General features: G+C 60.5%; 58 protein-coding genes, 1 tRNA gene and 1 pseudogene (1 of these 60 cut by a window edge). 32 read left to right on the forward strand and 28 right to left on the reverse strand.

Features of this window, described 5'->3' with window-relative positions; all coding sequences use genetic code 11:
* Positions 1-393: 393 nt before the first annotated feature.
* The gene (cas6, locus tag SYN65AY6A5_RS07105; RefSeq protein ID WP_099884147.1) at positions 394-1,545 is read right to left on the reverse strand and encodes a CRISPR-associated endoribonuclease Cas6; all 1,152 of its coding nucleotides are present in this window, start codon (positions 1,543-1,545) and stop codon (positions 394-396) included.
* Between the two features lie 424 nt (positions 1,546-1,969).
* Here cas6 and cas10 point away from each other — a divergent pair, with 424 nt between their 5' ends.
* From cas10 to SYN65AY6A5_RS07155, 11 genes are read left to right on the forward strand one after another with little or no spacing between them, the layout of a single operon-like run.
* Complete coding sequence (gene cas10 / locus SYN65AY6A5_RS07110) at positions 1,970-4,270, forward strand: type III-B CRISPR-associated protein Cas10/Cmr2 (RefSeq protein WP_240531007.1); 2,301 nt, start codon at positions 1,970-1,972, stop codon at positions 4,268-4,270.
* Positions 4,270-4,983, forward strand: coding sequence for an RAMP superfamily CRISPR-associated protein (locus tag SYN65AY6A5_RS07115; protein ID WP_099812319.1), 714 nt, complete (start codon positions 4,270-4,272; stop codon positions 4,981-4,983). Before cas10 ends, SYN65AY6A5_RS07115 begins: the two co-directional genes overlap by 1 nt.
* Positions 4,983-6,206, forward strand: coding sequence for a CRISPR-associated RAMP protein Csx10 (gene csx10, locus SYN65AY6A5_RS07120; protein ID WP_099884149.1), 1,224 nt, complete (start codon positions 4,983-4,985; stop codon positions 6,204-6,206). Before SYN65AY6A5_RS07115 ends, csx10 begins: the two co-directional genes overlap by 1 nt.
* Positions 6,203-6,649 (forward strand): hypothetical protein, encoded by a 447-nt coding sequence (locus SYN65AY6A5_RS07125; RefSeq protein WP_011429767.1) that lies wholly within the window; start codon positions 6,203-6,205, stop codon positions 6,647-6,649. Before csx10 ends, SYN65AY6A5_RS07125 begins: the two co-directional genes overlap by 4 nt.
* Positions 6,650-6,652: 3 nt before the next feature.
* Positions 6,653-6,790, forward strand: coding sequence for a hypothetical protein (locus tag SYN65AY6A5_RS14010; protein ID WP_011429766.1), 138 nt, complete (start codon positions 6,653-6,655; stop codon positions 6,788-6,790).
* A 7-nt stretch (positions 6,791-6,797) separates the two neighbouring features.
* A complete protein-coding gene (gene csx7, locus SYN65AY6A5_RS07130; RefSeq protein WP_011429765.1) occupies positions 6,798-7,640 on the forward strand; it encodes a CRISPR-associated RAMP protein Csx7 in 843 nt (280 codons plus the stop codon).
* 54 nt (positions 7,641-7,694) lie between these two features.
* Entirely contained in the window at positions 7,695-8,675 is a 981-nt protein-coding gene (locus SYN65AY6A5_RS07135) for an RAMP superfamily CRISPR-associated protein (protein WP_099884151.1), read from the forward strand.
* Positions 8,672-9,148, forward strand: coding sequence for a hypothetical protein (locus tag SYN65AY6A5_RS07140; RefSeq protein WP_099884153.1), 477 nt, complete (start codon positions 8,672-8,674; stop codon positions 9,146-9,148). Before SYN65AY6A5_RS07135 ends, SYN65AY6A5_RS07140 begins: the two co-directional genes overlap by 4 nt.
* Complete coding sequence (locus tag SYN65AY6A5_RS07145) at positions 9,145-10,197, forward strand: RAMP superfamily CRISPR-associated protein (protein WP_099884155.1); 1,053 nt, start codon at positions 9,145-9,147, stop codon at positions 10,195-10,197. Before SYN65AY6A5_RS07140 ends, SYN65AY6A5_RS07145 begins: the two co-directional genes overlap by 4 nt.
* Before the next feature lie 10 nt (positions 10,198-10,207).
* On the forward strand, positions 10,208-10,924 hold the full coding sequence (locus tag SYN65AY6A5_RS07150; protein WP_099812326.1) for a hypothetical protein: 717 nt from the start codon (positions 10,208-10,210) through the stop codon (positions 10,922-10,924).
* 53 nt (positions 10,925-10,977) lie between these two features.
* The gene (locus SYN65AY6A5_RS07155; RefSeq protein ID WP_099812327.1) at positions 10,978-11,874 is read left to right on the forward strand and encodes a putative CRISPR-associated protein; all 897 of its coding nucleotides are present in this window, start codon (positions 10,978-10,980) and stop codon (positions 11,872-11,874) included.
* Here SYN65AY6A5_RS07155 and SYN65AY6A5_RS07160 read toward each other — a convergent pair.
* From SYN65AY6A5_RS07160 to SYN65AY6A5_RS07175, 4 genes are all read right to left on the reverse strand, one after another.
* Entirely contained in the window at positions 11,871-13,349 is a 1,479-nt protein-coding gene (locus SYN65AY6A5_RS07160) for a hypothetical protein (RefSeq protein WP_099884157.1), read from the reverse strand. The genes SYN65AY6A5_RS07155 and SYN65AY6A5_RS07160 overlap by 4 nt on opposite strands.
* Before the next feature lie 93 nt (positions 13,350-13,442).
* On the reverse strand, positions 13,443-14,138 hold the full coding sequence (locus SYN65AY6A5_RS07165; protein ID WP_099884159.1) for an alpha/beta fold hydrolase: 696 nt from the start codon (positions 14,136-14,138) through the stop codon (positions 13,443-13,445).
* Between the two features lie 31 nt (positions 14,139-14,169).
* Complete coding sequence (hemF, locus tag SYN65AY6A5_RS07170; protein ID WP_099813229.1) at positions 14,170-15,183, reverse strand: oxygen-dependent coproporphyrinogen oxidase; 1,014 nt, start codon at positions 15,181-15,183, stop codon at positions 14,170-14,172.
* A 128-nt stretch (positions 15,184-15,311) separates the two neighbouring features.
* Complete coding sequence (locus SYN65AY6A5_RS07175; protein ID WP_011429756.1) at positions 15,312-15,554, reverse strand: Ycf34 family protein; 243 nt, start codon at positions 15,552-15,554, stop codon at positions 15,312-15,314.
* A gap of 214 nt (positions 15,555-15,768) precedes the next feature.
* Between SYN65AY6A5_RS07175 and SYN65AY6A5_RS07180 the strand changes: the two genes are divergently transcribed.
* From SYN65AY6A5_RS07180 to SYN65AY6A5_RS07190, 3 genes are all read left to right on the forward strand, one after another.
* Positions 15,769-16,062, forward strand: coding sequence for a hypothetical protein (locus SYN65AY6A5_RS07180; RefSeq protein ID WP_011429755.1), 294 nt, complete (start codon positions 15,769-15,771; stop codon positions 16,060-16,062).
* Between the two features lie 445 nt (positions 16,063-16,507).
* Positions 16,508-17,758 (forward strand): MFS transporter, encoded by a 1,251-nt coding sequence (locus tag SYN65AY6A5_RS07185; protein WP_011429752.1) that lies wholly within the window; start codon positions 16,508-16,510, stop codon positions 17,756-17,758.
* Positions 17,759-17,807: 49 nt separating this feature from the next.
* The gene (locus tag SYN65AY6A5_RS07190; RefSeq protein ID WP_011429751.1) at positions 17,808-19,022 is read left to right on the forward strand and encodes an NAD(P)/FAD-dependent oxidoreductase; all 1,215 of its coding nucleotides are present in this window, start codon (positions 17,808-17,810) and stop codon (positions 19,020-19,022) included.
* Here the strand turns inward: SYN65AY6A5_RS07190 and proC are convergent.
* The 4 genes from proC to speB form a co-directional block, all read right to left on the reverse strand.
* Complete coding sequence (gene proC, locus SYN65AY6A5_RS07195) at positions 19,008-19,811, reverse strand: pyrroline-5-carboxylate reductase (protein WP_011429750.1); 804 nt, start codon at positions 19,809-19,811, stop codon at positions 19,008-19,010. The two genes, SYN65AY6A5_RS07190 and proC, sit on opposite strands and share 15 nt — an antisense overlap.
* A gap of 5 nt (positions 19,812-19,816) precedes the next feature.
* Entirely contained in the window at positions 19,817-20,386 is a 570-nt protein-coding gene (locus SYN65AY6A5_RS07200; RefSeq protein ID WP_099884564.1) for a cell division protein SepF, read from the reverse strand.
* A 573-nt stretch (positions 20,387-20,959) separates the two neighbouring features.
* Positions 20,960-21,682 carry a YggS family pyridoxal phosphate-dependent enzyme gene (locus tag SYN65AY6A5_RS07205; protein WP_206336810.1) on the reverse strand — a complete coding sequence of 241 codons (723 nt, stop codon included), beginning with the start codon at positions 21,680-21,682 and terminating at the stop codon, positions 20,960-20,962.
* Positions 21,683-21,829: 147 nt separating this feature from the next.
* Positions 21,830-22,735, reverse strand: coding sequence for an agmatinase (speB, locus tag SYN65AY6A5_RS07210; protein WP_011429747.1), 906 nt, complete (start codon positions 22,733-22,735; stop codon positions 21,830-21,832).
* Between the two features lie 172 nt (positions 22,736-22,907).
* Between speB and SYN65AY6A5_RS07215 the strand changes: the two genes are divergently transcribed.
* The 4 genes from SYN65AY6A5_RS07215 to SYN65AY6A5_RS07230 all read left to right on the forward strand — a co-directional run bounded on the left by SYN65AY6A5_RS07215 (position 22,908) and on the right by SYN65AY6A5_RS07230 (position 25,923).
* Positions 22,908-23,660, forward strand: a complete 753-nt coding sequence (locus SYN65AY6A5_RS07215) for a DUF561 domain-containing protein (protein ID WP_011429746.1) — start codon at positions 22,908-22,910, stop codon at positions 23,658-23,660.
* Positions 23,661-23,706: 46 nt separating this feature from the next.
* Positions 23,707-23,991, forward strand: a complete 285-nt coding sequence (locus SYN65AY6A5_RS07220) for a hypothetical protein (RefSeq protein ID WP_011429745.1) — start codon at positions 23,707-23,709, stop codon at positions 23,989-23,991.
* A gap of 325 nt (positions 23,992-24,316) precedes the next feature.
* Positions 24,317-24,919 carry a J domain-containing protein gene (locus SYN65AY6A5_RS07225; RefSeq protein ID WP_011429744.1) on the forward strand — a complete coding sequence of 201 codons (603 nt, stop codon included), beginning with the start codon at positions 24,317-24,319 and terminating at the stop codon, positions 24,917-24,919.
* Positions 24,910-25,923: a hypothetical protein gene (locus SYN65AY6A5_RS07230; RefSeq protein WP_011429743.1), complete on the forward strand. Its 1,014-nt coding sequence runs from the start codon at positions 24,910-24,912 to the stop codon at positions 25,921-25,923. Before SYN65AY6A5_RS07225 ends, SYN65AY6A5_RS07230 begins: the two co-directional genes overlap by 10 nt.
* Before the next feature lie 163 nt (positions 25,924-26,086).
* Here SYN65AY6A5_RS07230 and SYN65AY6A5_RS07235 read toward each other — a convergent pair whose 3' ends face one another.
* The 4 genes and pseudogenes from SYN65AY6A5_RS07235 to SYN65AY6A5_RS07245 form a co-directional block, all read right to left on the reverse strand.
* The gene (locus SYN65AY6A5_RS07235; protein ID WP_240527717.1) at positions 26,087-27,145 is read right to left on the reverse strand and encodes a site-specific integrase; all 1,059 of its coding nucleotides are present in this window, start codon (positions 27,143-27,145) and stop codon (positions 26,087-26,089) included.
* A 31-nt stretch (positions 27,146-27,176) separates the two neighbouring features.
* A complete protein-coding gene (gene accC / locus SYN65AY6A5_RS07240; protein ID WP_011429740.1) occupies positions 27,177-28,532 on the reverse strand; it encodes an acetyl-CoA carboxylase biotin carboxylase subunit in 1,356 nt (451 codons plus the stop codon).
* A 530-nt stretch (positions 28,533-29,062) separates the two neighbouring features.
* Positions 29,063-29,222, reverse strand: a pseudogene (locus tag SYN65AY6A5_RS14420) (RNA-guided endonuclease TnpB family protein); the annotation flags it as partial.
* A gap of 267 nt (positions 29,223-29,489) precedes the next feature.
* Positions 29,490-29,900 (reverse strand): FHA domain-containing protein, encoded by a 411-nt coding sequence (locus SYN65AY6A5_RS07245; protein ID WP_011429738.1) that lies wholly within the window; start codon positions 29,898-29,900, stop codon positions 29,490-29,492.
* Between the two features lie 358 nt (positions 29,901-30,258).
* Here SYN65AY6A5_RS07245 and SYN65AY6A5_RS07250 point away from each other — a divergent pair, with 358 nt between their 5' ends.
* Genes SYN65AY6A5_RS07250 through nth form a run of 4 tightly spaced genes read left to right on the forward strand, consistent with a single transcriptional unit; the run spans position 30,259 to position 33,583 of the window.
* The gene (locus SYN65AY6A5_RS07250; protein ID WP_346426045.1) at positions 30,259-30,675 is read left to right on the forward strand and encodes a rubredoxin; all 417 of its coding nucleotides are present in this window, start codon (positions 30,259-30,261) and stop codon (positions 30,673-30,675) included.
* 29 nt (positions 30,676-30,704) lie between these two features.
* Positions 30,705-31,679 carry a photosynthesis system II assembly factor Ycf48 gene (locus SYN65AY6A5_RS07255; protein WP_011429736.1) on the forward strand — a complete coding sequence of 325 codons (975 nt, stop codon included), beginning with the start codon at positions 30,705-30,707 and terminating at the stop codon, positions 31,677-31,679.
* Positions 31,654-32,775, forward strand: coding sequence for an undecaprenyldiphospho-muramoylpentapeptide beta-N-acetylglucosaminyltransferase (murG, locus tag SYN65AY6A5_RS07260; RefSeq protein ID WP_346426187.1), 1,122 nt, complete (start codon positions 31,654-31,656; stop codon positions 32,773-32,775). The genes SYN65AY6A5_RS07255 and murG overlap by 26 nt, the downstream gene beginning before the upstream one ends.
* Positions 32,776-32,794: 19 nt before the next feature.
* Positions 32,795-33,583, forward strand: a complete 789-nt coding sequence (gene nth / locus SYN65AY6A5_RS07265; protein ID WP_228375438.1) for an endonuclease III — start codon at positions 32,795-32,797, stop codon at positions 33,581-33,583.
* A gap of 3 nt (positions 33,584-33,586) precedes the next feature.
* Here nth and SYN65AY6A5_RS07270 read toward each other — a convergent pair whose 3' ends face one another.
* The 4 genes from SYN65AY6A5_RS07270 to SYN65AY6A5_RS14015 form a co-directional block, all read right to left on the reverse strand.
* On the reverse strand, positions 33,587-35,431 hold the full coding sequence (locus tag SYN65AY6A5_RS07270; protein ID WP_099884161.1) for a chloride channel protein: 1,845 nt from the start codon (positions 35,429-35,431) through the stop codon (positions 33,587-33,589).
* Positions 35,432-35,437: 6 nt separating this feature from the next.
* On the reverse strand, positions 35,438-36,226 hold the full coding sequence (map, locus tag SYN65AY6A5_RS07275) for a type I methionyl aminopeptidase (protein ID WP_011429732.1): 789 nt from the start codon (positions 36,224-36,226) through the stop codon (positions 35,438-35,440).
* Positions 36,227-36,414: 188 nt separating this feature from the next.
* Positions 36,415-36,906: a DUF2062 domain-containing protein gene (locus tag SYN65AY6A5_RS07280; protein ID WP_346426062.1), complete on the reverse strand. Its 492-nt coding sequence runs from the start codon at positions 36,904-36,906 to the stop codon at positions 36,415-36,417.
* 207 nt (positions 36,907-37,113) lie between these two features.
* Positions 37,114-37,263 carry a hypothetical protein gene (locus SYN65AY6A5_RS14015; protein ID WP_011429730.1) on the reverse strand — a complete coding sequence of 50 codons (150 nt, stop codon included), beginning with the start codon at positions 37,261-37,263 and terminating at the stop codon, positions 37,114-37,116.
* A gap of 109 nt (positions 37,264-37,372) precedes the next feature.
* On the opposite strand from SYN65AY6A5_RS14015, the gene SYN65AY6A5_RS07285 reads away from it, so the two are divergent.
* Positions 37,373-37,780, forward strand: a complete 408-nt coding sequence (locus SYN65AY6A5_RS07285) for an ATP-binding protein (RefSeq protein WP_099884163.1) — start codon at positions 37,373-37,375, stop codon at positions 37,778-37,780.
* Here the strand turns inward: SYN65AY6A5_RS07285 and SYN65AY6A5_RS07290 are convergent.
* A complete protein-coding gene (locus tag SYN65AY6A5_RS07290; RefSeq protein WP_011429728.1) occupies positions 37,770-38,246 on the reverse strand; it encodes a DUF4168 domain-containing protein in 477 nt (158 codons plus the stop codon). The genes SYN65AY6A5_RS07285 and SYN65AY6A5_RS07290 overlap by 11 nt on opposite strands.
* 771 nt (positions 38,247-39,017) lie before the next feature.
* On the opposite strand from SYN65AY6A5_RS07290, the gene SYN65AY6A5_RS07295 reads away from it, so the two are divergent.
* The 3 genes from SYN65AY6A5_RS07295 to ppc all read left to right on the forward strand — a co-directional run bounded on the left by SYN65AY6A5_RS07295 (position 39,018) and on the right by ppc (position 42,876).
* Positions 39,018-39,359 carry a DUF3155 domain-containing protein gene (locus SYN65AY6A5_RS07295; RefSeq protein WP_041438161.1) on the forward strand — a complete coding sequence of 114 codons (342 nt, stop codon included), beginning with the start codon at positions 39,018-39,020 and terminating at the stop codon, positions 39,357-39,359.
* A 200-nt stretch (positions 39,360-39,559) separates the two neighbouring features.
* Positions 39,560-39,817 carry a DUF3146 family protein gene (locus SYN65AY6A5_RS07300; protein WP_011429727.1) on the forward strand — a complete coding sequence of 86 codons (258 nt, stop codon included), beginning with the start codon at positions 39,560-39,562 and terminating at the stop codon, positions 39,815-39,817.
* A gap of 122 nt (positions 39,818-39,939) precedes the next feature.
* Entirely contained in the window at positions 39,940-42,876 is a 2,937-nt protein-coding gene (ppc, locus tag SYN65AY6A5_RS07305) for a phosphoenolpyruvate carboxylase (protein WP_099884165.1), read from the forward strand.
* A gap of 132 nt (positions 42,877-43,008) precedes the next feature.
* Here the strand turns inward: ppc and SYN65AY6A5_RS07310 are convergent, their stop codons facing one another.
* Entirely contained in the window at positions 43,009-43,791 is a 783-nt protein-coding gene (locus tag SYN65AY6A5_RS07310; protein ID WP_099834639.1) for a Ycf66 family protein, read from the reverse strand.
* 166 nt (positions 43,792-43,957) lie between these two features.
* Here SYN65AY6A5_RS07310 and SYN65AY6A5_RS07315 point away from each other — a divergent pair, with 166 nt between their 5' ends.
* On the forward strand, positions 43,958-44,359 hold the full coding sequence (locus SYN65AY6A5_RS07315) for a hypothetical protein (protein ID WP_011429724.1): 402 nt from the start codon (positions 43,958-43,960) through the stop codon (positions 44,357-44,359).
* Here the strand turns inward: SYN65AY6A5_RS07315 and aroH are convergent.
* From aroH to SYN65AY6A5_RS07345, 6 genes are all read right to left on the reverse strand, one after another.
* Complete coding sequence (aroH, locus tag SYN65AY6A5_RS07320) at positions 44,356-44,730, reverse strand: chorismate mutase (protein ID WP_011429723.1); 375 nt, start codon at positions 44,728-44,730, stop codon at positions 44,356-44,358. The two genes, SYN65AY6A5_RS07315 and aroH, sit on opposite strands and share 4 nt — an antisense overlap.
* Positions 44,731-44,821: 91 nt before the next feature.
* The gene (locus SYN65AY6A5_RS07325; protein WP_011429722.1) at positions 44,822-45,511 is read right to left on the reverse strand and encodes a V4R domain-containing protein; all 690 of its coding nucleotides are present in this window, start codon (positions 45,509-45,511) and stop codon (positions 44,822-44,824) included.
* Between the two features lie 56 nt (positions 45,512-45,567).
* Positions 45,568-46,047, reverse strand: a complete 480-nt coding sequence (locus tag SYN65AY6A5_RS07330; protein WP_011429721.1) for a hypothetical protein — start codon at positions 46,045-46,047, stop codon at positions 45,568-45,570.
* Positions 46,048-46,092: 45 nt separating this feature from the next.
* A complete protein-coding gene (locus tag SYN65AY6A5_RS07335; protein ID WP_011429720.1) occupies positions 46,093-46,344 on the reverse strand; it encodes a hypothetical protein in 252 nt (83 codons plus the stop codon).
* On the reverse strand, positions 46,341-47,024 hold the full coding sequence (locus tag SYN65AY6A5_RS07340) for a V4R domain-containing protein (protein WP_011429719.1): 684 nt from the start codon (positions 47,022-47,024) through the stop codon (positions 46,341-46,343). The genes SYN65AY6A5_RS07335 and SYN65AY6A5_RS07340 overlap by 4 nt, the downstream gene beginning before the upstream one ends.
* A 151-nt stretch (positions 47,025-47,175) precedes the next feature.
* Positions 47,176-47,394, reverse strand: a complete 219-nt coding sequence (locus SYN65AY6A5_RS07345; RefSeq protein ID WP_011429718.1) for a hypothetical protein — start codon at positions 47,392-47,394, stop codon at positions 47,176-47,178.
* Positions 47,395-47,776: 382 nt separating this feature from the next.
* On the opposite strand from SYN65AY6A5_RS07345, the gene gvpA reads away from it, so the two are divergent.
* The 5 genes from gvpA (at position 47,777) to SYN65AY6A5_RS07375 (ending at position 51,512) form a co-directional block, all read left to right on the forward strand.
* Positions 47,777-47,995 (forward strand): gas vesicle structural protein GvpA, encoded by a 219-nt coding sequence (gene gvpA, locus SYN65AY6A5_RS07350; RefSeq protein ID WP_011429717.1) that lies wholly within the window; start codon positions 47,777-47,779, stop codon positions 47,993-47,995.
* A gap of 648 nt (positions 47,996-48,643) precedes the next feature.
* Positions 48,644-49,666: a gas vesicle protein GvpC gene (gene gvpC / locus SYN65AY6A5_RS07360; RefSeq protein WP_099812338.1), complete on the forward strand. Its 1,023-nt coding sequence runs from the start codon at positions 48,644-48,646 to the stop codon at positions 49,664-49,666.
* A gap of 88 nt (positions 49,667-49,754) precedes the next feature.
* The gene (gvpN, locus tag SYN65AY6A5_RS07365; protein WP_011429714.1) at positions 49,755-50,639 is read left to right on the forward strand and encodes a gas vesicle protein GvpN; all 885 of its coding nucleotides are present in this window, start codon (positions 49,755-49,757) and stop codon (positions 50,637-50,639) included.
* A gap of 39 nt (positions 50,640-50,678) precedes the next feature.
* On the forward strand, positions 50,679-51,011 hold the full coding sequence (locus tag SYN65AY6A5_RS07370; protein WP_011429713.1) for a gas vesicle protein: 333 nt from the start codon (positions 50,679-50,681) through the stop codon (positions 51,009-51,011).
* 69 nt (positions 51,012-51,080) lie between these two features.
* The gene (locus SYN65AY6A5_RS07375) at positions 51,081-51,512 is read left to right on the forward strand and encodes an LptA/OstA family protein (protein WP_228375437.1); all 432 of its coding nucleotides are present in this window, start codon (positions 51,081-51,083) and stop codon (positions 51,510-51,512) included.
* 63 nt (positions 51,513-51,575) lie between these two features.
* On the opposite strand, the gene SYN65AY6A5_RS07380 is transcribed toward SYN65AY6A5_RS07375, so the two are convergent.
* The 3 genes from SYN65AY6A5_RS07380 to SYN65AY6A5_RS07390 form a co-directional block, all read right to left on the reverse strand.
* A tRNA-Arg gene (locus SYN65AY6A5_RS07380) sits at positions 51,576-51,649 on the reverse strand.
* A 17-nt stretch (positions 51,650-51,666) separates the two neighbouring features.
* A complete protein-coding gene (locus SYN65AY6A5_RS07385; protein ID WP_206336863.1) occupies positions 51,667-52,251 on the reverse strand; it encodes a ribonuclease HII in 585 nt (194 codons plus the stop codon).
* Between the two features lie 139 nt (positions 52,252-52,390).
* On the reverse strand, positions 52,391-54,200 hold the 3' portion of the coding sequence (locus SYN65AY6A5_RS07390) for an Rne/Rng family ribonuclease (protein WP_099884167.1). Its footprint extends 326 nt past the window's final position; only the last 1,810 of its 2,136 coding nucleotides appear in the window; its start codon lies off the right edge, out of view; the stop codon is at positions 52,391-52,393.

Consider the following 54,200-nt stretch of genomic DNA (forward strand, 5'->3'; position numbering starts at 1 on the left):
CGTTGATCCCTACCTTTTCCCCGCAAGGGGACGGAAACTAGAGAGAAGCGAGTAATGAGCAAAGAGAAGTGAGGTTGATCTCTACCTTCTCCCTGCAAGAGCATGCCTCTAACCCCCAAAACCCTGAACTTTGCTGAATTTACTGAGCTTTAGGCGGTTTGGCAAAAGTCATTGAGAGGGATATAGTAGACCAAGTTTCCCCCTGATCCTTGAGTCCACCGCAACGGTTGCCGGGAAGTGAAGGGGGAAAGCGCTCGGGGGGTATTCCTCAGGGCTTTGCGGGATACCGCCTTCCTGCTCAGAGATAGGCAGGATGCGATCGCTTCTTTCCTGAACCATGTTCAGGAGAGTTCAGCGTGAATGTATCAGGCTCAACAAAGTACCTCAAGTCATCTAGGGAAGACTGCTCGACGAGTAGTCCTGGGATCCAGACTGGAGAGAGCGGCGGGCCAGCTTGGCATAGGTCTTCACCGTCTCGTAGGGCATCTCCAAATCAGCGGCGATCTGTTGTAAGCTCTCTCCACCTTCGCGGCGGGCCAGGATCGTCGCCCACAGTTGGGCAGTTTTTTCGGCGCGGGATCCCCCTTGTCGTTGCCGCTGGCTGAGAAAGAGGGCGCTCAGCTCCTCGATGCGCCGGGCCAGTTGCTCTTCCCGGCAAAGGACGGGGGTGGCGGGCAGCTCTTCGGCCAGCCAACCGAGGCGGGTTTGCCCCAGCCCAAAGGGGGTTTTGTGGCCGGTGCCGCAGTAGGGGGCAAGGTGGATCAGGGCCTGGAGCTGCTGCTGCAACAGCTCAGGCGCACGGGAGGAGACAGCCAACTGCACACAGCCGATGAATCCCGTCACGGATCCCTGGCGACCTGCAGTGGTTTTCACCGATTCCAGACGGTGCCGCTGGATGATCACTTCCCCATCCACCCAATCCAGAAAAGGTTCTACCTCGATGGGCAGGCCGGAAAAATCGTTCCAACGGCGCAGATAGCTGTGGAACAGGTTGCGAGGCACCGGCAGCGGCAGATGGTGGCCCCGGTGGCGAAAGCTGGTGGGCGAGACGAAGGAAAGGCTCCAGGAGCGACGGACAAGGGGCTGCTCCAACAGTTGACGATAGGTGCGCGGGGGGGCTGAGACCTTCCATCCCAGAATCTGCAGCGGGGATCCGCGCAACTCCAGCCAGGGGGGCAGCCGTCGGCACCATTCCCGCAGCCACTCCACCACTTGGGGGTTGAGGGCGGTGATCGACCAGCGGAAGGGGATCTGGGGCGGGATCAGCAGTCGCCCCCCCTGCTCGCGGAAGGGCCCCATCAGCCGGGAGAGGGTAAAGGGTTTTTCCGATTCTCCGTCGTGCAAATAGGCAGATAGCTGCGGATCCATCTGCTGCACCTCGCCCAAAAACCAGGCGTGCAGCCCCTTAGCATAGTGGGGATCCAACAGGTAGGGCTGAGGGGCCTGCACTTCCAGGGCGATCCCCACCAGCTCGGATCCCGCCGGCCACTTGCTGTTTTCTGCTCCGGCGACGGGTGGCTCTGAAAAACTCAACTTGGTCAGCATAGGCCCATCCCATTTCTGCTCATCCCCAGTCAATAGCAGCCCCTATCCAAAATCAACCTAGAGCCACTTTTCCTTTGAGAGGATTTGAGAAGGGATCCCTTCCAATTTGCTTTACCTTTAAATCGCTGGCTGGGCCAACCGAAAAAAGTCTTGAATCTGTTGGCAATGAATCCAAATCGGCCTATACTGTCTCCCAGTCTGGAACTGCAAAATGCAACCATCAGTCACTGCCATGGCCTCTCTCTGTCGGCTGCGATTCTCTGCCCGCGTGGCTGCTATTGCCGACGCCGTCTTTTTGAAGCGCCTTTGGTTTTGATGAAGGATTTGTGAAGTTCAAGGATCGCTCCAGTCAAAAGTCAGGGCCGGATTTGCCCGCCAGCACAGCAGCTGCGTTCTATATCTTCTTTTTTGCCAGGTGTTGCCCATGACCGCTACCTCCTCTGCCTCCCCCGTGCCCATCGCCTTGGCCTGGTGCCTGGCCTGGGGAGAAGGGCGGGATCCCCAATTTCCCTTGCCGATTCTGCAGCAGATGTGCGCAGCCATCCGCACCGACGACGCAGCCGGGATCCCGGAGGCGCTGCAGCCCCTCTGGGCGCAGGTGCGCCAATTTCAGGAGAGCGTGGCGGCCACAACCTTTCCCAAAACCTTGGCAGAGTTGCAATCGCGCTATCCGGAGCTGTGGCGGCAGACCAGCCGCATCGGCTTGGTTTACGGGGGGGCTACCAAGATCAAGGGCTACGTCTTCGAGTCCGCCAAACTGCCGGAAATTCGCGGCGCCTCGGCCCTGTTGGATCGCATTAACCTGGTGGATCTGCCCGCCTTTTTTGGGGATCCCGAGCAAACCTACTTGGGGTGGAAAGCCTTGGGGAAGGAGTCTCAAGCAGAGCTGGAGGCCTACGTGAACCGGCGGGTTCGGCCCTGGCTGCAGCAGCACTACCCGGCTTTGGCGCAGGCTCTCATTCCGGAGCTCCTCATCTACTCCACCGGCGGCAACCTCTTGGCCTTCTGTCCGGCGGCCTATGTAGACGACCTCTGCGAGGCCATCGAGCGCCGCTACACCGAAGAAACCCTCACCGCCAACGCCTGTGCCGTGGGATCCGCCTTTCGGCTGCTGGAGCTGCGCTACGGCCTGCTGCGGGATCCCATCGAGCGCACCCCCTGGCTGGACTGGCTGGCCCAACACCAGGCCCACCCTCTGGTGAGGGCCTACTTTGGAGATTGCAGCGAAGCCAGCTTCCAGGCCCGCAAAAGTTTCAACGAGCTGGTGGGCCACCTGGCTGCCCGCTTCCAGCACCGCCGCAACGGCAATCCGGATCCCGGTCGTCCCAGCCGCGCCCATCCCGCCTGTTTTGAAACCCACCCCTACCTGCGCCGCGACAGCACCGACCGCCGCCCGGCCCTGGCCAAAGCCGACCTGCCAGGTCAGCCCTGGCTATCGGAGGCCACAGCCCGCAAAGCGCTGGTGGGCCGCCAGGCCAAGCGCCTGGAGACAGGCCAGCAGGGGTGGTTCCGCAAATTCCCCGCCTGGGATCCCGGCTTTGTGGAAAGCTGGGTAACGCGATTTGCCCGCTTCCTCGACTCTCCCGCCGGCGAGCCCTACCAGGAGCGCTATTTGCAGCCCTGCGCGGGATCCGGCCAGGGGATCGGCGAGGCGCAATCGCTGCGGGAAGTGGCCAACGCCAGCCAGGGCTTTGTGGCCTACCTCTACGCCGACGGCAACAACATGGGCGGCTACGTGCAGCAGATCCAAACCCCAGAGGCCTACCGGCAATTTAGCCGCGACGTTTCCGAGGCCACGGAACAAGCCGTTTACCGCGCCCTTGCCCAGCACCTGCAGGCGCACCGGCTGCGGGGCCTGCCGCCGGATCCGGAAAGCGGCAGAGACCGCAACGGCGAGTGGATCCACCCCTTCGAGATCCTGACCATCGGCGGGGACGATGTGCTGATGGTGGTGCCAGCCCACAAGGCCCTGGACATTGCCGCCACCTTTTGTGAGCAGTTCGAGCAGATCCTGCTGGCCAAATCGGCCACCTACGCCGCCCGCTCCCTCGGCCAGGTGCCGCACCGCTACCCGGCCGACAGCCCAGACCAGCTCTGTCGGCTCTCCACCTCGGCAGGCGTGCTGTTTGCCTCGGAAGACACCCCCATCTACTATGCCGAAAGGCTGACCGAACAACTGTTGAAATCTGCCAAAAGCCGCGCCAAAAAGCTGAAGCCCCGCGATCAAGACTTTTCGGTGGCCACCATCGACTTTCTCTCTTTGAAATCGGTGACTTTGATCGCCTCCAGCATCCAGGATTTTCGCCAGCAGGCCCTGGAGAATCGCCAGAACGGCCACCTCCTCAAGCTCTACGCCGGCCCCTACACCGTCCCGGAGATCCGTGGGCTGCTGAGAACGGTGCAAGCTTTGCAGGCGGCGGATTTTCCCCGCTCCCAGCTCTACCAAATCCGCAGCTTTTTGGAAAAAGGCAAGCGCACCGCCACCCTCAACTACCTCTACTTCCGCACCCGGCTGGGCCAAAAAGGGCAGCCGCTGATCGAGGCCTTTGAACGCACCTGGTGCAAGGCCAAAACCAACGACGGCCACCTTCCCCCCTGGATGTACGTGGCGGCGGAGGGGGAACCCACCTACGAGACCATCTGGCGGGATCTGGTGGATCTGTACGCTTTTGTCCAAAAACAGCCCCAGGCCGAGGGCCGGCCCGTTCCTGTGGAGGTGAAGTGATGGTTCGGCTGGCAGAGCTGCCCCAAACGAGCACCTCTATCCCTTTGAAGGCCACCCTCGCCTCGGCTCTGGCGGTGGGATCCGGCGGCTCCAGCGGCTCCCTGGCGGACAAGCCCCTGCTCAAGGATGCCTACGGCAGGCTGCTCATCCCCGGCTCCCAGTTGAAGGGAAGGCTGCGCCACGAGTGCGAAAAGCTGGCCCGCGGCCTCGGCTGGGCCATTTGCCGCTCCCCCGACCCGGAGCGCATGTGTCCCAAGCGGGAGGGGATCGACGGCCACTTCGACCGCCCCGAATACCAGGTCGAGGGCTACGCCGGATCCCATTGCCTGGTCTGCCAGATCTTCGGCAATCCGGCCCTGCCTTCCCGCCTGTGGGTGGCGGATCTCGTCTGTGAGGTGCCGCCGGCAGCGCTGGAAGCGACCCTCCGCCCAGGAGTCACCCTCAACCGCCGCCGCCGCACCGCCGAGGATCAGCGGCTCTACCTCATCGAGACCTCGCCGGCAGCCGAGCTGATCTTCTCCGGATCCCTGCAGCTTTTGCCCGACTGCCCTCCCTGGGGCAAGGCCCTGCTGCGGGTGGCCCTGCACCACATTGGGGCGCTGGGAGGCAGCAAATCTGCAGGCTTGGGTTGGTTGCACTGGGATCCCCAGTCTCTAGCTGCCCTGCAGCCGAATGACGCAGATTGGGCCTTTTTGGCCGGAGGAGGGAGCTGATGGAGGCCATTGAACTCACGCTCACTGCCGAGTCTCCCCTGGCCATCGGTCGGCAAAAGCCGGGCGGCTCCATCAGCGAGGCCCAGGACTTCATTCCCGGCAGCGTGATCCGGGGGGCCTTGGCCGACCTCCTGCTCCGCCAAAGCCGGCACCGCCCCGGCGAGGCCCTGACAGGAGATCTGGCCGCCCTGTTCACGGAGGCCCGTGCGGCGGTGTTTACCCATGCTTATCCGGGATCCGGCAGCCGGGTTTTGCCGGCCACGGCCTTTAGCTCCAAAAACAACCCCGGCTTCCGCTCAGAGGCGGGCAAAACGGGGGTGTTCGACACACTGCTGGATCGCTTCTGCTCGCAGCGGCTGGGGATCCCCTTTGATCCGACAGAGCCGGATGGCTCCGGGGGCAGGGTGGAGCCCTTCGGCGGCTTTTACAGCCAGGAGGAGGGATCCCGCTACCGAAGGGTGGCCGTGTCCAAGCGCCTGCTCACGCGGGTGGGGATCAACCGCCGCCGCGCCACCGCCGCCGACCAGATCCTCTACAGCCTGGAGGTGATCAACGAGGGCCGGGCCGGGCGAGATGGGAGCTTGCAGCCTTCCCTCTTCAGCGGCCACATCTATCTGCAGGATCGCGAGCTGGCGGCAGCCCTCGCCGGCTACCTCAACACCCACGCCCGCCGCTTGTCCTTGGGAGGGGGGGTGTCGCGGGGGCTGGGCCGGGTCAGCCTTGCCGCTCGACACCTGAGGGCCCCGAAGCCCTCCCTGGCTGAGCGGGTGGCAGCCTTTAACCAAAAGCTGCGGCAGCGCTGGCAACAATGGCAGGTGTTTGGGAATCCCTGGCAGCCCTTGCCGCCGGAGCGGCAGTACTTCTCCATCGGGCTGCAGTCGGGGGCCATCCTCAAGGAGCGCTGGCAACGCACCACGGTGCTCACGCCGCCGATGCTCCAGGAGGAGGCCAACTGCGAGGACGGATCCCTGGTCTTGGAGCTGGCCTGTAGCAGCTACGCCTATGTTTCCGGCTGGAACGCCGCCTGGGGGCTTTTTAAAGATGTAGAGCTGGTTACAACCCAGGGCAGCGTCTTCCTGCTGAGCACCACGCAAATGGAGCGCTGGATCCCGATTTTGGCGGAGATGGAATACTGGGGCATCGGCGAGCGAACCGCGGAGGGATTTGGCCAAATTGAGGTCTGTAGTCTGTTCCATCATCATTTCTGGGAGAACCCGCTATGACCTTCGCCACCAGCGAGAGCAAACTGGAGCAAAAACAGGAACTTGAGATCCAGCGGCACATTCGGCTGGCCGAAGATGAGCTGGTTGCCAGAATCCAAACCGCCTTGGATAACTTTAAAGGTCTGAGCAAATTGGAAGAGGCCCAGTACCGCAACTTGTTGCATGTGGCAGCTTCCACCGAAAGCTCAGAGGTAATCAAGAACTTCTTGCGCTACCAGATGGGGCGAGATGAAAAGTGGGGTCGGGGCAAGAACTCCTTGGCAGAAGCCATCATCCAAGACATCGACAACTGGATCCATCAAAAGGCCCTCGCCATTGCCCAAAAGGCCGGCGTTGAAGAAAGATCCCCCAAAGTCAACGAGATCAAAATTGACTTGATCCGGCGTTACCTGGGCTATGGGGCGCGCTATCTCAAGTACAAGCGAGAAGGGGGAGGATCTTAAAGCATGACCAGTTGTGCCCTTGAGGGTGTCGTCTCGACCTTCCGGCTCAGCCAGTTGAAAATCATCCCCATCCTGTTTGCTGAAGCCGTAGTGGATGGAGGATATCTGTGGAGCGTTAACTTCAACCTTAACCTGATTTGAGGGAACGATGTTCGACGTTTTCAAAAACCGCTTGGAGATCACCGGCACGCTCACCACCGTGACCGCCCTGCACATCGGGGTGGGCCGCTCCACCGAGCCCATCGGCTCCGATTTGCCGGTTCTCAAGGACGCGCTGGGCCGCCCGCTCATCCCTGGTTCCAGCCTCAAGGGGGCGCTGCGCTCCCGCCTGGAGAGTTTTTTGCGCGGCATCGATCCGGCGCTGGCCAGGGATCCCAGCGAGTTGACCGGCAGCGAGCAAGTCCGGGTGGTCAACCAAATTAAGAACACCTACAAAGACGACGACGCAACCCTGACGCAAAAGCTGATCGAGGCCACCGACTGGGTCTCGCAGGTGTTTGGATCCCCTTGGCTGGCGGGCAAGGTGCAGATTCGCGATTTGCCCGTGGTGCGGGAAGCCTGGTTTGGCCAATACCAAGAGCGGGATGGTGTGGCCATCGATCGGGATACGGAGACGGCGGCAGAGGGCAAGCTCTACGACTTTCAAGTGGTGCCGGCCAACACCCCCTTTCAGTTCCACGCCGTTGTCGAAAATGCCGAAGCATGGGAGCTGGGCCTGCTGGCCATCGGCTTGCACCAATTGGAAACGGAGCAGATCCCCTTGGGAGGGGGGCGCTCCCGCGGCTTGGGGGTCGTCCGCCTGGAGATCGGGGCGGTCTATTGGTTTGACTCAGAAGGGGATCCGCGGCGGCTGCTGACCTATCTGCAAGAGCTGGTGGCCGGATCCCGGCAACCCCTTAGCCCGGAAGAGGCTGCCGCCTTGCGCCAAGACTGGGTGGAAGCCCTGGTTGCCAAACTAACCGCTGTCGCTCCCGTCGGCCCCCGCAGCTAGCGCAAGGGTTGGGCGAAAACCCTCTTGTTCCTCTTCAGTGAAGGATCCCAGGCCATGCACAAGCGCTACGTTAACCACTGCACCCTCTGCCTCACCCTCAAGCCAGATGGCCCTGTGCTCATCAAAGCTGGCAAACAAGGGGCAGATCCGACAAAGCCCGACATGGAGTTTGTGGAAACCTATCGCGGCGGCGGGCGGACAGTCTATTTTCCCGGCAGCTCCCTCAAAGGGGCCATTCGCGCCCACGCGGAGCGCATCGTCCGAACGGTGGGCGGCGACAGACGGCCTGAGGGGAACAAGTTGCAACTCTGGGCCAGCGATCCCCTCGACCAAAAGGCCAACCAGTGGCTGGAAAAAATTGCAGAGTCCCACCGGGTTTACGCCCTTTCTTCCTTTACGGATCAGATGTTCGGCAACACAGCCATCGCCAGCCGGGTCCGCATCGAAGATGCCTATCCCAAGCCGGGGACACCTCTGCGCCTGGAGGAACGTAATGGGGTGGCCATCGACCGCGTCTTCGGCTCAGTGGCGGTGGGGCTGGGGCCGTTCAGCTATCAAGTGTGCGTAGAGGGATCCTTTCAAACCAAGATCCACCTGAAAAACTTTACCCTGGCCCAACTGGGCCTGCTGGGGCTGGTGCTGCGGGATCTGCACGAAGGATGGTTTGGTATTGGCTTTGCCAAATCCCGCGGCATGAGCCGCGTTCGGGTGGAGTACGAGTGGGCGACGGTGGACTACCCGGGCTGCCTGGTGGAGGAGGGGAGCCAGGAGCTACGGCTGCTGGGATCCCAGCTTGCCTGGCCAAGGGGATCCCTGCTGGGGGCGAGCGAGTTTCTCAGTCCAGAAGAGGCGGGCAAATACGGCTTTGCCAAACCCGATCGCCAGTTAGTGCCGGTGGGGGCGGAGCCGATGCCCTTGGGCTTTGGGGCGCGGCTGACCTGGGAGCAAAGGTCTGAGGCCAAGGTGGAGCACCTGCTGGCCGCCGCCGTTAAAAGTTGGGCCCAGCTCTTGCAAACGGAGACCAAAGCGGTATGAAACCAGCCTACGTAGCCTCCCACAAGGTTCCGGATCTGGCCGCCGGCGACAGCGGGACGGCGTCCTTGTTGTTCCAAGTTCTCTCGGCCTGTTTTGCCGCTGCCGAGGAAACCTACACCTTTTTGCGCTGGCCCCACCGCGTCAGCGGCATTCAGGCGGGGATCCCACCAGATCTGGTCTGTCAAGAGGGGCAGGTTTTCTGCCAACAACGGGAGTTGCGCTGGAAAAGCACCCCCCGCGGCTGGGATCTGCTGTATCTGGGGATCCAACCTCCTCCCGACTTCTTTGTGCCGCTGGCCGGGGAGTGGCAGTGGGAGGATCGCGAGGCCGACCTGTACGGATCCCAAAGCCTGGAAACCCGCTTTCCCCAAGGTCTTAGCTATCCGAGGCATCTCAAGCTGGGCCAGCGCTACTTTCGCGATGGACGCACCGCCCGCGTTCACTTTGTTGCTCTCATCCCGAGGTCAAGATGACTCCCCAAGGCCCCCGACCCTTGCCCGCCGGCAACCCAGCTCGGGGCAGAGGTGAGCTAGCCGTCGCTCGCAAACCCTACGAGCTGATCCCCTTTCCCCAACAGCCTCCCAAGCTGGAGCATCCCGCCGGCCACGCCAAGTTCCATCCCGACAAGTTGCACGGCACCCTCTTTCTCACCCTGACGGTGCAGACCGCCCTCCACATTTCCACCGGCCACCTGGCCTTGGGCAGCGACGTCGGCGTCAACGGGATCCGGGTGCTCAAAACCATGACCACCACCCCCGACGGGCGGCTCAAGATCCAGGGCAGCTCCCTCAAGGGGGCCATCCGGGCCATGTACGAGGCGATCACCAACAGCACCCTTGCAGTGATCACCAGCCGCTACAAAGATCGGATCCCACCAGAGCGGCAGCCCTGCCGCCAGAAGGAGCGGCTATGTCCTGCCAGCCGCGTTTTTGGCGCCCTCAACTGGCAGGGACTGGTGGAGTTCAGGGATGCCATTACCACCGGCACCGGATCGGGTGTCGGATCCCTGCCCCCGCTGTACCGTCCTCGCCCGGATCAGTGCAAAGCTTACTTTAAAAAGGAAAACGGCAAAGTCATTGGACGCAAGTTCTACTACACCCACAAAAAAGCTTTGCAGGGCAGTTCAAGGGGAACACCCACCCAGCAAGCGATGCAAAACACGGTTTTCAAAACCCAAATCCACTTCAAAAACCTCACCCCTGCCGAGCTGGGCACCTTGCTCACGGTTTTGGGGCAGGATCCCAACCATCCCATGCTGCTGAAGGTGGGGGGCGGCAAGCCTGTAGGACTGGGATCCCTGCAGGTCACCCTCGACAAGATCGAGCGGCCCGGCAACCTAAAAGATCGCTACAGCCGCTACGATCCCCCACAAGCCGATACCCTAGAAGGAGAAGCCCTCAAAGCCTTTGTGCAAAAGCAGATCCAAGCTGCCCAGGGCTACATCTTGCCCGAACAGCTCAAGCGATTGGCCGCCATCCTAAGTCCCACTGCTCTGCGCGAGCCGCCCCCCGGCGTGTATTGAGGGTTCCCCTATGCTGTCAGACTCTGTCGATCTCAGCCCCCAATCTTGGGATCTCGCCCACGGCATCGCCATGACCTTGGCCAAAGAAAGGGTGGATGTCGACGAGTTGAGCAAGTGCATCGCCTATCTGCGCTCGGTCGCCCACCACCCCGACGCGGGATCCCGCTTTTTCCGATTCACCGGCGAGCTGGTGCGAGAAACTGGCCTCCACCGCAGCAACGAAACCCCACGCTACTACCGGCTCATCGACCAAACCTGTAAAAAGTACTTGCAATCTCTGCAGGATAGGCCGGCTGAGATGCTGCAGATCCTGGGCTGGGCCGCCCGCCTGGCCCGCTACTACAAAGATGGGGGAGTGCCGATCGGCGAGATCCCGTCCCCTCCCGATCCCAATGGCGGTCGTCCGACCCATTCCCGCGGCGGCGAGGCCAAGCCCCAGCCAGAGGCACTGCGGCCCAAAGAGCAACCTGAACAAAAGCAGGCTCAGCCCCAAGTTGAAAATGCAGCAGCTTCTACCAAGGCCCGCTTCAAAATTGGGCAACACCTCAAGGCCAGCATCACGAATATCAAGGGCAACGAAGTTACCTTCCAAATCGTGAATACGAATATCAAGCTCACCCAAAAAGAGCCGAAACGGGCCGGATCCCTGACGGTGGGGCAAGAAGTGGAGGTAGAGGTACTCGACTTAAGGGAAGATGGCAGAGTTCGCAGAGTAAGGCTGCTCTGATTGCGAGAGGGGATGGAGCCCTTAAAAACTGCGAGAAAGTTAGGGGATAACTCATGCAGACCATCATCATGACGGTGGGCACCTCTTTGCTCACCAACCCGGACAAAAACCTGCAACCACAACGCCCTTGGGTCGGCCAAAAAACCATCGGGGATCCGGAACGGGCCTTGGCCTGGATGAAAAAGACAGATTTGGAACTAATCAGCGCCGAAACCAATACCTACTACCGGCTGGATCCCACTCCCCAGGATGCCTTGATTTTGCTTTACTCCGAAACCTCTGAAGGACTGGAGTGTGCCCAGATTTTGCAGCTCTTTTTTGAAGAAGCGCTGGGCCAACAACAGGTTTCGCTGGTGCCCCTCCCCGGCGTTAACTACGAGCTAGAGGGATCCTCCCTGGAGCGGATGGCCGAGCTGTTGCGCCAGTTGGCGGAAAGCGCTAAAGGGATCGTCACCTTCGCCGCCACCGGGGGCTTCAAAGCCCAGGCCATGATCATGGCCGTGGTGGGCAGTCAATTGGGGATCCCGGTCTGCTACATCCACGAGCAATATAAATCTCTGGTGTATTTACCTTACTTACAGCCGCAAGTCCAGCCGCGGATCCCGCGGGCGGCTCTCCCCGATTCCGGTCGAGATCGCTCCCAGGTCATCCAATTGCGGAGCGACAGCAGCCATCACCGTCCTCGCAGTTGGGTCAAGGTGGAAAAGCTCCTGCGCGACCTTCCCTGGGTAGATCTGGTTCGCTACGACTCAAACGCCTACGCTGCCCCCAAAAACGGCGTCAAAGCCGCCAACCGCAGAACCGAAGATGGTCGCCACATTTTGTGGGTTCATCTCCACGAGAGCCAGGACACCCATCTTGCGGTTCGGGTGGAGACCACCGGCTATACCCCCGACCACCTGGAGCAGGCTGCCGCCGAGTTGCGGGAGCGCCTTGGCCGTCTCCTTTAGCTTTTGCTCAACTGCTGGGCCACGAGTTGTACGATGGCCTGGGCCGCACCCGGACTGCCCCCTAGACGTTGCAATTCCCTCTGCATCTGCTGACGCCGCTCGGGATTAACCAACAGGGCTCGCATCTGTTCGGCCACCTGGGCTGGGCGCAAATGGCTTCGCAGCTCCGGCACCACCTCGTGTCCGGCCCAGATGTTTGGCCAAGCCAGGTGGCCCAACCACTGCAGGGCAATTCTGTTGATGAGGCGGGCTAGCCAGGTGCCCAGGCCAGGCAAGCGGGCCAACAGGCCAGGGATCCCGTCCCAGGCGCGCATAGCTTCTAGCTTGTTGGTGGGGATCGCCACCACCATCGGCACCCCTAAGTAGGCCAGCTCGGCGGTGTTGGCCCCAACTGTGGTTAGGCAGAGGTCGCAGTTGGCCAGCACCGAATAGGCAGGGAAACGGGTCCACAGCTGTACCGTGGTGCCAAAGGGGGTGACGAAGTGGGATCCAAGATTGGTTTGCTCCAGGGTGGCGGAGGTGCCGTAGATGATGGCCATATCGGGGTTAAGCCGGGGATGGGCATAGGCCGCCAGGGATTGTGGGGTCTGTCCAGGAGCCACCGGGATCACAAAGCGGACGTTGGGCAACAGCTGGCGCAATTCATCGGCCACCGCCAGCACCAGCGGCACCCCCAAGGAGAGCTTGGCCGGCTTGGAGCCGGGGAGCAGCCCCACCTGGTAGTGGGTGCGGATGCTATCGCCAAGACGTTGCCAGCCGCGCGGCAGCAAGGCTTCGTCGGCAGAGGTGGGTTCCACCTTTTCCGGTGCCGTTCGCAGCGATCCCAGCTCCTCGATGGGATCGGGGAGGGGCTGGAGGAGGGTGGAAAAGCCTGCCGTCGATTTGGGAGCAGCGCTAGGAGTCGGCGGGGGAAGGGAGCGGCTGCTGAGCCAGCCGGGAAGAGGTATCCCCGGCAAGTAGACAGCACTGGCCACGCCATCGGCCATCAGATCCCCGACCACGTGCATCTTGGCAGCCCAGCGGTGGCCCAGGATGCGTCCCCCGTCGTAGCGACGTTTGATCTCCTCCGTCCGCACCGCAAAAACGTCTACCCAGGGTCGCCAGCGGGGCCGATGCTCGGCATACACCACCACGCGGTAGTCGAGACGACGGGCAATCCAGACAGCAAAAAACTGATCCCCCCCCAGAAACAGCACCACCCCCCGTTTGGCCCAGTCCCAAGCTTCTTCGGTTTGGCCAGTGAGCAAAAAAGCTAGAAAAAAATCGGGATCCTGAACCCGATCGACCTGGATAAATTCCTCCGCTATCTTCATCTCTTGCCCAGAAGCGTGCGGACAAGGAGAGAGGACCAGGGAAAGACGGGCCTGGGGCAGTTGCTGGCGCAACTCGAGGACAACTGGCCGCACCCAGGTGAGCAGCTCGCCGGGGCCGTTGGAGAGGATGAGAATGTCGTAGGGAGGCTGGCCGCCGTTCACTGAGACCCTTAGGGAGAGGGGGCAAGAACTTTGCCGCTATTGTATTTGCCTTCGGGCGCCAGGAGGCAACAGCTCCCAGACCTTGCCTAGGGTTCAACTCCGAGGAGGGTCGCAGTTTTGGTCCAACTGACTTTGCAACCACCCTTGGATATCCCGCAAACTTTCTGGGGAAACCTCGTGGCCCATTGCGTACTCGCGATAAGTAAAGCTCAGGGGCAGCAAGGCAAAGTAGTCGCGGATCTGGCGGCCAAAGGCCACCGGTAAAACGGTATCGGCAGTGCCGTGAACCACCAGGATCTTCAGATGCTGCATCCGGGCTGGCTCTACCGCCTCGGCCAGGATCTCTGGCGAAAGACGACCGCTTATTGCCACCACGCCGGCTAGCTTCTCAGGCTGGGTTAGAGCCAGATATAAGCTCATGATTGCCCCTTGGCTAAACCCCAGCAAATAGACCTGGGCCGGATCCAAGGAAATGTCGGCCATTCCCTGGGACAAAGCCTGATCCAGAAAGCAGCTTAAAAGCTCCCGGCTGCGGCGGGCTTGCTCGGGATCCCCCACCAGCCCTTCCGGCGTCCAGGCCATTTCAAACCAGGCAAAGCCACCTGCCCCCCAGGGAAGCGGCGCCCTTAGGCTAATCACCGCCAAGCGGGGATCCAAGTAAGGGGCCAACTGGAGGAGATCCCCCTCATGACTGCCGATCCCGTGCAGCATCACCAACACCGGCGCCTTGCCGGGCCCGGCGTGGCGGGGGGGTTGAAAGCGGTAGGCAAGGGGCAGCGGGGAAGACACTGCAATCCTCAGAAATCGAGACCAATGCCGCCTAGACCCAATCCCGAGGCTGGCGCAGCACTTCGTAGAGCTTAGCTTCCCAGCTATCGGGCGGTGGCTCGTAGCCGTATTCCCAGCGCACCAAGGGCGGCAGCGACATCAGGATCGACTCGGTACGGCCTTGGGTCTGGAGACCAAAGACCGTGCCCCGGTCGTAGACTAGGTTGAACTCCACATAGCGGCCGCGCCGGTAGAGCTGGAACTGGCGTTCCCGCTCCCCCCATTCCATCCCCTGCCGCCGCTCTACAATCGGCACATAGGCGGGCAAGAACGCCTCGGCACAGGCTTGCACCAGCTCAAAGAGGTGTTCCCAACTGCGGGATCCCACCCGCACCTGGAGGGGCGGCGGCTCAGCGGCGAGCTGCTCGGGATCCGCTTCTGCCTCGCCCTCAGGACGGTAGAGCAGCCCAGGCCGGTCGTCTTGATAGTCAAAGAAAATGCCGCCCACGCCGCGGGCCTCGCCCCGATGGGGCAAGAAGAAGTAGCGGTCGCACCAGATCTTGAAAGCCGGGTAGTAGGCCGGATCCAGCCGGTCGCAGGCCGCCTTGGCAGTGCGGTGAAAATGGGCCGCATCCTCCTCAAACAGGTAGTAGGGGGTGAGATCCATGCCGCCGCCAAACCACCAAACCGGCCCCGCCTCAAAATAGCGGTAGTTGAGGTGAACCGTCGGCACGTAGGGGTTGCGGGGGTGCAACACCATCGAGGTGCCGGTGGCGTAGAAAGGATGCCCTGCTGCCTCTGGGCGCTGTTTGCAAATCGAAGGGGGCAGCTGGGATCCAAACACCTCGGAAAAATTGACCCCTCCTTGCTCGAACACCCCTCCCTGCTGGATAACCCGCGAGCGTCCACCCCCTCCTCCGGGACGCTCCCAACTGTCTTCCCGAAACTTGGCTTTGCCGTCCAGTGCTTCTAGGCGAGCGCAGATCTCGTCCTGGAGGTGCCGCATAAACTGGCTTACTCGTTGACGGGCATCTGTTGGCGGCGCTGTCGGGCTTGCGGTCAGCATCATCGTCTTTCCATCTCTTGAAACGGACAGAACAACCTCCCCCTGCTAAGGGCAGACCCAAGGCTCAAGCCCCGCAGGCGCGGAGAACCCTTTTTCGGCGATCTAGGCCACTCCTAGGATTTTAAGTTTTAAGTGGGAACGACCTCCTGGGGGCGAAGCCGAGCCCACTTGTTCCGCTCCTCGCGAAAGCTCTGGCAGGCCACCACATCCCACTCCATCTCGGTGCCGCCGTTGCGGATGTTGACGTTGATCTGGGGTCCTTGCGGCTCAAAATCTGGCGTCAGGGTGAGGTGGGGCTGCTGGTGCTGCGCTTCCACAGCGTGATAGGTGGTGCAACGATCCACATAGTAGCAGTGAATACAAATGCACATGGCTGCTGCCTACCCGAAAGAGTCTGTGACCTCGACGATAGCATTCTCAGAGGCGGGGGATCCGGCTTGCTCAACCGACTCCTGAGGCATTTCTTAGGAAAGAGAGGCATCTCCCCTTCTCTCGTCTAAAATCTCAAGATACTCATCCACCCATGAGGCTAAGGTTTGGTTCCTAGTCAGGATCGAGTCAACCAGGCTATCCCGAGAAATTGCCATGAACACCCACACCCGCTACCGCTTTACCTGCACCCTCTCCTTTGGGGATATCTACGGCCAGATCATCGTTTGGCTAATCGTGATTTTTGCCGGCCTGGGTGCCGCCCTCTCTTTGATGAATAGCCCCCTCTACGCCTTTCTCACCATCGCGCTGATCTTGGTCATCTCCCTGCCTTTTCTGCTCTTTGCCTTCGTGACGACGCTGCTCAACCACATCGAGTTTGTGGCTGTTCCACCGGAAGAAGAGGAAGAGCGCGCTGCGGCAGCCGAGTCGCCGGTGACCGTCAGCTAGCAGCCATCTGAACCTGGCGGCCCCAGGGATCCCTGGGGGCGCGGGACAGGGGCACTTTCTCCTTAATACTTGTTTAAGCTTTGTCAAATTTTGTCTATAATCGGGGCTAGCAGCCCTGCTGGCTGGCCCCTTTGCCTTTGCGCTTCCTAGCTCAAGGAAACAGCCGGGGTTGGCTCAAGGAAGGGCTGCAGGAAAGCGTAGGAAAAGGTGTGTGCAAGGGTGATGAAGGCAATGGAAAATAGCTTGGCCCAGCTCGACTACCGAGTGTACCGGCTGGCGCGGCTGTTGAGCGAATACCTCAACTTGGGGAGTTAATTGCAGTTTCCGCCGGATCTTTGGAGGGTGAGCCGCTGGCTCCCCCTCAGTTTTCCGCCCGCTGAAGTGGATCTGGCGTCAGCGACCGGGATCCCGTAAGCTAGCTAACCTATCTCCCGTTGCATCCCCTATGCGGATCCCGTCCTGGTGGCCAAAGCTAAGTTTTCAGGTTTGGCTAATCTTTATCGGTCGGCTGCTCTCCCAAACCGGAACCGGCTTTACCCTGTTCTACGCCAGCCTCTTTTTCGTCAATCAGGTGGGGCTGACAGCTACCCAGGTGGGTTTGGGCCTGGGCTTGATGGCCTTTACTGGCGTATTTGGCCGCATCCTCGGAGGTTCGATGGCAGACGGAGCTTGGGGCCGCCGCTCCACTTTGATCCTCTCGCTGGCCATTTCCGCGCTGGGATCCTTCGGCTTTGCCCTTTCCCGTGGCTTCTGGAGCTTTGCCTTGGCCAACCTGGTGGCGGGGTTTGGGCAGGGCCTCTATTGGCCGCCGGCGGAAGCAATAGTAGCGGATCTAACCCCGCGCGAGCAGCGCAACGAAGCCTATGCCCTAAACCGCCTGGGGGATAACTTGGGCCTGAGCCTCGGCGTGGCCATGGCCAGCGCCCTGGTGGCTCTGACGAAGAACTACCGCCTCTTGTTTATTATCGACGGCCTCACGTACTTGATTTTTTTAGCCCTGCTCTGGCTTTGCATTCGGGAAACTCGGGTAGCTCCGTCGGCGGCAGAGTTCGCAGGCTGGAAAGCCGCCCTGAGGGATCGCCCCCTATTGGTGTTTGCCGCGGCCAACATTTTCTTCACCACCTACATTGCCCAACTCAGCAGCAGCTTGCCCCTTTACTTGCGCAAGGGGGCTGGGATGCCTGAGGTACAGATTGGCACGTTGTTTGCTCTGCACGGCGCCCTCGTTGCCCTGCTGCAGATGCCGGCAGCTCGTTGGCTCAATCGCTGGACGCGTGTCCGCGCCCTCCGGGGATCCGCACTGATGTGGGGGCTGGGATTTGGTTTGGTTTGGCTCAGCGGCCTGGCGGCCCAGTTGGGAGCGATGCCGGCTATAGGGATGGCGGCCTTGGCCTTGGCAGTGCTCTCGTTGGCCTTGGTGAGCTACAATCCCTCCGCTTCGGCGCTGGTGGCAGATTTGGCCCCGGATCATCTGCGGGGGGTGTATCTGTCGGTCAACTCCCTCTGTTGGGCAGCAGGCTTTGCCCTTGGGCCGCTCATTGGGGGAGTGGCTCTGGATCTGCCGCCAGCGTGGGCAGGCGGGCTGTGGTTGTTTTGGGTGGCCAGCGTTAGTCTTGTCTGGGGGATCCTTAACGTTTTGGATGGCCTTCTGCCCCTTCGCGCCAAGGAGGCTGCTCCCCTGGCCAGCAAGCTCTAGGAGGAGATGGGCAGCTTGTTAAGCTAATGTTACCTTCAGCTTTCTGAACATGCGTCGTATTTGCATCCTTGGGGGCGGCTTTGGCGGGCTGTACACAGCCCTGGAGCTTATCTGCCGACCTTGGCCGGAGCCGCCCCAGATTACCCTGGTGGATCGTCAGGAGCGCTTTGTCTTTGCTCCTTTGCTCTACGAGCTGCTCACTGGTGAGATGGAAGAGTGGGAGGTGGCCCCCCGTTTTCAGGATCTGCTGCCGGAGGGGGTAGAGTTTCGCCGCGGCGCGGTGCAGTCGGTTGACCTCCAAGACCACCGCGTCTTTTTAGCAGAAGGGCAGACCTTGGAGTACGACGCCTTGGTGCTGGCCCTGGGAGGGGAAACTCCCCTGCAGGGCGTGCCAGGAGCAACAGAGTTGGCCTTTCCCTTCCGCACCCTGGCCGATGCCCAGCGGCTGCGGGCCCACCTGCAAACTCTAGAAGCCCGGGATCCGGCTCAGGCGATCCACCTGGCTATTGTGGGGGCGGGGGCCAGCGGCGTAGAGCTAGCCTGCAAATTGGCTGACCGGCTGGGATCGCGCGGCCGGATCCGTCTTATTGAGCTGGGATCCCAGATTTTGTCGGGGTTTGCCCCCTCCAGCCGGGAGGCGGCCCAGGCGGCGCTGGCCCAACGGCGGGTGCAGGTGGAGTTGCAAACCAAGGTCTTGGGCATCGAGGCCCTGGGCGAGAACGGCGCCCCTCCCTTCCGCCTGCAACTGCAGCGGCTGGCGGCCCAAGAGATGGCCACGGATCTTGTGGATGGCGTGCTGTGGACCGTCGGAACCCGACCGGCAGCGGTGATTGCCAACTTGGATCTGCCCAAAACTGAGCGGGGACGGCTGCAGGTTTTGCCCACCCTGCAAACTCCCACCTTCCCAGAGATCTTCGCGTTGGGAGATGCGGCGGCGGTGCTGGATGCCAGTGGCCAGCCGGTGCCCGCCACTGCCCAAGCGGCTTTTCAGCAGGCCGGCTATTGTGCTTGGAACCTGTGGGCTCTGCTCACGCAGGAGCGGCCCCTGCTGCCGTTCCGTTACTTCTCTCTGGGGGAGATGCTGAGCTTGGGAGTGGATGCGGCGGTAGTCTCCACCCTCGCTGGCCTCACCCTAAGCGGCCCCTTGGGCTATTTGGCCCGACGAGCTGCCTACCTGGTGCGCCTCCCTACCCTGGAGCACCAGCTCAAGGTGGGATGGAACTGGATCGCCCGCCCGCTGTGGCAGGCGCTAGGATCCCTGTAGCTGACGGGAGCGCTCGTAGGCTGCCTGCACCGCCCGCATCAAGGCCCCCCGCACCCCCGCCTGTTCTAGGGCTTGGATCCCGGCAATGGTCGTTCCCCCTGGGCTGGTAACCTGATCCTTGAGGAGGGCGGGGTGAAGGTTCTCTTGCTGCATAAGGGCGGCAGTGCCCGCCAAGGTCTGCACCGCCAACTGAGTGGCGATGGAGCGCGGCAACCCCACCCCTACCCCGCCGTCGATCAGCGCCTCCAGGATCACCGCCAAATACCCTGGCCCCGACCCCGAAAGGGCCGTCACCGCGTCCATCTGGCTCTCCGGCACCGTCACCACCTGGCCCACGGCGCGAAATAGCTTCTCCACCTGCTCTACCTGGGCGGGCGTCACCCCCGGCCCGTAGCTGATGGCCGTTATGCCCGCCCCCACCAGCGCCGGCGTGTTGGGCATGGTGCGCACCACCTTTTGCTGGGGAAAAGCCTGCTGCAACTGCTGCAATGGGATCCCGGCCATAATCGAGATCACCAACTGCGTGGCGGACGGCTGGCCCATCTCTGCCACCACCTGCGGGAAAACCTGGGGCTTGACGGCCAAAAATAAAATCTCAGACTCTCCTGCTTGGGCAAGATCCGCCAACAGCCGAATGCCCAGCTCCTGCTGTAGGGTATTGGCCTTGTCCGGGTCGGGCTCCCGCAAAGCCACCTGAGCTGCAGGATAAACTCCCGCGGCCACCCAACGCCGCAGCAGGGCGGATCCCATGGCTCCACCCCCGATTACACTCAGCAGCGGTCGCTCCATGCCGGCTAGTGCTGCCCCACCGCCTGCAAATGTTCATAGCCGCTGGGCCAGAGAGGGGTGGGGCTTTGCAGAGGGCGCTGCAGCGGCGGCATCCCTTGGCTGCTTGGAGTAGAGACCGTCACCGTGCTGGGGGTGAACAAAAAAATGCTTTCGCCAATGCGCTCTTGGTGGCCATCGATGGCGTAGGTGCCGCCGGCAACAAAATCCACAGATCGCTGCGCCTCGGCGGGATCCATCAGGGTCAAGTTCATGATCACCGTCTTGCGCTCCCGCAGGTACTGGATGACTTGTGCCATCTCGTCAAAGCTGCGCGGCTCCAGCACCACCACTTCGCTAGTGGGTGGGTTGACGCCCGGTAATCCAATCACGTTGCTCCCCATACTGCCCCCCCCTAGGCGATCCCGATGTTGACTGCGCCGATGGCCCCGCGCCTCTTCTCGACCGACAGACCCTTCCCCGGCTTCCACTCCCCGCTGTCGGCGTCCGCGTGGAAGGGCACTGGCTTCCTGCTCTTCGGGAGCCGGTTGAGAACGGCGTCCCTCGTAGAGCAGTTGGTAATCCTCCTGCCCTTCCATCTCAGGGTACTCCTCCAGGCTGTCCACGGGATCATTTAGGCCCACAAAATCTCTTACCCTGCTCCAGATTCCATTGACGTTCATCGTCCACATCCTCACTACAGGTCATGGTTTGCGGCAAGCGCAGGATTCAGGCTCCTGATGGGATCTTGAGTAGCCCACTCCAGCCAAAGGGCATCTCCAGCCTCATATTTTTAGTTAAAGTTTTTCAAAAGGCCGAGACAGGGTTTGCTCAAGAAGCTGCCAACGCAGGTTAACAAAACCCATGGACTCGACGAGTCGAGTTTACCCAGAAGAAGTAAAGATGTCATCCCACTTGTCCGGCCATTGCTCTGGCCAGAGTCAACTCTGCTCCTCGTCCGGCTTGAACACGTGTTAACAGAGGTGACGCCAATGATTACAAACTTACCTAAAATTTGCCCTGCGAGGGAAATTTTAGGCAGGATTCCCCTGTTTTTGCCCGATCCAGGCCGAACTCCAGCCCTGAGCGTGCCTTGCAGGGCAGCTCCGGAGTTGGACGGCTTTACACAAAATTTAATCACAATTTAACGGCTTCATAGAGACTCCATCTATCTATTTCCGTTCGGCATCGGCAAACAAAGCGCGCCCCAGCCGGATCAAGTTAGAGCCTGCTGCCACCGCCAGGGGGTAATCGTCGGACATGCCCATGGAGAGGGTGTGCAACTGCAGATGCTCGTAGCCGCTGCGCTGGATGTGATCGGCCAGCTCGGCCAGCTTGCGAAACAGCTCCAGGGCTGCCTCTGAGCTCAAGCCCAAAGGCAAAATGGTCATCAGGCCCACAATTTGCACCTGCAGCAGTTGATTCAGTTGCGGCAGGCTTTGCAACAGATCGGGGATGAGCCAGCCAAATTTATGGGGATCCGGGGCCAATTTCACCTGCAGACAGAGCTTGGGGGTGAGGTGCAGCTCCCAGGCTTTTTGGTTGATCAGCTTGGCCAGGCGCAGGCTATCGACGCTGTCAATCCAGGCAAATTGTCTGAGGGCCGGTTTGACTTTGTTGGTCTGCAGGTGCCCGATCAAGTGCCAGACAATATCGGTCAGATCCTGCAGTTGCGCCTGTTTGGCGGCTGCCTCTTGCACTCGACTCTCCCCAAAATGGCGGATCCCGGCCCGATAGGCGGCGCGGATGTGGTTGACGCTGTAACCCTTGCTCACCGCCATGATTTCCACATGCTCTGGGATCTGGGCGCGGATGGCCTGAATGCGGCTGTGGATGAGCTCTTCGTCGACGGGGGGCGGCGACGGTTCAAGGGAGCTGGAAGAAGGCGGAGACATGGCTGGGGCCACCTGGGAAGCTAGCAGAAGATCTCGGCAGAGAGAGTCCAGTCCTCATTTTGTCTGGATGCTTCGAGATTGGAGCCGGTGCTCCAGCGGCCAGGTGGAAACAGGGGGAACCCGGCCATAGCCCAGTTCTTCTGGAGCTTAGCCCAAGGCCGCCGCCAGGATCTGATAGGCCAGCTTGGCGACGGTGAAGGCGCTGCGGCGATCGGTTTCCCGTTCCCCGGTGACCGCCAGCTCCACCACATCGGCGCCGATGATTTGCCGCTGCTGCCCCAGTGCCCGGATCAGTTCCACCGTCTCCCACCAGCCCAGTCCACCCGGTTCGGGGGTGCCGGTGGCCGGCACAACAGCAGGATCCAGCCCGTCCACATCCACCGTCAGGTACACCTGGGATCCCAGCGTGGCGATCACCTCGGGGATCCACTCCTGGGCGGGCTTGTGGTGCAGGCTGTGGGCGAAGAAGGTGTGCAAGCGGTGCTTGCGAATGGCCTGGCGGTCTTCGGCGCAGATGGAGCGGATCCCCACCTGGGTGAGGCGACCGCCCACTTGCTCCACCACACGGGCCATGGCGGAAGCGTGGGAATAGCGGGATCCCTCGTAGCTGTCTCTCAGGTCGCAGTGGGCATCGATCTGCAGCACGTGCAGCTCTGGGTAGTGGGGCAGGTGGGCGGCAACCAAGGGGCCAGTGATGGAGTGCTCCCCGCCGATGGAGAGCAAAAACCGCCCCGGCCTCACCCACTCGGCGGCGCGGCGCTGGATTGCGGCCATGGCCAGCTCATGAGTGTCCAGCCCCTCGAACTCCACTGGCGGCGCCGTCCAGTAGCGGGAGATCTCTGCGGCAAAGTTGGGGTGGAAAGCCGGCTGGCAGTCTCTCACCTCGTCGTAGATCTCCACGTACGCCGAAGCCTCCAGGAGTGCTTGGGGGCCTTTGGCGGTGCCTTTGCCGTAGGAGGTGGTGGCCTCGTAGGGGATGGGCAACAGAATGGCTTGGGCCATCTCCGGATCCGGCTCAGGCAGGCCCAGGAAGGGGAAAGGAGAGCGGTACATGGCAAGAGCACAAGAAGGGATCCCTATTTTATTGAAAGATCTTGCGATAGTCCGAAAGGATTGGGATGGATCCCTTGTAGGATGGCAGCAAACCCTCTAGACTGAGCAAAGGTTTCCACAGCCGATTTGCTTGCACTCCTCCTGTGTCCCGTTTCCACAAGCTGACAAGCCTATGACCACAGCCTCTCAAGCTGCCCTTTTCGACGCCCTTGCCCGGCGCCGTGCCCTCAAGATCATCAGCGGCCTGCAAAACTTCGACCTGCAGTCGGTGCTGAAAGTCACCCGCGCCGCCCAGGAGGGAGGAGCCACTTGGGTGGATATCGCCGCCAGTCCCGAATTGGTGCAGCAGGTGCGAGCCCAGATCGAGCTGCCCATCTGCGTGTCGGCGGTGGACCCGCAGCAATTGGCTGCTGCCGTGCAGGCGGGGGCCGACATGGCCGAGATCGGCAATTACGACAGCTTCTACCCTTCGGGCCGCATCTTCTCCGCTGCGGAAGTTCTAGATCTCACTCGCCAAACCCGCTCCCTGCTGCCGCGCACTCTCCTGTCGGTTACCGTTCCCCATACGCTGCCTTTGGATCAGCAGGCGGAATTGGCAGAGAAACTGGAGGATCTGGGGGCCGATCTCATCCAAACCGAGGGCGGCACCAGCGCTGAGCCCCGTCACGGCGGATCCCTGGGCCTAATCGAGAAGGCTGCCCCCACCCTGGCTGCCGCCTATGAGATTAGCCGGGTGGTCTCGCTGCCGGTCATCTGCGCCTCTGGCCTCTCAGCGGTGACGGTGCCCTTGGCCATCGCTGCCGGTGCTTCAGGAGTGGGGGTGGGCAGAGCTGTCAGTCGCCTCCAGGATGAAGTGGCCATGGTGGCCCAGGTGCGGGCGCTGAGGGAAGCTTTGTCTGAATCACGGGTGTCGGCGCTTGTTTGACATTGGATGGGAGAGTCCTTTTCCCGGTGGGGTGGCAGGGCGCGGTGTGGCTCTGGCCGAAGCGCAGTTGGAGGTGGGTACCTCCACCACCTTGCCGCCGCAGGCGGCACCGCTGGTGTTGCCTCCCCCGCCGGTGGGAGTTCGACAAATTAGAGAGGATACTGATCCTGAGCAAACCGCCGATATGCCCCTTTCCCTTCTGGCCGAACAGGTGCTGGAGGCGGTGTGCGAAGCGCAAATCGATGCTCAACGGGCCCTGGCCCTCATGCCCGACCTGAGCGAATCCCACATCCGTGCTGCCTGTCCCAAGCGGCTGATCCCCAAAAGCTGAAGGAAAACAAAGGCTGCCCCAGACCTTGGGTTGACAAGTATCCGAAAAACAAGCTAGAGTAAGCGCGCTCCAGAGGAAGGGTGCTCTAACGGCCGGATGTGGGCGCAATTTGCCCAGGGGATCCCCCGTGCGGATTCGCTCCCCACACCAATCTATCCAACTGGGCATCGCCAGGGTGCATCCTATGTGATGCAGGGTTTTACGGTTACCGACAACATTGTTTCACTAATTTGAAATTCTCTGCTTCATCGTGCAGATAAGTTCACAGGCAGCCTGTGAGTTTTGTGCAGGTTTGCACTTGGCATTGGTGATTTGAGGAGAAACCGTGCCCAGAAAAGCCACCAGCACAAAAACCAAAACAACCAGGACAACCTCAAAAGAAGGAGCTGGGCCCGACCCGCAGGTGGCGATTGCCGCAGAAATCCAGCGTCTTTCGGATACTTATGGCATTTCTAAGGAGCTCCTAGAGAATTTTGCCCGGTTTGTAGTCAGGCAGCTACAGCCACCGCCCCGGCTGTCTGTCAAAGAGCTGCAGAAAGCCATTTACAACCACTTTGGCGTTAAAAACGCAGCCGAGCTGAGAAAATCAGCCAGCTTCAGACTGGCAACCAGTGGTATGGGCAAGCTGAACTTATCCAACATAGATGATTTGGAGCGCATTTATCGTCAGCACATCGGGATCCTTCCCAACGAAGAGGGAGAAGAGGGGTATGGCTGCATCAATGGGATCAACATCTTCAAGTACGACTTGCCTTGGCGGGTTTTTGGGCTTGACCCTGATCGAGCTACCGATGAAGACATCAAAGCTGCTTTTTATCGCCTGAGCAAGATTTACCATCCCGATTCTCCGACGGGAGATGACAAAATTTTCCAGCGATTGACTCTTTTCTACAAAAGCCTTACGGAGAAGTTTGAGCAATGGCTATAGTCTATGTTTCCTCAAACAAGCTCGCCAACTTCTTGGGTATCAGCCTTGAGGAACTCAGAGAGATTGAAGCTCACTTTGACAGTATCCCCGATGATGCATGGAAACTGGTGGAAGGTAAAGACTATCGTGTTATCAACAAAAGTTCTGGGCTAAGGGAATACACGCGGTCCGGCGCTTATGCCATTTTATCCTTTTTAAGGTCTCGATCAGAGCAAGGTTGCAAATCCTCTACAGGTACAAGCATTAGGAATTGGTTCAAGGAAGAGCATCGCAAGAAGCAGAAAGCTCTGGTAGATTACAGGATCCTTCAAAACAGCTCCTCTCTGGTCAAAAGACAAGATCAGTTTTGGCTATCTCGTCGAGATGTTGTGATGATCTTTAGAACTCGAACTGACTACCTTAAGAAGGCGCTTGAGCTTGCATCGAAGCAAAGTAAGTTAATCAAAGACGTTCATTACACACGTTTTGGTAATGATGACACTGTTTACCTCTCTTTGCGAGGTATCTATGAGCTTGCCAAGGTTATGGGAGAGGTTCTCAAGCAAAACCACAGAAAAGACTGGTGTCAATATGTTAGCGAACGCATTGAACCTCAAATTCAGGTAATCGTCAAGAAAATCCAGGATCGACAAAGAGAGATAGAAAGGGCAAAAGATCTTGCAAGAAAAAGGGATAAAAATCTTTGTAGAGTTACTCGAAAAGCAGCCAGTAGCCTAACGGTTCATCATCTCTACTCTGAAGCGCACTATCCAAAGCTTGCAGCGAATCTCTCCAACCTGATTACCATAGCCGACGAAGTGCATTGCCACTTTCATCAGTGGATGGGAGGTTTCAGCAAGCCATGTACAATTGATGACTTCATTAAGTATGTTCTGGAATACTACCCTGAGAACAGACATCTGATCATCTGGTTGGAGCAGCAGAAGGCCAGCCTTGGCTCGCAGGTGCCTATGGGAAAGGAGAGAGAACATGTGCTCTACCTTCCTCTCCAGCGTGTAACTTGAAATAACCCATTCGATTGTTTTCAGGTCATTCCAAGCACCTTAGCCAGGTGTACCTGATTGATTTCTTTTTCGGGGCTGCCCTTTGGATGTCCGGCTTCCCTTTCTGTTAGCAATCTGAACCTCTCCCTACTAGTAATAGAGGCCACGGCGCAACAGGGGATCCCTAGATCAAGCCCTGATCCAAGATCGCGCGGGAATGGGCAATAGCTGCTCTCAAGTTGGCCCGCTGGGTGTAGCGCATCGTCATGGCGGCAGTCGTATGGCCCAGCAGGTGTTGGATGTGTTCGGGGGCAACGCCGCGATCCAGCAGCAAGGTGGCAAAGCTGTGGCGAAACTGGTGGGGGGTTTGGTGGCCCGGCTCGGGCTCGGTAAGCTTGAGCACAATATGACGTAGGCCATCGTAGGTGAGGGGACGGCCCCGGTAGGCCGGGCAGCGGGATTGGGAGACAAACAAGGGATCCGTCGGCGCGCACGGGCCCCGTTCTCGGCTCAGATATTGTTGCAGCAGCTCGGAGAGGGGATCCCCGACCGCCACAGCGCGGGGTTTGCTGCCCTTGCCACAGCGCACCTCCAACAGGGATCCCTCAGGGCTGATCTGAAAATCCTGCACCGTCAAGTCCAACAGCTCCTGTGCCCGCAGCCCGCACTCCAGCAGCAGGCGGATCAAGGCCGCATAGCGCAGAGAATGGCTCTGGGCCCGCTGCAGAACCCGCTGCAACAACAGCCGATCCAGGTCGCGAGGCAGACGGGCGGGCAGGCGGGCAGGCCGAATCGCCTGGGTGGGCAAGGGATCTGGAAAGTAGCCCCGTTGGCTGGCCCACTCAAAAAACTGCTGCAGCGCCAGCCGCTTGAGGTTGTAGGTGGCGGGAGAGGCGGGCGGATGAACCCACTGGCCGGAGCGGTTGCGAAATGGACGCCCCTTCAAGCTGTTTAAAAAAGACTGAACGTGGGACGGCTGCACCTGAGGCAGCGGCACCGGGCAAGTTTTGGCAAACTGTTCCAGGGCAATGCGGTAGGTGCGGCGGCTGGCCGGGGCCAGATCCCGCTGCCGCTCCTGCAAAAATTGCCCCACCAACTGGCTCAGGCTGGGCACGGGGCAGCTCGCCTGACGCTGGAGATGGGCCTGTTGAACCAAGCCGGGCCGGGGATCCCTCATCGGCACGACCAGCAACCCTCCACTCACCTTTAACTTTAGCCTCAACTTTTGGCCAGCGCCGTTCAAAGACGCTCTCTGGCAATCTCCGAAGGGATTGCTACTGGCCAGTCAGCAGGTGTTGGGCGATGAAATCCGTGTACACCTCGCCCCGCAAAAAAGCCTCGTGGCGCAGGATCTGCTGGTGGAAAGGGATCGTGGTGGGCACCCCGGTGATGGCGCATTCCCCCAGCGCCCGCTGCATGCGGCGGATGGCGGCTGCCCGGTTGGGCCCCCAGACGATCAGCTTGCCCAACAGCGAATCGTAATAGGGGGGAATGGTGTAGTCGGTGTAGATGTGGGAGTCCATGCGCACCCCCGGCCCTCCAGGAGGCAAATAGGCGCTGATGGTGCCAGCGCAAGGGCGAAACTGCTGCTTGGGATCCTCGGCGTTGATGCGGCATTCGATGGCATGGCCCCGCAGTTCCACATCCTTCTGGCGAAAGGTCAGGGGTTGACCTTGAGCGATGCGAATTTGCTCGGCAATCAAATCCAGCCCCGTCACCATCTCGGTAACCGGGTGCTCCACCTGGATGCGGGTGTTCATCTCGATGAAGTAGAACTGGCCGTTTTTATCCAGCAGAAACTCCACCGTGCCCGCCCCCACGTAGTTCACCGCTTTGGCTGCCTTCACCGCCGCTGCCCCCATGCGGGCGCGCAAGCTCGTGGTCAGAGCCGGGCTGGGGGCCTCTTCCAGCAGCTTTTGGTGGCGCCGCTGAATCGAGCAATCCCGCTCGTAGAGGTGCACCACATTGCCGTGGCTGTCGGCCAAAATCTGAAACTCCACATGGCGGGGGCGCTCGATGTATTTCTCCAGATAGATGCCCCCATCGCCAAAGGCCGCCTGGGCTTCCCCCTGGGCGGTGCGCATCATCTTCAGCAATTCTTGGGCATCTCTGGCCACCCGCATGCCCCGCCCCCCGCCGCCGGCGGTGGCTTTGATGATCACGGGATAGCCGATTTTCTCCGCCAGCCTCACCGCTTCCTCGTCAGAGGTGATCAGCCCGCGGCTGCCGGGCACGGTCGGCACGCCCACCGCCTGCATGGTCTCGCGGGCCGTGGCTTTGTCGGCCATTTTGCGCATCGCCTCTGGCGAGGGGCCGATGAAGATCAAGTTGTGGTCGGCACACATCTCGGCAAATTTGGCATTTTCCGCCAAGAACCCATAGCCCGGATGAATGGCAGTGGCCCCGCGGGTGAGGGCTGCCGAGATGATGTTGGGGATGTTGAGATAACTTTTGGCCACTGGGGCTTCCCCCACACAGACTGCTTCGTCCGCCAGTTGGACATGTAGAGAGTTCTGATCCGCAGTGGAGTAGACAGCCACGGTGCGGATCCCCATTTCCTGACAGGTGCGGATGATGCGCAGGGCGATCTCGCCTCGGTTGGCAATCAGGATCTTGGTAATGGGCGGCATGGAGAGCGTTCCAAGTCAGAAGAACCCTGGCCGCTTAAGCCGGCGGCCCGTGCAAGGTAGGGTACGTAGGTGCTGATCCTACTATGGCAAGCAGACGGAAGGATCCAGATGGGGATCCCGTATCCGATCAATCCAGTTGACACCCTAGCTGAGGCTGCAGGGATCCAGCAGAATCCCGGTGGGTCAAACTCTACATCTCCGGATACCCATCCGGACGGGATCCGAGGATTTTCAGGTAGAGGTTGATCTTGGCGCCCTTGCATGGGGCGAAACTCTGGATCAGCAATAACTCTCAGCTCCCCTCAGCCTGTACAGACCTGTTCAAAACCCAGGCTTCTCCGGGAAGCTCTCCCAGCCCGATTCTGACGGCAATGGATCCCTCCATCTCTCTCTAGTTGTCGGAGCGAGGCCATGGCCCCAGCCACTCTCCGCCGCGAAAGCGCCAGCGGGGAAACAAAATCCGCATCACCACCCAGAGGTAAAGGCAAACCCAGACTACAACGGAATCGCTTCCCTTCCCGTTGGCCAATCTACAAGTACTGGTGGCAGGTCTGAGACCTGTAGGCAGGTGGCACCCACACCATCGCTACCCCTGCCCACAGCACTTCGTAGGTAATCAATTTGCCGCAACTGGTAGGACGCCCAACTACTAGCGCGACGCCGCTCCCTTCTGGAGCGTGGCTGCCGGTTACTCCCTCGGCTCGCGCCAGCGAGCTGTAGGCCTTTCTTGGTCGCCGGCTCTGGAGTTGGAGCCGGCTTGCAGACTGCGGTCAGCGCTTGCTGCCCAGTAGCAGCCTACCCGTTCCACAGTGGCGGGCAGCGCTCCTCCCCACCACTGGCGACGGCAAGCTGCAGGCCTCTAAATCAGGGAGCTGCCGCGCTGCAAGGAGTTGAGCATCCCCCGCCGGCAACCATCCTACCTCGCCAAAACCTTCCCCCTGACTGATGAGTCGGCTCTCACAGGCCAACGATCTGGGTATTTTCAAAGGAGGAGAGAATCCTGTCCAAATCCTGAGCTTGCAGGGAGTAGGTGGCAGTAGCGTCGTTGCCAAACTGGATCTCGTCTCCGTCCTCAAGATCGCGAAACTCCACCCGCTCCCCCCGGATGTAAAGGCCGTTGGTGCTGGGCGTGCCATGGATGTCTCCATCGATGATTTGGTAAGTAAACCCATCGGGAGAGGAGGGAGATTCGGTCTTCACTAAAATGGCGTGGTGGCGGGAGACGTATTGGGAGTCGATGCGGATGCTGTTGCTCGGATCCCGCCCCAAGGAATAGAGCTCGGCTGTCAGCCAGTAGGCCTTTGGCCCGTGGCGATCCTTGACGATCAACACGTGGTTAAGGGTAGGTCGGCGAGGGGGCGTGGTCATAGCGGACACCCACTGGCACAACACGCGAATAGGATAGTCAAAACATAGCATGGGATCCGAGGCGTGAACCCTGGCCGGTTTGTCTGCCAGAGCCCTTGCCCTGCTGGCGAGTGAGACGACGTTCCTTGACGCTGCCAGAGAGGTGTCAAGAGAGGCCAGGTATGCCCCTGTTCAAGACCGAGTCCCAGGGGATCCCATCTCGTGGCTGTTTTTAACTCCGCAAAATCTCCCTGCCCCCTGAGTTGGCAATCGATGCTTTGAGGAAAGGTCTGAGAAAGGAAAGGAGCAGAAGGCCGAGTAGATTTTTGTAACAATTCCTCTCATAATAAGATTTGATGATGCAAATGCCTCCCAGACCATGAATGGCTCGCAACCGGATCCCGTCAACCAGCCCAAGCCCTCTAGGGTACCGAAGCTGATCGAGTTGCCGGAAGATGAAACCGATGCACAGGTTGGCGATCCCCTGCGCATGCAGCGCTATGAATGTCGCTCTTGTGGCTATGTTTACGAGCCGGCCAAGGGGGATCAGCTCAATCGGATCCCGGCAGGTGTGCCCTTTGAGGAGCTGCCCGCCGACTGGAGATGTCCGGTGTGCCGCGCCGGCAAGCGCCTGTTTCAAGCGGTGGGCGCCAAGGGCAAGCCTTCCGGTTTTCAAGAGAACTTGCGCTATGGCCTGGGGGTCAATGTGATGACCCCTGCCCAGAAAAACCTGCTCATCTTCTTGGGGTTGGCGCTGGGATTTTTGTTTTTGATGAGTTTCTATTTCGTCGAGTGATGGCCAAAATGCTTAAGCTCTGGAGACTGGTGCTGCTAGCTGCCTTCTCTCTCTTGCTGATGGCGGCGCGGATGCCGGACATGAAGGTGGTGCCCTGGCAACAAGTCGAGGTGCCCACCCAGAACATTCTGCTGGACATTGCTTTCACCGGCACCAACCCTTCTCATGGCTGGCTGGTGGGCGATAAAGCGACGCTGTTGGAGTCTCAGGATGGCGGCCTCCACTGGCAGGTGCGCAAGCTGACGGCACTGGAGCCGGAAGCCTATCTGAGCTCGATTAGCTTTGCCGGAGCAGAAGGCTGGGTGGTGGGGCAGCCGAGGATCCTCCTCCACACGCTCAACGAGGGATCCGACTGGACATCCATTCGTCTCAGCAAGCAACTGCCGGGGGAGCCGATCCTAATCCAAGCCCTGGGTCCTGGAGCGGCTGAGATGGTAACCAATGTGGGGGCCATCTACCGCACGGAAGATGGAGGACAGACCTGGCATGCCCAGGTGGAAGAGCCGATTGGGGCGATTAAAAACATTGCCCGCGGCCCAGGAGGAGAGTATCTGGCCGTGTCGTCGCGGGGCAGCTTCTACTTTCTCTACACTCCAGAAAGCCGATCCTGGAAGCCGTATCCGCGGGAAAGCTCTCGCCGCATTCAGAACATGGGCTTTGGCCCCAACGGCAGCGCCTGGAAATTGAACCAAGGCGCGGAGATCGCCTTCACGAGTGACTTCACCTCCGGCGAGTGGTCCAAGCCGTTGCGACCCGGGCGTGCCCTCAGCTTTGGCTATCTAAATGCGGCCTACCAGAACGACCACGACCTCTGGGTGGTGGGCGGCGGCGGCACTCTGATCCACAGCCCCGATGGCGGCAAAACCTGGGAGGAGGCCAAGAAATTGAGCAACATTCCCGCCAATTTCTACAGCATCGAGTTCTTTGGCCCCGACCGAGGATTTATCTTGGGGCAGCGGGGCACGCTTTTGCGCTACGTTGGCTACAGCAATTCCCCGTCCTAGTCCTAGGGTGAATGGAGACAGGAGGGATCCCACCTCACCACCACGGCTGCTGGTGGCGGCCAGCGGGACGGGGGGGCATATCTTTCCGGCGCTGGCCGTTGTCGAGCAGTTGCCCACCTGGCAGATTGAGTGGCTGGGGGTGCCGCAGCGGCTGGAGGCGAAGCTGGTGCCGGACCGCTACCCGCTGCACCGAGTGGCCATGTCCGGCTGGCAGGGATCCCCCTGGCAGAAGCTGGGATCCCTGGTTCAGTTGGCGCGGGCAACGCTGCAGGTGCGGCAGATCCTGGCTTCAGGCCAGTTTGACGTGGTGTTGACCACCGGCGGCTACATCGCCGCCCCGACCATCTTGGCAGCTCGCTCGCTGGGGGTGCCGGTGTTGCTGCACGAGTCCAACTGCCTTCCGGGCAAGGTGACCCGCTGGCTGGGAAGATTTTGCCGGCTGGTGGCCCTGGGCATGGCGGAAACGGCAGAGCATTTGCCAGGGGCAGTTACCCGGGTGGTGGGCACGCCAGTGCGGGCGGAGTTCTATCAGCCCCAGCCCTTGCCCGCGGATCTGCCGATTCCAGAGGGGGATCCTTTGATTGTGGTGATGGGGGGGAGCCAGGGGGCGCGGGGCCTGAACCGCCTGGTTGCCGCCTGTGCCCCCGCCTGGTTGGAGGCAGGGGCGTGGATTGTGCATTTGACCGGCGGCAGTGAGGTCGGGATCCCTTCCCACCCCCGCTACCGCGCTTTTCCTTTCCGCGCCGATGTGGCCGCCTTGCTGCAGCGGGCAACTTTTGCCATCAGCCGGGCTGGCGCTCTCAGCTTGGCGGAGTTGTGGGCCACCGCCACCCCGGCCATTTTGATCCCCTACCCCTTTGCCGCCGAGGATCATCAGTACCACAACGCCCTGGCTTTTGTGGGTCGCGGCGGGGGAGTGGTCATGCGAGAATCGGAAGCGAATCTGGACTTGCTGCGGCAGACGGCCCTGGCCTGGTTGGCTCAGCCCCAGGTGGTTGCCCAAATGGCCGCCAACTTGAAGGCGACAGCTCCTCCTGCTGCCAGCAAGGCAGTTGCCCGCCTGCTCCAGGAGATCTGCCGAGATTCCGCCCGTTAACTCCCCCAAGGGGCCAGCCGTGGTACAGCCGAGATTGGATCGGGATCCTCTTGCCCGCCGCCTGCCTGAGCCTGCCGCAGCCATGGAGACTTCAGCCTGGCTGGAACCTCGTCCTGGTGAGGCGAGCCCCAACGCCGTCGTGCTGGAATCACTGTTGGCGCGCCTGGAACAGTGCTTTGGCATCCCCCAACGTCCTCGCAGCCCTGATGGTCTGCCCCTCTATCCCGACCTCTTGGACGAATTGGTGGGCACGATCCTCTCCCAGAACACCACCGACCACAATAGCAGCCGCGCCTTTCGCGCCCTCAAAGCCGCTTTCCCCTCCTGGGAAGCTGTCTTAGCTGCTGATCCAACCAAGCTGGCCCAGGTGATCCGTCCCGGGGGCCTGGCCCAACTCAAAGCAGCCCGCATTCAGGAGATTCTGGCTGCCATTGTCAAGCGACAGGGATCCCTGAGCCTGGACTTTTTGCGGGATCTGGACGACGCGGACGCTCTGGCCTATCTCCTTTCCCTGAAGGGGGTAGGACTGAAGACAGCCGCCTGCGTGCTGTTGTTTGGCCTGGGCCGGGATCTCTGCCCGGTGGATACCCATGTGCATCGGGTGGCCAACCGTCTTGGCTTGGTGCGGGCCAGACACCCCGACGACACCTTTGCCCAACTGTCGCCGCGGATCCCGGCGGGCAAGGCCTATTCCCTGCACGTCAACTTGATCCGGCTGGGCAAACGCATCTGTAAGGCGCGCATGCCCGAATGTGGCCGCTGCCCTCTGCGACACGAATGCCCCTCCGCCCTGCTGCGGCAGCGCTGATCCCTAGTCTGCCGGCGCAGGGGAAGAGGGAGTGGGCTGGGCAGGGATCCCGTTTTCGACCCCACCTGGGGCAGGAACTTCCGGCTCGAGGACTTGCCGCACAGATTCGATCTCTTGGGAGAGCAACACCCGCTCCCGATCCAAGAGGCCAACCACATGCTCCGGATCCTCCCGCGAGACCACCGGCAACTGGCGCAAATCGTATTCGTACAGCGGCTCGGCGGCCACCGCCACGGCTTCGTCGGGGAAAGTGGTGAGCACAGGCGACTGGCTGACCTGCTCCACCGTCAGCTCGGCCAGTTCCCCGGCCTGCTTGTGGGCCAGGGCCCGCTCCAGGTCTTCCAGGGTGAGAATGCCCCGCAGCCGCTCTTGCCCGTCCACCACCAAAGCGCTGTGGCACTTTTGCTGCAGCAAGCGCTCCAGCGCCTCCCGCAGGGGCGTATCCTGGGGTAGCAGCAGAGAAGGGGGCACCATCACCTCTTGCACCGTCAGGCCCTTCGGCTCCTGCCTGCGACGGGCGGAGGGGTAGATGGCCGGCGGGTGCAACTGCTCCGTCAGCCAGATACTCAGGCCCACCGCCGCCATCACCGGCAAGGCGATGTGGTAGTCCCGCGTCATCTCAAACAGCAGCAGAATGGCCGTCAGGGGAGCCCGCACGCTGGCCGCCAATACCGCCCCCATACCCACCATGGCGTAGGCGGCAGGGGGAGAGAGGGCAATAGCAGGCAAAGCCTTTCCCACCACCTGGCCGTAGCCTGCCCCCAGCACCGCTCCCAAGAACAAAGCCGGGGCAAAGGTTCCCCCGACAAAGCCGCTGCCCACGCTCACCGCGCTGAGGAATACCTTGCCCAGCAACAGCAAGCTAAGCTGGCCGAGGGAAAAGGGCACCCCCTGCAAGATCGACTCAATGGTCTCGTAGCCCACCCCCAGGGCCAACGGGATCCCCAGGCCGACACAGCCCAGGATCCCACCGCCCAGAATCGGCTTGCTCCAGGCTGGCCAGGCCGCCAGGGGGCCACTGCCGAACAGGTGCTTGACCCATTCCAGTGCATAGCCGAAGGCGATGGAGACCAAGCTGGCCAAAAGGCCCAAACCCAAATAGAGGGGCACCTCCAGCAGACTGTGCAGCTCGTAGGCGGGCAAGACAAAAGCCGGCTGCGTAATGGTCGGCAGCAAAAAGGCCGGCTGCGCCCCCAGCCCCACCTGGGCAATCAGGGCCGACACCACCGCTGCCAACACCACCACACTGACGGCAGAAGTGGTGAACGTGCGGGCCAAAGCCAGCTCCAGCGCCAAAAACACCCCGGCAATCGGCGCGTTAAACCCCGCCGCCAGCCCCGCCGCCGCCCCGGCGGCCATCAACAGTTGCACCCGCTCCCGCGCAAGGCGCAGGTTTTGCCCCAGCAGGCATCCCAGTAGGGCCCCGCTTTCCACGCTGGGGGCCTCCGGCCCAAGCGCAGCTCCCGCCCCCAACGAGACGGCGGCAGCCACCAGCTTAAGTGGGATCCATTCTGGGCAAGGGGCGAGAGGCCGGTTGGCACTCACCAAACTGGAGAGGCTGAGGTTGGGGAAAGGCAGAACCACCCCCAGGGTGCCGATCAACAGACCCCCCAGCAGCGGCGCCAAAATGGTTGCCCAGGATCCCAGCAGCAACAGGCCGTGTTGTTGCGCAGCCCTGACAATGCTGTCGACGAGAGTATCCTGCAAAAGATAGCGACACCAGCCGATGAGATAGCGAAACCCGATCACCAACAAACCTGTGCCCAGCCCCGCCGCTGCCGCCAGCAGCAGCAGCAGATTCTCAGAGGAAAGACGCAGGCGGGGATCGGCAACGCTAGCGCTATTCATACCTGCTCAAGGGCCGGAGGAGGGTAGGGTCAGGATCTCCACGCCGGTTTCGGTAACGGCAACCGTATGTTCAAACTGGGCGGAGAGCTTGCCGTCTGCCGTCACAGCAGTCCACCCGTCTGCAAGCACCTTCACCTCCCACGTGCCTTCGTTGATCATCGGCTCGATGGTAAACACCATGCCGGGGCGGAGTTTTTCCCCCTTCCCCCGTTCGCCGTAGTGGGGGATCTGGGGCGCCGTGTGGAACTGCCGTCCTACCCCGTGGCCGACAAAGTCCCGCACCACGCTGTAGCCCTGGGACTCGGCGTACTCTTGAATAGCAGCCCCAATATCCCCAACTCTGCCGCCTGGCCTCACGGCGGCAATGCCCCGCCGCAGGCACTCTTCCGCCACCTCCACCAGACGCCGCGCCCGCTCGGAAGGCTGCCCGACAAAGAACGTTTTGGAAGTGTCGCCGTGGTAGCCATCCAAAACGGGGGTGACATCGATATTGATAATGTCCCCTTCCCGCAGGACCTGCTTGGGGCTGGGAATGCCGTGGCAGACAACGTGGTTGACGCTGGTGCAGATGGACCTGGGAAAGCCGTGGTAGCCCAGAGGGGCGCTCCTGGCCCCGTGGGCCCGCGTCCAGCGCTCCGCCTCGTCGTTAAGCTCTTGGGTGGTGACCCCCGGCTGCACCATCGGCTCCAGGTGCTTGAGCAGATCCGCAGCCAGGCGGCAGGCCCGTCGCATCTTCTCCAGCTCCCGCGACGAGAGCAACACAATCGGCTGAGGAGCTTGGGTAAGCTGGCTCATGCCCGTCTGCAAGGCGGATCCCAACTGTTCCCCCCATCGCTGAGAGCGGCGGCTGAGATCGGTTAATAGCGATCGCATATCTTCCATCGTCAAACCCTTCTGTTCTCTGAAGTTGGATCCATCTCCGAAGTCTGAGGCGGCAGGGATCCCGGCCTAGCTCAGCTTTGGGTTGGGCCTTTTGAGCCGCCCTACATCCCTTCACAGGAGACCCGGCCCCTTCTCCGCCGCCGGCGGATCCACTCCACCAGCCACAGCCCCAGAAAGTAGCTAACGAGGGCGCCCCAAAACCCGACAAACGCACAGCCCACCAAGAGTGTGGCCGACACCTCCAGGCCCCACTGCATCCAGTTCTGAGCTACCACCAGTTCCGAAGTGGCAAAGGCTGTTCGGGATCCCAGCAGCCATTCCCCCACCCGGTAGTTAAAGGCATAGATCGGCACATAGGTGAGGGGGTTGCTCACCCAAGTTCCTGCCGCCGCCACCAGCTTGTTGCCCCGCAAAGGAACGGCCAACAGCAGGGCCACCAGGGTTTGAAAGCCGAAGATGGGAAAACAACCCGCAAAAACTCCCGCCGCCAGGCCGCGGGCAATTTCTTTGGGGGAGGATTGCATTCGCAACAGGCGCAGATACAGGTACCGCAGCCAGCGCCTCCAGCCCAGATCCCGGCGGGGCCAAGTCAGCGCAGGTTGAGACTCAAGATAAGGCCCAGCGGATCCCGGCGAACCTGCGAACCAAGAAAATGGTCTCAGCCATGAGAGGGGGCTCATGATGGGGAGCGTAGAAACTGAGAAAAGGTGTTAAGCCCTGTAAATCCATTGTATCTTTCCTGCTGCCGAAGACAAAGGGCTATCGGCAGATCCGCGCCGAGGAATCGCCTCAGGGAGTGGCTAGCTGAGCTTGTCCACCAAGGCCAGCACGAAGTTGAGGCTCAAGTAGGAAACCAGCGCCAGTAAGAACAGAAACAGCGCAATGCTCAGCGCAGCTCGCAGAGATCCCGCCTGGACTTTGGGGGCGGGCCTTTCAGGCGGAGTTTTCATCCTCAAGTCCCAGAAAAGATCCTAGAAGACTCCAATTCTAGGATCTCATCCTGGAGAGACGGGAGCGGGAAGATTGCCAAAAAGTTGCTCAGTACCCCAAGTGTAGAGTTTGGCCCCCGACCCGCTAACGGGGTTACCAGAAAGCGCCTTATATCCCCTGCCCAAAGATAGGGGCTTTACGGCGCTTTCCGGGAAATTTACTCCTGCCCAGCACCGGATTAACCTACAGGTCACCAGCGCTCCTCCTCACCTGGAAATCCAAATTGGCAACACCGGCATCATCATCCCCCCTGCAGAACAAAAGCGGGTATTTGAGAAGTTTTACCGCGTGCCCAGCTCGGATCCCCGGCGGCGGGGAGGGACAGGGTTGGGCTTGGCCCTTGTGCAACAACGGGTAAACTTGTTGCAAGGGAAAATCTACCTTAACAGCGAGGCCGACCACACTTGTTTTACCTTGCGGTTGCCCCGGCTTCTTTCTGTCTCCGGCCAACAGCAGTCAGCTCAGCCTAGGGCCTAGGCGTCGGGGTGGCTGGCTGGGGAGAAGCAGAGGATTCCCTTTCTTCGATCACTTTTTGCAAGCGGGCCCGCACTCGCTGGTTCAAAACGGGATCTTCGTTGGCCAAGGTCATCAGCTCGCGATATTCGGCCACCGTCAGCCCCTGCTTCTCGACAATGCGGCTGGCTTGGGTTTCCGTGCGCTGCATGATCTGCTCGTACTCTTCTTCGTTCTGGGTCTCTCGCAACTGAGCGCTGGCTTCCCGGATCAAAGGATCCAATTCCAACAGAATCTGCACCAACTGCTCCACCTGAGCATCGGTAACTTGCTCTGGGGTTAGAGTTGGGGAAGCTTGCGGGCTGGGAGCCCCCCCTGTAGCCGCAGAAGGAGTTGCAGCAGGACTGGGGAGCGGGGTTGCCTCCTGCGCCCAAAGCGGCGGGGATCCCAGAATCAATCCCAGACTCACCAGCAACGCGAATTTCCTCATGCCCAAAACTCCCTCGACCTAGAGTAAACTACCCGGCTCCGACCGCCTCCCTTCCCCCCCAACCCCCCGCATACCAGGGGCAGGGAGGCGGGGGGATGGAAGGGAGTACGAAGCGGGGCTCCTGCAGCTTCTACCTGAGACCGACCGGAACCCTTATGGCTCAGGTCATCCCTGAAGCCAGAGTAGCAAGAGGTCTGTCTGCCGTCTAAGGGTTTAACGCAGTACGGGAAACCTATCCTGGACATATTGTAGAAACGGAAAATTGGTTGTACAGTCGTAGTACCCTCTCCAAAGGCTGCTCGCCCCGCGAGTATTCCTTTTGGTGAAGCTGCTCTAGGTTTGCGCAGTTGCAATTGGCCAACCCTAATCCCCACTAAGGGGAGTTGCCCGTACCTGGGTTTAGGTATGTGTTCTGTTGAGCGTTCCTTATTGTCGATGCTAGCTCAGAGGCCAGATCGGAAGGGAGTCTCCTGCGCTGGCAGTTGACTTTCTTCGCAGGCATCAGAGCTAATCGATACCCTATTTCTCTTTGCTCCCTTCCGGGGAGAAAGGGTTTATTTTTCAACTGAATAAGCAGTTTCCCGGCAAAGTTCTTGGAGGGGAGACAGAGGTAAGTTGCCTTCCTTTTCCGCTCGTGGAGGAGGACGTTCGTTGTCCTTTGTTATTTCTGTAAAGGATGATAACAAAAGCCGGTAGAAGTTATTGATTTTCTTAGGTATTGCTGATATATTTTTTAAGGTTGTCTTGTAATCCTTCTACAGGAGGCTGACATTGGTCAGGAGAAGAAAGCGTAAGAGCCGCCGTCGTTTGGAGGGGCGCAAAATTTTAGATTATATTCCTCAATTTAAATTAGATAGCGGCGAAGAAAAGTCTGTAACCGCCGCCCGGAGATACATACAGGAAAACTCTATTCAGCCGCCTGCGCTGATTCTGGTTCGGCGAAACGAGCACACGATAGACCGATTTTTCTGGGCGGAGAAGGGACTATTCGGCGCGCAATATGTCGAAGAAAATCACTTTCTCTTTCCCAGCTTACGGGCTTTGCTAGCGCAGGTTGCGGCTGAGAAGCCGGAGAAAAAATCTTCCAAGGCTCTGGCAACTGCCGCTCAATAGTTTCTATATCAATACCGGCCTCAGGAGCTGAAGAAACAGCCCCCCCACGGGGGGCTTGCTTTTATCCTCGGCAAGAGAACCATCCAATTAACGGGATCCCTTTCCACCTAGCATCTATCTAGCCCCTCATCGCCCATCTTCGACTTCTCGGAGAGGGGTTTGCGCGCTACCTTACAGGGGATCCCGTCGGGAGGTTCTGGATGAGCCGACTGCCGCAGACCACCGCCCATGTACAAATTACCCGCCGCTCCTGGCAGGAGGGCGCCATTGAAGGGGAAGTCAACGCCAACGGTTGGGTTTGGCGCTTTTGCTGGCGCTTTCGATCCGGGGAGCTGAAGGTGGAACCCTCTGTAGGGCGGGCCTTGATTTGCGATCCCTTGAGCCGTTTTTTGGAGAAATCGGATTACTTACTAGAGCCCGGCAGCAACTACTCATTTGTTATTCGTAGCCGCCTCTAGGGATCCCTGGGCAAACAGGGGGAGAGTTGGCCATGCTGCCGAGACAGCTCTCCTCCAAGAGTAATCTGCGCTTCCAGCGAACAGGCTCTAATATTGGGATGGTTGTTCTAGGAGCTGCCTTCATGACCTCTTCCTCCCACCTGACGACTGCAGAGCGGGCAGTGGGTTCTGCCAACGGCCTGAAGGAGGCCCCTCCACTGGCGGAACGGGATCCCTTGGCCCGTGCCCTCGCCGTGGATGAAGCGCTCGACCGCAGGAACAACCTGTTGAATCGCCGCCTGCAAATGGTGGAAGAACTTTGGGAAGCCGTAATCCTGCAGGAGTGCGGGCAGCCTTTGGTAGATCTGTTGCAGCGGCTGCGCTCCATGTGTTCCCCTGAAGGGCAGGCCTTGGAGTACCCCATCCCGGAAGTACTACAAATTGTCGAGCATCTCAGCCTTGATGCAGCCATTCAAACGGCCCGCGCCTTCGCTTTGTTCTTTCAGTTGATCAACATTGTTGAACAGCACTACGAACGGGCAGAAGACTCAGATATGCGCATGGTGGACAGCCAGCAGCGCACCGTGCGGGAAAACGAAAAATTTGAACGTCTGTTCCCTTACCTGCGGCTTCAGGGGGTGCCGCCGGGACTGCTGCGCCGGCTGCTGGAGCGGCTGCACATCCGCCTGGTGTTCACCGCCCACCCCACCGAGATCGTCCGCCACACCATCCGCGAAAAGCAACGGGCCTTCTCCCACTTGCTCAGCCAACTGGACTGGGCAGAGCAGTCTCACCCTCTGCAGGCCCAGATGTTGAGAGAACAACTGGCGGAGGAGGTTCTGCTCTGGTGGCGCACCGACGAGTTGCATCAGTCCAAACCGACCGTTCTGAACGAAGTCGATTACACCTTGCACTATTTTGAAGAGGTTTTGTTTCAGGCTATCCCTCTGCTGCATGAGTACCTCAGCCGCAGCTTGAAAAAGTCCTTTCCCAGCGTCGAGCCACCGCCGGCAGGCTTTTGCAACTTCGGCTCGTGGGTGGGCGGGGATCGGGACGGCAACCCTTCCGTCACTGCCGACGTTACCTGGCAAACGGCCCGCTACCAGCGCAACCTGATTTTGGGCAAGTACATCGAGTCCGTGAAGGCCCTCACCAAAACCCTGAGCGTCTCTTTGCACTGGGGGGATGTGGACAGCCAGTTGCTGGATGTCCTTGAGCAGGATCGCCGCCGCATGCCCGAGGTTTACGAGTCCTTTTCGCTGCAATATCGCCAAGAGCCCTACCGGCTCAAGCTCAGCTACATCCAGCGGCGGCTGGAGTTGACGCGGGAGCGCAACCGCAATTTGGCCGACTCCGCTTGCCTGCCTGTCCCGCCCCCTCTGGACAACGCCTACGCCAATGCAGAAGAATTTCTGGCCGACTTGCAGCTTATTCAGAGCAGCTTGAAAAACAGTGGCCTCTCCTGCCGCCAGTTGGATCACCTCATTTGCCAGGTGCAGGTCTTTGGCTTCCATCTGGCCCACCTGGATATCCGCCAAGACAGCAGCTACCACGAGGCCGCTCTCACCGAGATCTTCGAGTACTTGCGGATCTTGCCGCGGCCCTACAGCGAGATGACGGAGGAGGAAAAAACAGCTTTTCTCCTGCGGGAGCTGCAAACCCGCCGGCCCCTCATCCCTCTAGAAGCTCCCTTTTCCGATAAAGCGGCGGAGCTGATTGCCACCTTTCGCACCCTGCGCCGGCTGCAGCAGGAATTTGGCATGGCCATGTGCCAAACCTACGTGATCAGCATGAGCCGCCAGTTGAGCGATCTGTTAGAGGTGCTGCTGCTGGCTAAGGAGGTGGGCCTTTACGATCCCATCAGCGGGCGCGGATCCCTGGCGGTGGTGCCGTTGTTCGAGACCGTTGAAGACCTAAAGGGGGCGCCAGAGGTGCTGCGGCAGTTGTTGGAGATCCCCTTCTATCGCCAGTACCTGGCCCAGCAGGAAAACCTACAGGAGGTGATGCTGGGCTACTCGGATAGCAACAAGGACGCTGGCTTTCTAAGCAGCAACTGGGAGATCTACAAAGCCCAGCAGCGGCTGCAGGCGGTGGCCGAGTCCTATGGGGTGAAGTTGCAGATCTTCCATGGCCGGGGTGGCTCGGTGGGGCGCGGGGGAGGGCCGGCCTACGAGGCGATCTTGGCCCAGCCGGGGCGCAGCGTGGGGGGCCGCATCAAGATTACTGAGCAGGGAGAGGTGTTGGCCTCTAAGTACTCTCTCCAGGATCTGGCCATTTTTAACCTGGAAACTGTTACCAGCGCCGTCATCCAGGCGAGCCTGCTGCGCACCTACCCCAACGACCTGCACGAGTGGTCGCGCCTGATGGAATCGCTGGCAGAGCGCTCTCGCCAGGTGTACCGCAACCTGGTCTACGAGCAGGAAGGCTTTGTCGAGTTTTTCCACGAGGTCACCCCCATCGAAGAGATCAGCCAACTGCAGATTAGCTCCCGCCCAGCTCGCCGCAGCGGCAACTCGAAAGATATCGGATCCCTGCGGGCCATTCCCTGGGTATTCAGTTGGACACAGAGCCGTTTTCTCTTGCCCGCATGGTATGGAGTGGGCACCGCTCTAGAGGAATACGCGGCTAAAGGCGAACACAACCTCAACCACCTGCAGCATCTCTACCGCGAGTGGCCCTTCTTCCGCATGGTGATCTCCAAAGTGGAGATGACCCTGGCCAAGGCGGATCTGCAAATTGCCCGCCACTACGTGCGAGAGATGAGCTCCCCCGAGCGCCTGGAGCGGGCGATGGAGCTATTCGAGCTCATTGCCCAGGAGATGTACCGCACCCGGGAGATGGTTTTGAAAATTACAGGACACAAGGAGCTGTTGGAGAACGACCCCTATCTGAAGCGCTCGGTGCAACTGCGCAACCGTTCAATCGTGCCCCTCGGGTTTATCCAGGTCTCGCTCCTCAAGCGCCTGCGTGGCAAGCAAAAATCCCATTTCCACAACACCCAGTACAACCGCGCCGAGCTGCTGCGGGGAGCTCTGCTCACCATCAACGGCATCGCCGCCGGTATGCGCAACACAGGCTGAGCACCGACTCTTCCTGGGGATCAAGGATAGCTACGGCCCTCTCCAACCGGCCTAGGATATCTCCGGGAGCAAGGCGGTTGGGAGTTGCCTCAGCAGGAGCAGCCCTCAGGCCAGGACGGCTTGAGGGTGAGGTCAGAACAAATCATCTTCGTACTCGTCTGGCTCCGCCTCTTGCACTTCCACCGATTCCACCTCGACAACACGGCGGGAAGGACGACGAGGTTTTTCCTCAACGTAGCTCTCACCCTGGTCTTGAGGCAGACGGGGGGGACGACGGCGGGTGACTGTGCCTCGTTCTTCCTGCACATCCTCGGGATAGTCCTCGACAGCCGAGCGGCGAGAGGGATCCGGCTCATCGTCCTCGGTGTCCCGACGGAAGCGGGTCTCTTGCTCCTCGTAATACTCCTCCGCTGCCGGGCGAGGGCGGGGGCGCACACGGGTATCGCTGGTCAGTTGGGGCCGCGGGCGACGAGCTGGCTCCTCGCTGCGTTCAGGAATGGAGCGGCTGGCGGAGGAGGTGTCGCGAATGCGGGATCCGCTAGGCCGCGTGGAAACGCTGCGCGTCTGGGCATAGCCATCGGGTGGATAGGTGCGGCTAAAGCCCCGGGGCCCCACGACCGGACGCACTCCACCCCCCTGCCGTACCTTTTCGTTCAAGAGGATCCGCAATCGGAAGGTTTCGAAGGCAAACCAGCCAGCTATCACCGCCAGCAGCACCTGGGCAAAAAACAGCAACGGGATGAGCCGCTGACCCTCCAGAAGCAAACTGATGGAATAGATCAGGCCCATCGTGGCGAAAATCACATCCGACTCTGCGGAAGCCTCTCGCTTGATGAACCGAACCGCAAAGATAGCCCCACTGGCAATTGCCACCAGCGCTGCCATCAAAAAATAGGGGCTTTGGGTGAGAAACATGCCAGGGATCCCTAAACTGCTGAAAACAGGAAGGCGTCAGGCCTTACCCATTTCGCAGCCGATCTTAACATCGATCCTCCCAGGGACAACCATCCCGGTTTTAGGGCAGGATCCCTCAAAGGAAGGGGATCGGTGCTAGGATGGCCTGTACATTCCAGTAGGCTTCATGCTGTATCTGGCGCGGGTAGACAAGAAAAGTCTTTTTGGCCAGGCGGAGCTGCAGCTCTTGGCCCAGCAAGCCGAGGGTGGGGTTTGGGCGCCGCTTCGCCAGCCAGAACGGGTTACCTCTAAGGAGGCAGCCTCCTACAACGTGGGGGTATTGCTGCTGGTTGAGCTTGCGGAAAATCGGCAGGTGCAGCGGGTGGAAGAGGCGGCGATGAAGTTGGTGGAGATGTTGCACAGCCTCTCGCAGGCCCGCAGCCTGGCCGACCTGGCGGAGATCGAAAGCTGGCGTCAATCTTTGACCCGGCAAAGTCAAGAGCTGAGCCGTCGCGAAGCGGAGATGGCCGCTCTCCAGGAGCAACTGCAACAGTGGGAGGCTCGGCTGCGCGAGAAGCTATCCTCCTAAACTGGGCTGAGATCAGGCCGTAGCTCGCGGGCACCTCGCAGATAGACGTGGTGCATCTCAGCCTGGGCCAGCGGGGTGTTCAGTTGGATCAAAACGCGGATACAACGGGGCAGAGCGCCGTTGACGTCCATTTGTTGCACGTCCAACAGAGGCACCAACTCCCAGCCGGGGCGGCGGCGGGCAAATTGGGCAGGAAAGGCCGCGTTGAGATCGGGGGTAACGGAGAAAATGACGCTCACCAACTCCGCCGGATTGATGGCGTTGCGATGTTCCAGGGCGTCCAGTAGCTCGTTCACCGCAGCGCCAATGGCCTCGGCAGTGTTTGCCGGAACGGTGATGGCCCCTCGGATTGCTCTGACCCGCCACCCCAATGGCTACACCCTCAAGCGCTTGAGCTCGTCCTGCTTCCAGAGAATTATACAGACTCGTCCCGACGGGATCCCATCCCGCTGCTGGATCTGGTTACGGGGCGGGCTGTAACAACTTCTCCAGGATCTGGTCGTGGCTGAGGCCGGAGTCCACCCAGGCCTCTCCTTCCTTGAGGCGGGCGGCAGCGGTCAAGATAAACAAGTTGCTCTTCGCTCCCAAAGCCTCGCTGGTGGTTTGCACACAGCCCAGATCCTGGCCGGTCAGCTGGCTAAACCAGGTGGCCAACAGCCCTGCCTCCAAAAAGCCCATCGGGCGCTTGAAGTGGGGGGGTGTGGCAGCGGCAAAGGGAGAGTTGCGGATCGACACCACCAGCACCCCCTGATTTTTGTAGGTCCAGTCGATGTCGATCAGCCCCCAGCCGTGGGTCTTCCAGGCTTGTTTGAGATTTTGTAAAAAGAGCCCCATCTCCAGCTCGGACAAAGGCTTCTGGTAGTAGTCGGAGAGCTCCTGGGCAAAGCGGCGGAAAAACTCTTTGCCCCACATACGGCCACAGTTGCGCAATACCAGGCGGGCGGCCTGCCCTGTCTCGTATTCCAAGCCGGTGTAGATGCCTCGTAGCAATGCTTCTGGAAGGGCCAAGAGCCGGTCGCCGTGGCGACTTTCCAGCAAACCGGACTCCAGATCGCCTTGCAGATAGGCGCTGGGCGCGTAATAGTTGGCCAAAACAGGCGTGTAGGGGTCAAAGTCGGCGAGGCTGCTGGGGATGGGGGGGGTGCTGGCCATAGGGGATCCCTGGGTTATCAGTATCGTTAAGTTACCAAAAGGCGGTGGGGAAGGTTCTAGGCGGATTTGAGGCCGTTTAAAGAGAGCAAAGCTGCCTGCACCTGGGTGATCCAGGGGCGGATGAACTCCAGTTCGCCGGGAGTTAGGTGATCCCTAAGCTCTTGCTGAAAAGTCCGATGGACTACCTCATAAACGCTCTGCAGCTCGTACAGGCGCACCTCCTCTTCCATCCACTCGATCAGCCGCTCCTTCAAGAGGTTTTCGTCCTGCAGCAACATGGCCAGGGCGCTCTGACGCAGCAACAGGAGCAGGTGCCGCCGGCACAGGTTTACCGTTTGCGGAGAAAGATTGGGCATCTCCTTTTGAAGGGTGTCTAGGGTGCGGCTCACCATCTGGCTCTCCCCTTCCCGTACGACCCGGTACACGTGCAGCCGCTTTGGCCAGCCGAGCACATAGGCTTTGAGCTGCTCCAGTTGCTCCGGCGTGAGGTAGCGGGCCTCGGCCTCAATTAGCATCTGCTCCAGTGGGCTCACCATCTCACTTCTCCAAAGTGTTGGTGGGTGCTCAGCGGGTGTCGGCGTTCAAAACAGGCTGAATAAATCGGCCAAAGTAATCGGTTCCTCTTCAGGCTGGGGCGGCAGCGCTGCCGAGAGGGATCCCAAGGAACGGGCCGCCAAAGCCAGGGGATCCCCCGTCCAGGGGATGGAGGCAAAATGCTCTCGCACCCGTACAAAAGGCATGGGCAGCGAGGGGTCTTGCAGAGGGCGGTTATCCCAATTCAGGCGAGCAAAAAAGCTCTGCACCGATTCTTCCAGAAAAACCTCTGCTGTCATGGCTTGGTCACTCCTTGACCGGAGCGCAACTTTTGGGCAATTTCGCTGGCGCTGGCCCCTTCGTTGAGCCAAAAGGCAGCCGCATCGATGCGATCTTTGCTGCCGAGCAAAAACTTACAGTAGCTTTCTCCCATGGAGTAGCACTGGATCTCGATGCAGTTGAGCTGCCGTTCCACCATGGCGCTGAAAAACCCGGCAAATAAGCCAGCGTAGAGATGGCAAACCGGCTTGCCCACATCCCCCAGGGTGCGGGCCACGGCGGAGTCAAAGAGGTTGATAAAAATAAACCCCTGCCGCCGGCTCTCGGTCTCCACCTCCCAGCGCCCCCAGCCTTGCGAGGTCAAGGGCCACCACCAGGTTTCCAAGAGGAACATCAGGTGGCTCTGCTTGGGTTTGCGCCGATACTCTTCCTCAAACCAGTGGGAGAAGTGGATTGCATCGTTGCGGCCCCACTCGCGGCCAATGGTGTACATCAAGGAGGCCGAGGCATCCCCCACTTCTTCTTCCAGGCCCTGTTGCAAACCTAGGATAAAATCCTCGCTTACCAAGACGTTGCGCGCGCCCGTCCAGTCTACTAGGGATCCCTGGGAGCGGTCGAAGCGAAAAAAATCCTCGCGGCTGTAGTGGTTATGCCGCTGGGCGACAGGTTGCAGGGCAAGCTCGATGGGGCCGGTTGACATGGCTAGAGGGGAGGAGGGTAAATTTTTTCACACTTCTTGCTGAATCATAGCCTTTTCGCCGGGGGCTTTGGCCAGAGCTGTCGATAGGTGCGCCAAAGAAACCCTTGCCGCCGGGAAGCCAGCGACGGCCAAGGGCTGCAGGGGTTTGGGTTTAGGAGGGAGGTCTGACTTTGACGAAGGCGATGGCGGAGCGCCACAGCAGCGATTCTTGTCCCTCAGCGTCGGCCAAACAAAGGCAGTCGGGATCCTGCCAGCGCAACTGGCCGACGAAGACATCGCCGGTATTGAGCTTAACCTCAACGATTTCCCGATCCCGGATCACCCGCTGCAGGCGACGCACGCTTGGGATCCCGGTGTTGAACTCGGTCACAGCAGCCCTCTTGGCCAGCGGAAGGACGGCATGTCGGCAAGCGCACTGCTCTCAGTATAGGGGATCCCTGCCGGCCCGCACCCTGACTTGAGGGCCTCTCCCCGGGACGCTCTCACCCTTTGACCCATTTTCTCTACCAGCGGGTACTATGAAGGCGGGGTGGCGCTCGGAGGAGACGGCGACTCTTGTCAGCCCGTCACGTTTTTTAAGCGAATCTACGGGTGTTCTCCCCGAAAAAAGCCAGCACAATGGGGCTGGGGTGATACAAGGGGCGGGTGTTACCCCAGGGGGCCGATCCAAGGTTAGGATCCCTTCCAACCTGCAATTTTGCCGCCGATTCGTCTTCAACCATCCAACCATCATCAGTGCAGGAGAGATCGTCATGGCAGTTGAGAAAGTGAACTCTTCTTCCAGCCTGGCCGAAGTGATCGACCGCATTTTGGACAAAGGGATCGTGGTCGATGCCTGGGTGCGGGTTTCTCTGGTGGGGATCGAGCTGTTGGCCATTGAAGCTCGCGTTGTCGTGGCTTCGGTGGAAACCTACCTGAAATACGCCGAGGCGGTGGGCCTGACGGCTACTGCTGCTGCCCCTGCCGTCTAAGTCTGGCCGTCTTCAGCCACTTGTAAAGAGGCGGCAGCTGCCTCCCGCAGCCGCTATGGCTTGGCAGTCCTGTCGAAGCAGGTGGCTAGTGAGGCAGGGACCAGGGTAGAGTCTCTGCCTCGCTTTGCTCAGTTCTGGCCAACTTTGACCGACCAACAGCCCGGCTATTCCCGCTCCCAGGTGGAGGACTTGTGCGGCCTGCCGGTTTGCATTGCCACGCAAGTGCCGAAGCCAGCTATCTGGGAGAAGGGAAAAAGGCCGTAGTGCCCCTGACCCACACAAAAGGGTAGTCAGCATTATGGCATTGAATTTATTGAGGTAGAGGAGGCGTACAGCTCGCAGGCAAGCTTCCTAGATGGAGATGGGCTACCTAGTTATGGTGAAAAACCCGACGGGTGGAGACCCTCTGGAAAGCGTGTCAAGCGGGGCCTGTACCAAACGGCAAAGGGGTGGTTGGTCAACGCTGAGGCAAATGCTGCCGCCAACCTGCTTAAGAAAGTCAGCAGAACCTTGGGGCTTTGCGTGAAGGAACTGTCTAGAGGCGCTTTGACAACGCCATTACGGGTTCTTTTGTGGACTGCGTAAGAATCCCCCGCCTTTAGGCGGTGGGAGTGTCAAAGTAAAAACCAACAGGAGAGAGGGAGCGCCATGAGTTTGCGGGAACAGTGGGCCATGGCCCACAACCAACGGGTGGCCCAGAATCAAAGTTTGTTCAGTCAATCCCGGCAGCAGCGTCTGGAGCAGCACCGAGCTCTGATAGCCGAGCTGGAGCAACGCCGCCGGGAACGACAAGAGGCAATCCGGCAACAGAGGGAGCAAACCCGTAGGCAACTGAAGAGCTTCAACCAGAGCCGGGCGGCGCAGCGGGCCTTGGACGAGCATTCTCGCATGGAGGCTGTGGCCCAGCGGGTCAAAGCGGTGGCGGAGCTTCTCTCCCGCATGGCTCAAGAGCGAGCCGCCCAATCGCAGGCCCAGCAGCAGGAGCTGCAGACTTTTCAAGCCAACTTGACAGCGACGGTGGGGAGATTGCTGAGCACCTGTGCACAGGCCCGGCAGACCATGGCCGGCCAAACTCGACAAGCTCGCCAGTCTTTTTATGCTGAGTTGCGGCAGCGGGTACAGGCTTTGCAGCAGCTCGCGCGGCAGGAGCTGGCTCAGGTCGCTCAGGATCAGCGGGCAGAGGCCCAGGCTCTGCGGCAAGCTTTGGCGGCTTTCCGCAGGGCGTTGCACGAGCAGGTCTGGGGGAATGGGATCCCAGAGGCCCAACCCATCATCCCTTCTGAGGGCTTGGAAGGTGAAAAGTCTGAGAGCTCGGCCAATGCCTCGAAAACGGTTTCGGCTGAGGTTTCCCTGCCAAAGCCTGTGGTTGCGGTCTCAGAAGAGGCGGCTCCTCCTCCCCCTCAGCCTGTGGTGACTCCGCCACCACCTGAACCTGCTCCAGTTCGGCCCGCGCCCCCGCAGGAGGCAAGTTCGGATCGCATCATGGCCTACGTCAACAACTATGTAACCAACCTGCAAGCGCAGGCTCCCGATCTAACTTTGCTGCAGGTGATCGGGGATCGGGAGCGGGTGCGGGATCTGCTGGCCCGCGGTGCGGTGGATCTGGGGGTGGATCCCTCCGAGATCCTGGCCACCTTGCGGCGTATGGTGTCAGCGACGGTTGCCATCTGATCCCGGCCTAACACCTGTGAGCGCAAGAAGACCGTTGCCGCTATAGTCGAGGCAAGAGCGTCAAGGCAATTGAGAGTTGGGTATTGCTATGGCCACGGTTCTGCAGGCGCGTCCCCGCCAGTTCGTAAACACTCCTTACATCGAGCGGATTACCCGCCGCGCTTTGCGCTATCTGCAATCGGGTTTTGCGGTGCATCTGCGGGGCCCTTCGGGCACGGGCAAGACTACCCTGGCGATGCATCTGGCTAGCCTGCTGGGCCGTCCCATCATGCTGATCTACGGCGACGATCGCTTCGATTCTTCCGACCTGATCGGGGGGCGCACCGGCTTTACCCATCGGCGGGTGGTGGACAACTTTATCCACTCGGTGGTGAAGACGGAGGAGGATGTGCAGCAGCGCTGGGTGGATGCCCGCCTCACCTTGGCCTGCCGCGAGGGGTTCACCCTCATCTACGACGAGTTCAACCGCTCCCGCCCGGAGGCCAACAACGCCCTCCTGAGCGCTTTGGAAGAGAGGCTGCTGGTGTTGCCGCCGGACAGCAACCGCTCGGAGTATCTGCGGGTGCATCCCCAGTTCCGGGCCATCTTCACCTCCAACCCAGAGGAATACACCGGAGTTCACAAGGCCCAGGATGCGCTGCTGGATCGGATGATCACCATCGATATCGGCGAGCCGGATATCGAGACCGAAAAGGAGATCCTCACCGCGCGCATCGGTCTCTCTGCCCCTGATGCGCTCAAGATCGTCCACATCGTCCGCGCTTTTCGCCGCAAATTGGATCTGACCCGCCACCCCAGCCTGCGCAGTTGTCTGATGATCGGACGCATTGTCAAGGAGCACGAGCTGGCGGTGAGCAAGGACAATGCCGATTTTCGCGCTCTGTGCGCCGACGTGCTGTTGCCCAGGGCCGGCAAGCGCTACGAGGAAGGAGCCCAGGTGCTCAACTATTTGCTGGATCAACTGCCCGGCTGATATTTGTATGCTTTCGCACACTTTGGAGGGAAATTCTCTGTGCCTATTACCTCTCAACCCCTGGCCACGGCAACGCATGGCTCCTCTCTGGCCGATGTCTTGGAGCGGGTTTTGGACAAGGGGATTGTCATCGCCGGGGATATCACCGTTTCGGTGGGCAATGTGGAGCTGCTCAATGTGCGCATTCGGCTGCTGATCGCTTCGGTGGACAAGGCCAAGGAGATTGGGATCAACTGGTGGGAATCGGATCCCTATCTCAGCAGCCAAGCCCGCGAGCTGCTGGAAACCAACCGCCAGTTACTGCAGCGGGTCAGCGAGCTGGAAAAGCAACTGGCCCAAGGCCTGCCCAAGGGAGGAAATGGTAAGGACTAACGCGCTGCCCCGCCAGCGGGGCCAGGGATCCCGGGCTAGACTGGCAGGTGGGGTGGTTTGATTGGGGTGATGCGCATGGCGGTCGGGATCGACCTTGAGCAGAAAAACAGGTGCCAGCTAAGGGGGGTAGCCTGGGCGGTGGGGGTGGCGCTGCTGCTGGCGATCCCCAGCCTGGCTTGGGGGCAAAACCCGCGTGCCCTCAGCATCAGCGCCGATGTCCAGGAGGCCAATGCCAACACGGGGGTGTTTGTAGCCACCGGCAATGTCACCCTCAGCTTTCCCGCCGAGCGCCTCACGGCCCGCGCCCAGAGAGCGGTGTACTACAGCCGGGAGCAGCGGATCGAGCTGGAGGGCCAGGTCACCATCCGCCAAGGGGAAAATCAGTTGCAAGCAGAAAAAGTCATCTATCACATCGAAAAAGGCACCATCCAGGCCGTGCCAGCAGCAGGAGGCCAGGTGGAGTCCGTTTATGTGCTACCAGAACCCACTGCGAGCCCCTAGCTAAGGCTTAGATCCAGATCCTGCTGAGAGAAGTGCTCCTTCGCTGTCTGCTTCTGGAAGAAACGCCCACGAAAGGATTCGAACCTCCGACCCCTGGGACCGGAACCCAGTGCTCTAGTCCGCTGAGCTACGTGGGCAGTACGTGGACTCTATCCTACCCTCCAATTTCGCCTGCCTGCAAGTCTCGCAGGGGGGCAAAGCTACGGCGGTGCTGGGGGCTTGGCCCCAAGCGCTGCAGCGCCAGTCGGTGCTCCTGCGTGCCATAGCCGACGTTGGTGCGCCAGCCGTAGCCGGGGTACTGGTGATCCCAGCTCTGCATCAGGGTATCCCGCCAGACTTTGGCCACGATGGAAGCGGCGGCGATGGAGAGGCTAAGCTGATCCCCTTTGACCAGGGCCGTCTGCCGGGATCCCAGCTCTGCCAACGGCAACCCATCCAGCAGGATGTGCTCCACTTCCCCCACCTGCGCCAGAGCTCGTTGCATGGCCAGCAGCGTGGCCTGGCGAATGTTGAGCTGGTCGATCTCGGCGGCAGAGGCGCTGCCAATGCCTACGGCCAGGGCTACTTGGGCAATCCGCTCCGCCCAGTGGGCGCGCTGCGGCGGGCGCAGTTGTTTGCAGTCTCTCACCCCTGACAGCGCCTCCGGATCCAGATGGGCCGGCAAAATCACCGCCGCCGCCACCACCGGCCCCGCCAGGGCCCCCCGCCCCACCTCATCCACGCCTGCCACCCGCCGCATCCCCTGTTGCCACAGGGATCCCTCCCACTTCAGGCTGGGCTGCACCACCTTGTCCACACCCCCAACTCCGGAGCCAACCATCCTCTTGACCGAGCCAACCGACCAACGGCGAGGTTTGCTCCCGGGCTCAGCGGGCCGGCTAGCTGCTGCGGGAGCGCCGTCGTCTGGAGGCCGCCGGAGATTGCTGAGACGGGTCGATGACTACCTCCTGGGGCGTCACCGTTGCCAGCGGCTCCGCCATCGATGATACAGGCGGAGGAGTTTGCGGCTCGGAGGGTGCTGGCGGGGGAAGAGTATTTACCGGCTCCTGCTCCGGCAAAGCTGCGGCTTCAGGGGCAACCGTCTCCGCCGTGCCGTTGGCAGAAGTTGCACCGGCCTCCGCCTCTTCCGGGCTGGCCATCTTTACAGTGCCCGGCAGGGCCACCATAACCACCGTGTCGCGGCCCGAGGGCGGTGGCTGATCCAGAAGCAACAGCGGCGACAGCCCTAACTCTGAGTAGACCCGCTGTTGCAAGGGGGTCATCTCCACAGTAATGGCTTGCCGGGCTGGACGGCTTTCTGAGGACTCCACCCCACCGGCGCGAGCGGATCGCCCCGCGGTAGGCTGGTCTCTGTGGGAGCCCTGCTCTTCCCCATCTTCTCCCCGGCTGGGACGCCGGGATTCTTTGCGCTTCTGCTCCGCCCCGCCCCCTGCCGGCTGCAAGAGATCTTCCCCAGGCACCTCCAGACTGCCCCCTTCTGCCTCTCCGCTCCGGGAAACCGGGCGCTGGCCTACGCGGGGATCCACCCACTCGTCGCGGGAGCGTTTGCGCCCCACCTCAATTCGCGATTCCTCCAGATCCGGTCGCTGTTCTGGGGCAGTACGGGAGCGGCTCAGGGAGACACGGCCTTCGGTTCGCGACACCCCATTGCTCCCCAGCCGCAGGCCCGCCCGCTGCGAGTCGCCCTCCTGGAGCAGGCTTGGGCTGGAACCGTCCTCCCCCTCAGTGGGCAACGTTACCGGCAGGCCACTTTCGACCGTCAACAGCCGTCCTGGCTCAGCTCCTGGCAGGCGGGCCAGGATCCCTAGCCCCTCACAAGTAGGACAAGAGTGGCCGAAGATCTCGTAAAGGCTTTGCCCCTGCCGCTTGCGGGTGAGCTCCACCAGCCCCAATTCCGACAACTGAACCACCTGGGGGCGAGCTTTGTCGCTGGAGAGGGCCTTGTTGAAGTGCTCCAAAACCAGCAACTGGTCGCGGCGGGAATCCATGTCGATGAAATCCACCACGATCACGCCGGCAATGTTGCGCAGCCTCAGTTGACGGGCAATCTCGGTAGCCGCCTCACAGTTGGTCCACAGCACTGTCTCGCGAGAGGTGGCCGATTGGGTGAAAGAGCCAGAGTTGACATCGATCACCGTCAGGGCTTCGGTGGGCTCAATGACGATGTAGCCGCCGGAGGGGAGATCCACCCGGGGTCGCAGCGCCTGCCGGATGACTGCATTGACCCGGAAATACTCCAGGATGGGGGTGGGTTCGCGGTGGGCATCGACCACAATACCGGGCGGCATCTGGCCCTTGTTCCAACCTTGCAAATAGCTACGCACCCGCTTCGCCCCTGCCGGCGAGTCGGTAACGATGCGGTTGACGTCCTCCGAGTAGACATCCCGCAGCACTCGCTGGATAAAATCGTCATCTCGGCTGAGCAGCCCCGGACCCCGTGCCGCCTGATACTGCTGTTGAATATCCTCCCAGAGCTTTTTCAATTGCTCCAGGTCTTCGATCATCGCCTCTTCAGACACCCCCTCGGCCTCGGTGCGCACCAACAGGCCCATCTGGGGGGGTTTGATCAAAATAGCCAGCGACTTGAGGCGATTGCGTTCTTCCCGATCCTCGATGCGGCGGGACAGATGAACCCCTTTGCCGTAGGGTCGCAGCACCAAGTACCGCCCTGGAAAGGCCAGATCGCCG

This window comes from Synechococcus sp. 65AY6A5, assembly GCF_002760415.1.
Classification (GTDB): domain Bacteria; phylum Cyanobacteriota; class Cyanobacteriia; order Thermostichales; family Thermostichaceae; genus Thermostichus.

What these genes read in the sequence shown, in the direction of transcription:
- csx7 (WP_011429765.1), top strand. Translation starts at nt 6,798, where the DNA reads ATGTTCGACGTTTTCAAAAACCGCTTGGAGATCACCGGCACGCTCACC.
- SYN65AY6A5_RS07375 (WP_228375437.1), top strand. Translation starts at nt 51,081, where the DNA reads ATGCGCATGGCGGTCGGGATCGACCTTGAGCAGAAAAACAGGTGCCAG.
- gvpA (WP_011429717.1), top strand. Translation starts at nt 47,777, where the DNA reads ATGGCAGTTGAGAAAGTGAACTCTTCTTCCAGCCTGGCCGAAGTGATC.
- hemF (WP_099813229.1), bottom strand. Translation starts at nt 15,183, where the DNA reads ATGCTGACCGCAAGCCCGACAGCGCCGCCAACAGATGCCCGTCAACGA.
- SYN65AY6A5_RS07310 (WP_099834639.1), bottom strand. Translation starts at nt 43,791, where the DNA reads ATGTTTCTCACCCAAAGCCCCTATTTTTTGATGGCAGCGCTGGTGGCA.
- SYN65AY6A5_RS07230 (WP_011429743.1), top strand. Translation starts at nt 24,910, where the DNA reads ATGGCTATAGTCTATGTTTCCTCAAACAAGCTCGCCAACTTCTTGGGT.
- SYN65AY6A5_RS07190 (WP_011429751.1), top strand. Translation starts at nt 17,808, where the DNA reads ATGCGTCGTATTTGCATCCTTGGGGGCGGCTTTGGCGGGCTGTACACA.
- cas10 (WP_240531007.1), top strand. Translation starts at nt 1,970, where the DNA reads ATGACCGCTACCTCCTCTGCCTCCCCCGTGCCCATCGCCTTGGCCTGG.
- SYN65AY6A5_RS14010 (WP_011429766.1), top strand. Translation starts at nt 6,653, where the DNA reads ATGACCAGTTGTGCCCTTGAGGGTGTCGTCTCGACCTTCCGGCTCAGC.
- SYN65AY6A5_RS14015 (WP_011429730.1), bottom strand. Translation starts at nt 37,263, where the DNA reads ATGAAAACTCCGCCTGAAAGGCCCGCCCCCAAAGTCCAGGCGGGATCT.
- csx10 (WP_099884149.1), top strand. Translation starts at nt 4,983, where the DNA reads ATGGAGGCCATTGAACTCACGCTCACTGCCGAGTCTCCCCTGGCCATC.
- SYN65AY6A5_RS07140 (WP_099884153.1), top strand. Translation starts at nt 8,672, where the DNA reads ATGAAACCAGCCTACGTAGCCTCCCACAAGGTTCCGGATCTGGCCGCC.
- SYN65AY6A5_RS07330 (WP_011429721.1), bottom strand. Translation starts at nt 46,047, where the DNA reads ATGGTGAGCCCACTGGAGCAGATGCTAATTGAGGCCGAGGCCCGCTAC.
- SYN65AY6A5_RS07245 (WP_011429738.1), bottom strand. Translation starts at nt 29,900, where the DNA reads ATGACCACGCCCCCTCGCCGACCTACCCTTAACCACGTGTTGATCGTC.
- SYN65AY6A5_RS07150 (WP_099812326.1), top strand. Translation starts at nt 10,208, where the DNA reads ATGCTGTCAGACTCTGTCGATCTCAGCCCCCAATCTTGGGATCTCGCC.
- SYN65AY6A5_RS07215 (WP_011429746.1), top strand. Translation starts at nt 22,908, where the DNA reads ATGACCACAGCCTCTCAAGCTGCCCTTTTCGACGCCCTTGCCCGGCGC.
- SYN65AY6A5_RS07315 (WP_011429724.1), top strand. Translation starts at nt 43,958, where the DNA reads ATGCTGTATCTGGCGCGGGTAGACAAGAAAAGTCTTTTTGGCCAGGCG.
- SYN65AY6A5_RS07270 (WP_099884161.1), bottom strand. Translation starts at nt 35,431, where the DNA reads ATGAATAGCGCTAGCGTTGCCGATCCCCGCCTGCGTCTTTCCTCTGAG.
- gvpN (WP_011429714.1), top strand. Translation starts at nt 49,755, where the DNA reads ATGGCCACGGTTCTGCAGGCGCGTCCCCGCCAGTTCGTAAACACTCCT.
- SYN65AY6A5_RS07340 (WP_011429719.1), bottom strand. Translation starts at nt 47,024, where the DNA reads ATGTCAACCGGCCCCATCGAGCTTGCCCTGCAACCTGTCGCCCAGCGG.
- SYN65AY6A5_RS07145 (WP_099884155.1), top strand. Translation starts at nt 9,145, where the DNA reads ATGACTCCCCAAGGCCCCCGACCCTTGCCCGCCGGCAACCCAGCTCGG.
- cas6 (WP_099884147.1), bottom strand. Translation starts at nt 1,545, where the DNA reads ATGCTGACCAAGTTGAGTTTTTCAGAGCCACCCGTCGCCGGAGCAGAA.
- SYN65AY6A5_RS07250 (WP_346426045.1), top strand. Translation starts at nt 30,259, where the DNA reads ATGAATGGCTCGCAACCGGATCCCGTCAACCAGCCCAAGCCCTCTAGG.
- SYN65AY6A5_RS07185 (WP_011429752.1), top strand. Translation starts at nt 16,508, where the DNA reads ATGCGGATCCCGTCCTGGTGGCCAAAGCTAAGTTTTCAGGTTTGGCTA.
- SYN65AY6A5_RS07290 (WP_011429728.1), bottom strand. Translation starts at nt 38,246, where the DNA reads ATGAGGAAATTCGCGTTGCTGGTGAGTCTGGGATTGATTCTGGGATCC.
- SYN65AY6A5_RS07300 (WP_011429727.1), top strand. Translation starts at nt 39,560, where the DNA reads ATGAGCCGACTGCCGCAGACCACCGCCCATGTACAAATTACCCGCCGC.
- accC (WP_011429740.1), bottom strand. Translation starts at nt 28,532, where the DNA reads ATGCCGCCCATTACCAAGATCCTGATTGCCAACCGAGGCGAGATCGCC.
- speB (WP_011429747.1), bottom strand. Translation starts at nt 22,735, where the DNA reads ATGTACCGCTCTCCTTTCCCCTTCCTGGGCCTGCCTGAGCCGGATCCG.
- SYN65AY6A5_RS07325 (WP_011429722.1), bottom strand. Translation starts at nt 45,511, where the DNA reads ATGGCCAGCACCCCCCCCATCCCCAGCAGCCTCGCCGACTTTGACCCC.
- SYN65AY6A5_RS07135 (WP_099884151.1), top strand. Translation starts at nt 7,695, where the DNA reads ATGCACAAGCGCTACGTTAACCACTGCACCCTCTGCCTCACCCTCAAG.
- SYN65AY6A5_RS07385 (WP_206336863.1), bottom strand. Translation starts at nt 52,251, where the DNA reads ATGCGGCGGGTGGCAGGCGTGGATGAGGTGGGGCGGGGGGCCCTGGCG.
- SYN65AY6A5_RS07180 (WP_011429755.1), top strand. Translation starts at nt 15,769, where the DNA reads ATGAACACCCACACCCGCTACCGCTTTACCTGCACCCTCTCCTTTGGG.
- map (WP_011429732.1), bottom strand. Translation starts at nt 36,226, where the DNA reads ATGAGCCAGCTTACCCAAGCTCCTCAGCCGATTGTGTTGCTCTCGTCG.
- SYN65AY6A5_RS07115 (WP_099812319.1), top strand. Translation starts at nt 4,270, where the DNA reads ATGGTTCGGCTGGCAGAGCTGCCCCAAACGAGCACCTCTATCCCTTTG.
- proC (WP_011429750.1), bottom strand. Translation starts at nt 19,811, where the DNA reads ATGGAGCGACCGCTGCTGAGTGTAATCGGGGGTGGAGCCATGGGATCC.
- SYN65AY6A5_RS07205 (WP_206336810.1), bottom strand. Translation starts at nt 21,682, where the DNA reads ATGTCTCCGCCTTCTTCCAGCTCCCTTGAACCGTCGCCGCCCCCCGTC.
- ppc (WP_099884165.1), top strand. Translation starts at nt 39,940, where the DNA reads ATGACCTCTTCCTCCCACCTGACGACTGCAGAGCGGGCAGTGGGTTCT.
- SYN65AY6A5_RS07155 (WP_099812327.1), top strand. Translation starts at nt 10,978, where the DNA reads ATGCAGACCATCATCATGACGGTGGGCACCTCTTTGCTCACCAACCCG.
- gvpC (WP_099812338.1), top strand. Translation starts at nt 48,644, where the DNA reads ATGAGTTTGCGGGAACAGTGGGCCATGGCCCACAACCAACGGGTGGCC.
- SYN65AY6A5_RS07175 (WP_011429756.1), bottom strand. Translation starts at nt 15,554, where the DNA reads ATGTGCATTTGTATTCACTGCTACTATGTGGATCGTTGCACCACCTAT.
- SYN65AY6A5_RS07125 (WP_011429767.1), top strand. Translation starts at nt 6,203, where the DNA reads ATGACCTTCGCCACCAGCGAGAGCAAACTGGAGCAAAAACAGGAACTT.
- SYN65AY6A5_RS07335 (WP_011429720.1), bottom strand. Translation starts at nt 46,344, where the DNA reads ATGACAGCAGAGGTTTTTCTGGAAGAATCGGTGCAGAGCTTTTTTGCT.
- SYN65AY6A5_RS07200 (WP_099884564.1), bottom strand. Translation starts at nt 20,386, where the DNA reads ATGGAAGGGCAGGAGGATTACCAACTGCTCTACGAGGGACGCCGTTCT.